This window comes from Sphaerisporangium rufum, from assembly GCF_016863395.1.
GTDB classification, from domain to species: domain Bacteria; phylum Actinomycetota; class Actinomycetes; order Streptosporangiales; family Streptosporangiaceae; genus Sphaerisporangium; species Sphaerisporangium rufum.
Map to the genome: position 1 here is coordinate 1 of NZ_BOOU01000069.1, position 55,847 is coordinate 55,847.

A 55,847-nucleotide genomic window follows, 5' to 3' on the forward strand; every position below is an offset into this window, starting at 1 on the left:
GCAGCGCGGGCACCACCTGGGATTCCCGTTCCGCCGGCACCACCTGGGATTCGTTCTCCCGCACCGCCGGTACCACCTGGGACTGAATGCGAACGAAAACATCTCGACCCGTCGTCCGGTTTGCAGAACAGAAGATCACAAAGGCAAGAAAGACCGGAGATCCGACCCGCCGTAGCCAGAAAGACCGGCGGAGAAACGGCTCCGAAGGGGCGCCGACCACCGCCCGTACTGAACAGGACTTCGCACCACCGCGAGAGAACGGCACGGAAAGCGCGGTAATGATGACCGCGCCCGGCCGGCCGCGATGAGACCCCGCCAGGCAGTGGCCTTCGGCTCCCCCCGCACGCATCACGCCCTCTCGCGACGCCCGCGGGCCGGCGCGGTCAGCGGGTGGACGGGCCGCCGGCGGGTGGGCCGGTGAGGGCGGCGCCGGTGGCGGTCAGCTCGTAGCGGAGGAAGCGGCCGTCGCGGACCGGGTAGATGAGACCGCAGTCGCGCAGCGCGTGCAGGTGCTCCGACACCGTCCCCTTGGCCAGCCCGAGCCGCCGGGCCGCCGCGCCGGTCGTGACCCCCGCCGCCGCCTCGGCCAGCAGCCGGGCCCGGGTGCGGCCGAGCAGCGTCACCAGCGCCGCGGACGGCTCGGCGGCGGGCCGGGCCAGGTCGCCGCGGCCGCGGGCCGGGTAGAAGAGCGCCGGCTGCCAGGGCCGGTCCAGCAGCAGCGTCGGATGCGGGCCGTTGAAGAGGCTCGGCACCAGCAGCAGGCCGCGGCCGTCCGCGTGGTGCACGGCCGTACCCGGGCCACGCACCATCAGCGCCCCGGGCCGCCAGGTGATGTCCGGGTGGAGCCGGCCGGCCACCTGCTCGATGCCGGCGGCCACCAGATGCCGCCCGCGCGCCGACACGTCGGCCATCAGGATGTCGCGGACCCGCCGCCAGTTCGGCGCGAGCACCGCCGTCCAGACGCGGGAGACGGCGGCGCCGAGTTGCCGGGTCACCTGGTCGGGCCGGTCCAGCGCGCGGGCCGGACCGGCCGCCGGCCGCTCGCGGTGCACCCGGCCGATCTCCCTGGCCACCACCTCCGGCGGGGTGGCGAGCAGCCGATCGAGTTCGTCGGCGAACGGCTGCTCGGGGTCGGTCGACGGGCCGGGCGGGGGCGGGGTGAGGAAGTCGGGGACGTAGCCCTGGTGGGTGAGCAGGTCGGGCAGCAGCGAGAGGTCGATCGCGGCCAGCCGGGGCCGGTGGCGGGCGACGAACCGGTCGACCGCCGGCTCGCCGGGCACCGGGCTGAGGTGGGCGCGTACCAGTGCCAGCGTCTCCCACAGCGGCGAGACGGCGAAGCGGACCCGCAGCAGGTCCTGGTCGGTGAGGGTCAGCGTCAGCATCCGGGTGAGTTCGGTCTGGGCCGAACCGTTGGCCACCTCCTTGCCCGTGGCCGCATTGTGCCACGCATGCCGACGACCGCCGGAGCGACCGCCCTGAGCCGGCGGCTGCGCGCCGCCGCGCTGCCCGGGGCGACCGCGGCGTACTTCGTCGCGATCGGGATGACCCTGCCGGCGACCCCGCGGTTCGTGGCCGGGCCGCTCGGCGGGGACCCGGCCCTGGTCGGGGCCGCGGCGGCGGTGTTCAGCGTCGTCTCGCTGCTGGTACGGCTGCCGCTGGCCCGCCGGATCGGCCGGTGGCCGCGCCGTGCGGCGCTATCCGGTGCCGCCGGGCTGCTGGCCGCCGCCATCGCCGCCCACCTGGGAATCGGGCACGCCGTCCCGCTGCTTTCGGCCCGCGCGGTGGCGGGTGCCGCCGACGGGGTGTTCCTGCTGGTCGCGGTGGCCGCCGCCGACCAGGACGCGGCGGAGGGGCGGCGCGCGGCGGCGGTGAGCCGGCTCACCCTGATGGTCTACGGCGGGCTGCTCGCCGGGCCGGTGGCGGCGGAGCTGCTCCAGGCCCGCTTCGGGCTGGCCGTGGTGTGGGCGGCCGCCGCCGCGGCCGGCGTGGTCGCGACCGCCCTGGCCGCCGCGGTTCCCCAGTCCCGGCCGGAGGCCGCGGATCGGGCGGATCGCACCGGCCGGTCCGCGCGGGCGGGGTGGGTGCCGCGCGGGGCGGTGGGGCCGGCGGTGGTGTGCGTGCTGGTCACCGCGGGGCCGGTGGCATTCGGCACGTTCGTCGGCCTGTACGTGCTGGGCACCGGCCGGCCGGGCGCCGCGCTGGAACTCGGGGTGTGCGCCGCGGGCACGCTGGCCGGCCGGGCACTGGCCGGGCCCCGGCTGGACCGGCTGGACCCGGTCGCGGTGACCGTGGCGAGCGTGGCCGCCACCGGGGCGGCGTTGCTGCTGCTGTCCACCGGCACCGCGCTGGTGGTCACCGTCGCCGCGGCGCTGCTGCTGGCGGCGGGGCAGAGCGTCGCGTTCCCCGCGCTGACGTCGCTGGCGCTGCGCGCTGCGCCGCCGCACGACCGGTTGCCGGCGATCGCGGCGGTCACCGCGGCCTACGACGTGGGGTTCGTGCTGTCGGGGCTCGGCCTGGGCGTGCTGGGCGCGGCGGCCGGGCTGCCGGTCATGTTCGCGGCCGCCGGCCTGGTCGCGCTGGCCGCGCTCGGCGCCGTCCCCGCCCTGCGCCGTGCGGCGCCCCGGCGGGCACGCGCCGCCGGCGGCGGACCGGCCGGGCGCGGCGAACCGCCGGGTCCGGAAATGGAACGTGGCGGGCCGGCGGGCCGGTCCGGATCTCACGAAGAAGGAGAACGATGACGAACGACACGGATGCGGGTGCGCGGCTGGACCGCTACGCGCGGGTGATCCTGGAGACCGGGGTGGTGTTGCGCCCGGGACAGGATCTGGCGATCAACGCCCTGGTGGAGCACGCGCCGCTGGCCCGGGCGATCGCCGAGGCGGCCTACCGGCACGGCGCCGGCTACGTGGACATCTGGTACTTCGACCCGCACGCCAAGGCGTCCCGGGTGCGGCACGCGGCGCCGGAGTCGCTCGGCCGGACCCCGCCGTGGCTGGACCGGCGGTACGAGGACCTGGCCGAACGCGGCGGCGCGCTGGTCAACATCACCGGCGATCCGGACCCGGAGCTGCTGGCCGGCCTGGATCCGGCGCGCGCCGGGATGGACCGGATGCCCGCCCTGGCCTCCCGGTTCCGGGTGCAGAGCCGGGGGCTGGTCGCCTGGACGATCGCCGCCTACCCGACCGCCGCCTGGGCGCGCGGCGTGTACGGCGAGCCGGACGTCGAGCGGCTGTGGCGGGACCTGGAGCACTTCCTGCGCCTGGACGAGCCGGACCCGGTGGCGGCCTGGCGCGAGCACCTGGACCTGCTGCGCCACCGGGCGGCGCTGCTCACCGAGGCCGGGTTCGACGAGCTGCACTACACCGGGCCGGGCACCGACCTGCGGGTCGGGCTCATCCCTGAGGCCCGCTGGACGATCTCCGCGCACGACATGCCGGACGGTTCGGTCAACGTGCTGAACCTGCCGACCGAGGAGGTGTTCACGACGCCGCACCGCGAGCGGGCCGAGGGCGTGGTCAGCGCCACCCGCCCGCTCGCGTTGGGCGGCGTCGTGGTGGAGGATCTGTGGCTGCGGCTGGCCGGCGGCCGGGTCGTCGAGGTGGACGCGCGGACCGGCCGGGACACCGTCGCCCGGCAGCTGGCGGACGTGCCGGGCGCGGGCCGTCTCGGCGAGGTGGCGCTGGTGGACGGCACCACCTCCCGCATCGGCCGGCTCGGCACCGTCTACCGGGACACGTTGCTGGACGAGAACGCGACCTGTCACATCGCGTGGGGCGGAGGCATCCCGACCGCGTTCGCGGACTGGCGGGAGATCGACGACGCCACCCTGGCCGGCCGGGGGGTGAACTTCTCCAAGGTGCACGTCGACTTCATGATGGGCGGGCCCGGGCTGACCGTCCGGGGCCGCCGGGCCGGCGGGGGCGGCGAGACGACCATCCTTGAGGACGGTGCCTGGGCCCTCGGCTGACCGTGACGATGTAGGTGAACGCCTCCGGCCGGATCCGGCCCTTCGCCCGCGCGTGAGGGCCGGGCCGCGGGTGGCCGCCTCCGGTATGGTCCGGCTCGTCGCCGGAGGGTGAGGATGGCGGCGAACACCCGCCGGTGGCGTTCGCTCAGGTCATGGCGGCGCGGGTGGCGGTGCGGAGTTCCTGCAGGTCGACGTCCAGGTCGACCAGGACGCGGGCGGCCAGGCCCTGGCCCTCGCGGATCATGCCGAGCAGGATGTGGCCGGTGCCGATGTGGTCGTGCCGGAGGTTGACGGCCTCGCGCAGCGAGAGTTCGAGCACCTTCTTGGCACGCTTGGTGAAGGGGATGTGCCCGCCGAAGCGCCGGCGGCGGGCGCGCGGCGCCCGGTCCAGCGCGCCCGGGCCGAAGGTGGCCTCGACCTTCTCCCGGACGCTGTCGAGGTCGATGCCGATGCTCTCCAGGGCCGCCGCGTCCAGCTCGTCGGCCCGGCGCCCGGTGGTGCGGAGGCGGCCGATCCGGTCGGCCACCCGGTCGTGGTCCAGGCCGTGCCCGACCAGCACCCGCCCGGCCACCGAGTCCGGCTGCCGGAGCAGGCCGAGCAGCACGTGCTCGGTGCCGATGTGCTCGTCGTCCAGCAGCCGGGCCTCGGCCTGGGCCAGGACCACCGCCTGCCGGGCGTCCTGGTGGAAGCGTTCGAACATGGCCTACCTCTCCTTCCGTAGCAGTCCGCGGCCGCCCGCGTACTTCTTGTGCACCGCCTGCTTGCTCACGCCGAGTAGCACCGCGATGTCCTGCCAGGACCAGCCCTGGTCCCGGGCGTTGTCGACCTGGAGGGCCTCCAGCCGTTCGACCAGGACCCGCAGCGCGCGTACGGCCCGCAGGCCGACGGACGGATCCCGGCTGCTCGCATCCGCGGCGAGCCGTGCCGTATCGCTCATGTCGTCAATTTAAGTTGACGAAGACGCAGGTGTCAACCACGGTTGACGATCGTGATGCGGCGCCCCGGCGGGAGCGGCGGATCGGACACGGTATAAGTGCAGGTCAGCAGGTTATTGACCAGAAAATCGATTGCCGCGGTACCGCCCGGTGAGACAGCCTGGGAGGGCTATGCGCTCCCTTCCCGTCGCCGATCCCGGCGTTCCCGATGCCCGCAGCCCGTTCCGGTACCTGTGGTGGGTCACCCGCACCCAGGGCCGGTCGCTGGTCGCCGGCATCGGCTTCGCCGTGGCGTGGTGGCTGGCGCAGGCGCTGGTTCCCATGGTCGTCGGCAAGGCCATCGACAGCCTGACCGCGCAGGACGCGGCCCAGCTGGGCCGCTGGTCGGGGGTGCTGCTCGGGCTCGGCGTGGTGACCGCGTTCTCCGGCGTCATGCGCCACCGGATGGCGGTCTTCATCTGGCTGTCGGCCGCGTACCGCACCGTGCAGGTGACCGTGCGGCAGGCCACCCGGCTCGGCGCGACGCTGCCCAAGCGGCTGTCCACCGGCGAGGTGGTCAGCGTCGGCAACTCCGACATCGCCCACATCGGCAACTCGATGGAGATCCTGCCGCGCGGGTCGGGCTCGGTGGTCGCGATCGCGGCGGTCACCGTCATCCTGATCGCCACCTCGCCGCAGCTCGGCCTGCTGGTGCTGCTCGGCGTGCCGCTGATGGCGCTGCTGGTCGCCCCGCTGCTGCGCCCGCTGCACCGGCGCCAGCACGAGCAGCGCGAGCTGCAGGGCGACCTGGCCACCCGGGCCACCGACATCGTCGCCGGCCTGCGGGTGCTGCGCGGCATCGGCGGCGAGCAGGTCTTCGCCGACCGCTACCGGCAGGAGTCGCAGCGGGTGCGCCACGCCGGGGTGCGGGTCGCCTCGGTCGACGCCACGCTGGAAGGCGTCCAGCTGCTGCTGCCCGGCCTGCTCATCGCGTTCCTCACCTGGCGCGGCGCGCACTACGCCCTGGAGGGCACGATCACCGTCGGGCAGCTGGTCGCCTTCTACGGGTACGCCCTGTTCCTGGTGGGCCCGCTGCGCACCCTCACCGAGGCGGCCGACAAGCTGACCAAGGGCCACGTCTCGGCCCGGCGCGTGGTGCGCATCCTCAGCCTGGAGCCGGAGATCGGCGGCCCCGGCGAGGCGACCACCGAGGGCGGCGACCTGGTCGACGAGACGTCCGGCGTCATCGTGCGGCCGGGCCGGCTCACCGCGCTGGCCGCGGCGACCCCCGAGGAGGCCACCGAGGTCGCCGAGCGGCTCGGCCGCTACGTCGACGGCGACGTGACCTACGGCGGCGTGCCGCTGGCGGCGCTGCGCCCGGCGGAGGTCCGGCGGCGGATCCTGGTGGCCGACAACGGCGCCCGGCTGTTCACCGGCCCGCTGCGCGAGCAGCTCGACGTGGCCGGCACCGCCACCGACGACGACATCCGGCGCGTGCTGGACGAGGCGTGCGCGCAGGACGTGGTGGACGCGCTGCCCGACGGCCTGGCCTCGCACGTCGCCGAGTCCGGCCGGGAGTTCTCCGGCGGGCAGCAGCAGCGGCTGCGGCTGGCCCGCGCGCTGCTCACCGACCCCGAGGTGCTGGTGCTGGTCGAGCCGACCAGCGCGGTGGACGCGCACACCGAGGCCCGGATCGCCGAGCGGCTCGGCGCCGCCCGGTCGGGCCGGACCACCCTGGTGTGCACCACCAGCCCGCTCGTACTCGACCGGGCCGACCATGTGATCTACCTGGCGGAGGGCCGGGTGCGCGCCGAGGGCACGCACCGCGAGCTGCTCGCCGCCGAACCCGGTTACACCGCGACAGTGACCCGCGGAGAGGACTGATCGTGAGCTTGCGGCAGCAGGCCGGCGCCGACGCCGGCCGGATGGACGAGCGCGCCGTGGCCGGCGACCTCGCGGCGGACGCCGCCCAGGACGCCGCGCGGATCGCGCCGGCCGGGGAGACCGCCGGGCACGCCCCGGGCGCGCCCGGCGCCGAGGACGTCCGGACCGCGCTCGGGGGTGCGGTCCGGACCGACGCGCCCGGGCCGGACGAGGGGACCGCCGGCTCCGGGACCGCGGCGCCGCCCGGCACGGACCTCGCCGCCGAGCCCGCTCCGCCGGGCGAGGTTCCGGCGGCCGGCTCCGGCGGCTCCGATCAGACCGGCTCCGATCAGACCGGCTCCGATCCGGCCGGTTCGGGTGCGGCCGGCTCCGGCGACGGCGGGGCCGCCGGGGGGCGGGCGATCCTGCCGGTGGCCGACGAGGCGCAGGTGCGGGCGTACGCGCGGCGGCTCACCCTGAAGTACCCGCGCCGGCTGGCGCTCGCGCTCGGCCTGCACGGGCTCGCCGCGGTGGCCGGCCTGGTCGCGCCGCGGCTGCTCGGCGAGCTGGTGCAGGGCGTGCGGGACGGCACCGGCACCGACGTGGACACCGTGGCGCTGGCCATCGCCGCCTTCGTCGTCGCCCAGGCCGTCCTGATCAGGTACGCGGTGTACGTCTCGGCCCGGCTGGGCGAGAAGGTGCTGGCCGAGCTGCGCGAGGAGTTCGTCGACCGGGTGCTGGCGCTGCCGCTGTCGACCGTGGAGCGGGCCGGCTCCGGCGACCTGGTGACCCGCACCTCGCGGGACGTGGACGCGCTGGCGCGCACCGTGCGGCACGCCGTGCCCGAGACGCTGATCGCGGTGGTGGCCGGGGCGTTCGTGCTCGGTGCGCTCGCCCTGGTCGGCCCGCTGCTGATGTTGCCGTCGCTGGCCGCGGTACCGCTGCTGTGGTACGCCACCCGGTGGTATTTGAAGCGGGCCCGGGACGGCTATCTGCGGGAGAACGCCGCCTACGCCGAGATCACCGAAGGGCTCACCGAGACCGTCGAGGGCGCGCGGACCGTCGAGGCGTTCGGCCTGCGCCGGCGCCGCCACGAGCGCACCGACCGGGACATCGCCCGGTCCTGGGCGGCCGAGCGGTACACGCTGGGCCTGCGCACGGTGTGGTTCCCGGCGGTGGAGTTCGGCTACGTGCTGCCGGTGACGGCGACCCTGCTGGGCGGCGGCCTGTTCTACCTGAACGGCTGGGTGTCGCTGGCCCAGGTGACCGCGGCCACCCTGTACGTCCAGCAGCTCATCGACCCGCTGGACCGGCTGCTGTCCTGGGTGGACGAGCTGCAGGTGGGCGGCGCCTCCATGGCCCGGCTGCTCGGCGTGGCCAACGTGCCCGACGACCGGGACGCGGGCCAGGACCGCCCCGCGGGCGAGGAGATCGCCGCCCGGGACGTCCGGTACGCCTACCGGCCCGGCACCGACGTGCTGCACGGCGTCTCGCTGCGGGTGGCGCCGGGCGAGCGGCTCGCCATGGTCGGGCCGTCCGGGGCGGGCAAGTCGACGCTGGGCCGGCTGCTGGCGGGCATCCACGGCCCGCGCACCGGCGCGGTGACGGTCGGCGGGGTGCCGCTGGTGGAGCTGCCGCTGGACGAGCTGCGCGGCCACGTGGCCCTGGTGACCCAGGAGCACCACATGTTCCGCGGCACGGTACGAGAGAACGTGCTGATCGGCCGGCCCGGCGCCGACGACGGCCAGGTGGCCGCGGCGCTGGCCGCGGTGGACGCCGCCGACTGGGTGGCCGAGCTGCCCGAGGGGCTGGACACCGCGGTCGGCTCCGGCGGGTTCACCCTGTCGCCCGCGCAGGCCCAGCAGCTCGCGCTGGCCCGGCTGGTGCTCGCCGACCCGCACACCCTGGTGCTGGACGAGGCCACCTCGCTGATCGACCCGCGCGCGGCCCGGCACCTGGAGCGCTCGCTGGCCGCGGTGCTGGCCGGCCGGACGGTGATCGCCATCGCGCACCGGCTCTACACCGCGCACGACGCCGACCGGGTGGCCGTGGTCGAGGACGGCCGGATCAGCGAGCTGGGCTCGCACGACGAGCTGGTCGCCGCGGGCGGCGCCTACGCCGCGCTGTGGCGCAGCTGGCACGGCACCCCGCGCTGACCCGGCCCGGCGCCCTCGGGCCGGTGCGGCCCCGGACGTACCGGACACCGGGTAGGGACCGGGAAAGAAGACGAGCCGGCACCCGGACGCAGCGGGCAGCGTCCCTGCCATCGAGGACCGCCCTGCCCGGGCGGCAGGGGCCGGGGAAAGAAGACGAGCCGGCACCAGGACGGCGTGCCGGCTCGCTTCCCTGCCGTCAGGAGATGCCGAGGGACTTCTTCAGGAAGTCCACCTGCAGGTGCAGCAGGTTCTCCGCCACCACCTCCTGCGGGGTCATGTGGGTGACGCCGGACAGCGGCAGCACGGTGTGCGGGCGGCCGGCGGCCAGCAGCGCCGACGACAGCCGCAGGGTGTGCGCGGCGACCACGTTGTCGTCGGCCAGCCCGTGGATCAGCATCAGCGGCCGGGACAGCTTCTCGGCGTCGCCGAGCAGCGAGACCCGCTCGTAGGCGTCCGGCCGCTCGTCCGGGTGGCCCAGGTACCGCTCGGTGTAGGCGGTGTCGTACAGCCGCCAGTCGCTGACCGGCGCTCCGGCGACGGCCGCGTGGAAGACGTCCGGGCGGCGCAGCACCGCCAGCGCGGCCAGGTAGCCGCCGAACGACCAGCCCTTGATCGCCACCCGGGACAGGTCCAGGTCGTCGGGGTAGAGCTGCGCGACGCCGTGCAGCGCGTCGACCTGGTCCTCCAGCACCGGGCCGGGCACGTCGTGGCGCAGCTCGCGCTCGAACGCCGGCCCGCGGCCCGGGGTGCCGCGCCCGTCGGCGATGATCACCGCGAACCCCTGGTCGGCGAACCACTGCGGCTCCAGGAACATCCGGCCGGCGGCCAGGACGCGCTGGGCGTGCGGGCCGCCGTAGGGGTCCATCAGCACCGGCAGCCGCCGCGAGCCGGGGACGTGCCCGGTGGGCAGCAGCACCGCGGTGGCGAGCTCCCGCTCGCCGGCCCGGACCAGCGCGACCCGCGGCTCCAGCCTCGGGCGCTCGGCCAGCGAGGCGATCCGCGCCCGGCGGTCGCCGCGGCGGACGTCGACCGTGGTGGCCGGCGAGCCGAGCTCCTGCCGGGCGACCAGCAGGGTGCCGCCGGACAGCCGGCCCGCGTGCACCCCCGGCTCGGTGGTGACCGGGGTGAGGCCGGCCGGTGACCAGGTCCACAGGTGGATCTCGGTGGGCTCGGCGCCGCTCGCCCGGAACAGCACGGTGTCGCCGTCCACCCCGGCCACGTCGCGCACCTGCAGCCCGGGCGGGGTGACCGGCACGTCGCCGGCGAACAGCCGGCGGGCGCCGCCGTCGTCGGCGGTCCACAGCAGGGTGCCGTCGGCCAGCCTGGCCGGCACCCCGGGGACCACGTCGACCCACGCCGGGTCGGTGTCCTGGCGGATCACCTCGGTGGCGCCGGTGGCCGGGTCGACGGCCAGCACGCGGATGGTCCGCTGGTCGCGCGGCATGGTGACGATCAGCGGGCCGTGCCGGTCCCACACCGCGGTGACCAGGTACTCGTCGTCGAACGGGACCGGGACCCGCGAGCCGTCCAGCCCTATCACGAACAGCTCGACGGTGGCGTTGGGCGTGCCGGCCGACGGGTAGGCCACCTCGACCGGCGGGCGGGCCGGGTTGGCCGGGTCGGCGATGTGCCACCGCTGCACCGGGGAGTCGTCGGCCCGCTCGGCCAGGATCGCGGTGCCGTCCGGGGACCACCAGTGGCCGCGCAGCCGTTCCAGCTCCTCGGCCGCCACGAATTCGGCCAGGCCGTAGGTGACGCCGGCGCCCTCCGGCTCGGCCAGCGCGCGGTCGGCGCCGGAGGCGATCTCCTGGACGCGCAGCGCGCCCCCGGTGACGTAGGCGACGCGGGCACCGTCGGCCGACAGCCGCGGGTCGATCACCGGGCCGGGGGTCGCCAGCCGCCGCACCGCGCCGGACTCCAGGTCGGCCAGGTAGAGCCCGCCGGACAGCGTGAACACCGCGATGGTGACCGCCGCGTCGACGGCGTAGCCGACCACGCCGCCCGCCTGCTCCCGGGCCCGCTCGCGCCGGGCCCGCTCCTCGGCGGGCAGATCTTCGTCGGCGCCGCCGAGATCGGCCGGGTCGACCAGCACCCGCTCGGCGCCGGTGTCGAGGTCCAGCTCCAGCAGGCGGTTCACCGGGTCGGTGCCCGAGCCGCCGCGCAGGAACAGCACGCGGCCGCCGTCCGGGGTGATGGTGAAGCCGCGCGGCGTCCCGAGGGTGAACCGGCGGGTCCTGGCGTAAAGGCGCGGGAAGCTGTCACTCATGACCCTCATCCTGCCAGGTGGGGAGAAACAAGGATGCCCCACGGGCGGGCCTGGGGATAGCCTCTAGCGCATGACCGATCGCCGTTTGCTGCTGGTGCACGCCCACCCCGATGACGAGACGAGCGGTACGGGGGCCACGATGGCGAAATACGCCGCGGAGGGGGCCCGGGTCATCCTGGTGACCTGCACCCTCGGTGAGGAGGGCGAGATCGTCGCCCCCGACCTCGCGCACCTGGCCTCCGCCCGCGAGGACCGCCTCGGCGAGCACCGGGTGACCGAGCTGGAGGCGGCCTGCAAGGCCCTGGGGGTCGACGACCACCGCTTCCTGGGCGGCCCCGGCCGCTGGCGCGACTCCGGCATGATGGGGGAGGCCACCAACGACCACCCGCGGGCGTTCTGGCGCGCCGACCTGGACGAGGCGGCCGGCGAGCTGGTGCCGGTCATCCGCGAGGTCCGCCCCCAGGTGCTGGTGACCTACGACGACAACGGCTTCTACGGCCACCCCGACCACATCCAGGCGCACCGGGTCGCGGTGCGGGCCGCCGAGCTGGCCGCCGACGCCGCGTTCGGCGCCGGCGAGCCGTGGACGATCGCCAAGGTGTACTTCACGACCATGACCAAGTCGTCGATGCGCCGGATGGCCGAGGCGATGCGCGGCACCGACTTCGACTTCTTCACCGAGGAGACGGTGGACGACATGCCGTTCGGCGTGCCTGACGCGGACGTCACCGCCGAGATCGACGCGCGGGCGTACGCCGGGGCCAAGCTGGAGGCCATGCGCGCCCACCGCTCGCAGATCGACATGTCCGCGCCGTGGTTCGCGATCTCCACCCGGATGGGGGAGGACCCGCTGGGCGTGGAGCACTACATCCTGGCCCGGGGCGAGCGCGGGCCGGCCGGCCGCCCCGTGCCGGTGGAGGCGGGCGGCCTCGGCGAGCCGTCGGAGCGGGAGGACGACCTGTTCGCCGGCATCGGCTAGCCTGGCTGCCCATGGAGGACGAGCAGGTCGAGCCCACCCCGCCGGCGCCCGAGCCGGGCCCGGTGGTCAGCGGCGCCGCCTACGGCCTGCTCTTCGTGCTCGGTGTCGTCTACGGCGTGGTGGCCGGGCTGCAGCACGCCTGGCAGCCGGCCGGGGTGGCGCCGCTGGTGCCCGTCCTGCTGGCCGCCGCGCTGTTCGGGCTGCTGTACGGCGCCGGGCGGCTGATGGGCACCAAGCTGGCCCCCTTCGTCACCGGCAGCGGATGGATGCTCGCCTCGCTGGCCTTCTCGGTGATGCGGCCCGAGGGCGACCTGGTGGTGGCCGCGGACGCCTCCGGCTACTGGTATCTGGGCTGCGGGGCGCTGGCGATGGTGGCCGCGGTGCTGCTCACCCCGTCCTCCGGCTCCTGGCTGCTGCGCGAGCGGCCCTTGGGGCGGTCGTCGATCGGCTTCTCCGACGGCAACCCCGCCTGAGCGGCGCCGCCCCGCGGGCGGGCGGCGCGCCGGCGGGGCTGTCGCCCGGCGGGCGGCCGGGTGACAATCGGGGTATGCGCGGACGGCACCGGGTGCGGCAGGTGATCAACTACGCGAACCTCGCCACCCCGCTCGGACTGCTCATCGCGGTGGCCGGCCGGGCGCGGGTGCGCCGCGGCGAGCACGGCCTGCTGTACGCCCACGGCTACCGCATCCGCTTCCCGGTGGCCGGGGCCTTCACCGTCGGCAACGTCGTGATCACCGCACGGCCCGACGGGTACCTGACCGGTGCCCTGCTGCGCCACGAGGCCCGGCACGCCACCCAGTGGGCCTGCTGCGCCGGCCTGCCGATGCTCCCGCTCTACCTGCTGGCGGTGGCGGTCTCGTTCGCGCTGTGCGGGCACCCGGCGTCCTGGAACGTCTTCGAACGCCTGGCCGATCTGGACGAGGGGGGCTACCCGCGGCACCCGTCCCGATGGCGAAGGCGCACCCTGGAAGCAGGCGGGCCGGCCCCCGGCCCGTCGGACGATCTTGATGGGAAGGGGGTGGTATGACCGGACCGCACGTACAAGGCATGTTTTCCGGGCACGGGGCATGATCCATGCCAGGGAGTCCGCCCGGCGGACGCCCGCCTCCAGCCGGCCACGTACCAGGAGGGTCACATGTCGCACACCGTCCGCCCCGAGGTCCCCCCGAGCGCGCCGCCGGCCGCCCCGGCGGCGCCGCCGGCCGAGCGCAGCTGGCCGGCCGACTTCCGGGACCGGCTGACCTGCCCGATCCCGGACTTCCGCGAGGTCGTCAGCGTCACCTGGCACGGCGGGTTCCGGCCGGACGTCGGGGACGCCGACCGCATCCCGGTACTGCGGGCCGGCCTGCCGCCGGTGGGCCCGGGCCAGACCGGCGTCACCTGGGTGGGACACGCCACCTACATCGTGCGCATCGGCGGGCTGACCGTGCTGACCGACCCGGTCTGGTCCCGCAAGATCCCCGGGGTGCGGCAGCGGCTCACCCCGCCGGGGCTGGCCTGGAGCGAGCTGCCCCCGGTGGACGCCGTCGTGATCAGTCACAACCACTACGACCACCTGGACGCCCCGACGATGCGCCGACTGCCGCGGCACACCCCGCTGTTCGTCCCGGCCAACCTCGGCCGCTGGTTCACCCGGCGCGGCTTCACCAACGTCACCGAGCTGGACTGGTGGGAGAGCGCCCGGATCGGCGAGGTGGACTTCGACTTCGTGCCGGCCCACCACTGGAGCCGCCGGTCGATGTTCGACACCTGCCGGTCGCTGTGGGGCGGCTGGGTGCTGAGCGCGCCCGGCCACCGGGTGTACTTCGCCGGCGACACCGCCTACGGCGAGCGCCTGCGGCTCATCGGCGAGCGATACCCCGGAATCGACCTGGCGCTGATGCCGGTCGGCGCCTACGAGCCGCGCTGGTTCATGCACGTCTCGCACCTGGACCCGGCCGAGGCCGTACAGGCGTGCGCCGACGTCGGCGCCCGGCGGATGGCCACCATGCACTGGGGCACGTTCGTGCTGTCCGGCGAGCCGCTGATGGCGCCGCTGCACGAGGCCCGCGCCGCGTGGAGCGCCGCCGGCCGCAACCGCGCCGACCTGTGGGACCTCGCCATCGGCGAGACCCGCCTGCTCACCTGACGCCTCAGGACCAGGTCTGGCCCTGCGGGGTGTCCGCGACGGCGACGCCGAGGGCGGCCAGCTCGTCGCGCAGCCGGTCGGCGGCCGGCCAGTCCCGGGCTTCCCGGGCCTTGGCGCGGGCCTCGAGCAGCTCGGCCGCACCCGCCGGCAGCGGCACGGCCGCCGGCGCCCGGCCGACCTCGGCGGCCAGGTCCAGGCCGAGCACCTGGTCCAGGTGCAGGAACGTCTCGAACCGCGACCCGGGCGCCACCTGCTCGTCCCGCTCCAGCTCGCGCAGCACCCGCAGCGCCGCCGGCGTGTCCAGGTCGTCGTCGAACGCCGCCATGGCGCGCTCGGCGTGCGGGGCGCTCATCGGCCGGCTCGGCGACTCGGCCCACTCGGCGACCCGCCGCCGCCAGCGCCGCAGCGTGCGATCGGCCGCCCGCAAGGTGTCCCAGGTGAGGTTCATCTGCTGCCGGTAGCGGTGCTCCAGCAGCGCCAGCCGCACCGCCAGCGGGTCCAGCCCGGCCTCGGCCACGTCCGGCAGCAGCACCACGTTGCCGGTGGACTTGGCCATCTTGCGCCCGTCGAACAGCAGGTGCTCGCCGTGCACCCAGTGCCGGACCACCTCGTGGCCGGCGGCGGCGTCGGACTGGGCGCGCTCGTCCTCGTGGTGCGGGAACCGCAGGTCCTTGCCGCCGGTGTGCACGTCGATGCGCTCGCCGAGGAACCGCAGCGACATGGCCGAGCACTCGGTGTGCCAGCCGGGGAAGCCGCGGCCCCACGGGGCGTCCCAGGTCAGCTCCCGGTCCGAGCCCTTCCACAGCGCCCAGTCGGCGTGGAACCGCTTGCGCGGGTCCACCCCCGCCACCCGGTGCCCGGGGCGCAGCGCGTCCAGCCGGTTGCCGGAGATCTCGCCGTAGGAGGGGAAGCTCTCGGCGGCGAAGAACACCGAGCCGTCGTCCACCTGGTAGGCGTGGCCGAGGTCGATCAGCTTGGCGATCAGGTCGATCATCAGGTCGATCGACTCGCTCGCCCGCGGGGTGTACTCCGGCGGGCGCATGTTCAGCGCGGCGGTGTCCCGGCGGAAGGCGTCCTCGTAGAACCGGGCGATGTCCATCGCCGAGCGGCCCTCCCGGCGGGCCTGCTGGAGCACCTTGTCCTCGCCGGCCGGGTCGATCTGGTCGTCGTCCACCAGATGCCCGACGTCGGTGATGTTCTGGCAGACCACCGTGCGGATCCGGTGCCGCTCCAGCACCCGCCGCATCAGGTCCGGCAGCAGGTAGGAGCGCAGGTTCCCGACGTGGGCGAAGCGGTAGACCGTCGGCCCGCAGGCGTACACGCGCAGCGCCCCGGCGCCCGCCGGGACGATCGGCTCGACCTGGCGGGTCCGGGTGTCGTACAGCCGCAACATGCCCCGAGCTTAGATCGACCCGGCGGCCGGGTCGAGGAAGGCCAGGATGTCCCGGTCGCCGCGCTCGCGCAGCCGGGTCAGCACCTCCTCGCGGGACGCCCCCTCCGGCAGCCCGACCCGCCCGCCGATCAGCCGCAGCGCCTCGGCCTCCGACGCCACCGGTGCGGTGTACCCGATCAGGTGCAGCGCCATGTTGATCGGCGGCAGCCCGGCGGCCGCCTGCGGCAGGTACCGGGTCAGCAGCTCGCCGCCGTCCGACACCGTCAGGAAGATCGCGTCGCCCTCGCTCGCGTTGTAGTCGGCGAGCACCGCCCGGATCGAGCCCATCGTCGGCTGGTTGTGCCAGCTGATCACCACGTCGCCGGACGGGGTGGAGGTGGTGAGCGAGCCGCCGGGCGCCATGCCCAGGTGGGCGGCGAACCCGGTCGGCAGCGGCGACCCCGACCCGCGCAGGTGCTCGGCGTTGACGTCGACCCGGTGCCACCAGCGCCCGTCCCGGCTGCGGAACGACCGGCGGGTCATCGACACGTCGCGGCGCGGGCTGTAGGCCTCGGCCTGCTCGGGGTCGGCCACCCGGATCCAGCCGCGCTGGGTGCGCTCGAAGCCCGGCCCGCCCGCGTAGGCCCGCACCGAGCTCTCGCTGACCTCGTAACGCGTCGTCAGGTTGGCGACGACGGAGTTCACCGACGCCTCGCCGCCGGCCCGCTCGATCTCCCGGACGATCATCTCGCGGATGCCGATGTACTCCTCGCCGCCCCAGCGGGTCAGGCCGTACCGGTTGCGGTCCACCCGCATGAACCGCTCGTCCGCGGTCAGCTGGTTGCGGATGCCGACCAGGCTGTAGTCCTCGCCGATGCGGGCCTGGATCTCCTCGGGGCTGAGCGGCGACTCGGCGACGGCCAGCACCGCCTCGGCCTTCTCGTTGACGCTGCGCGGCCACGGCACCAGGTGGCCGTCCAGGATGCGCAGCGCCGGGACCACGGCCAGCCAGCGCTCGGCGACGTCCTCGCGCACCCCGAGCCGGGTGACCATGGAGACCGCCTCGGCCAGCTTCACCGGCCCGCCGGTGAACAGCCGCCGGGTGCGCTCCTTGAGGTCCTCGGCGCCGCCGGCGACCAGCCAGCCGTCCACCTGCTCGTACCCGCTCAGCAGGGTGCGGACGAACCGCCAGGCCGGGATGCCCAGGGTGGCCAGCTCGGCGCGGTGCCAGGGCACCGCCGCGGCCAGGTCGTCGGCCGGGACGGCCGCGCCCAGCCGCCCGCGCAGCCAGGTCAGGTGCGCGGTCAGCGGCGCCGCCTCCGGGGCGGCCAGCCGCGCCTGGACGTGGTCGCGCAGGTCGCGCTCGATCTGCCGGATCCGCTCGCGGGTCACCGAGAACCGCTGGGCCAGCTCGTCCAGCGTCACCCGCTGCTCGGCGTACACCCGGTCGCGGGCGATGGCCCGCTGCCGGTCGTCCAGCCCGGCGAAGAACTCGTCGATCAGCGCCGGCACCGGCCGCTCGGGGGTGGCCGGCGGCGCCGGCGCCGGTTCCGGCTCGCCGGCGGTCTCCGGCCCCATCAGCCGGGCGAGCATCCCGGTGACCAGCGGCTGCACCGCCTCCCGGGACCCCGGCGCGCGCAGGCTGCGCTCGGGGTCGATCACGCGCAGCAGGGGAAGGCTGTCGCCGAGCGGCAGATGGCCCCAGCAGGTCACCACCAGGTCGGTGAGCCGCGCCCCCACCTGGGCGGTTCCGATGATCAGGCAGGCGCGGTCCAGCGGAAGCGCCAGCCACCACGCGTCGGGCAGCCGGGGGTCGCTCGCGATCGGCGCCACCTGCTCCGGTGCCGTCCAGCGCAGCGGCGGCACGATATCGCTCAGGCTCAGATTCATGAAGATCCAACCGGATGGGGCTCTGGGGGCGGGATCGGACGGGTCCTATCCCCGGTTTCAGGTTATTGCGTCAGGACGGCAGGAAGGGACTCGCCCGCCCGGAGTAGGACACGTACAGCAGCTCGGTGGCCCGGGTGCACGCCATGTACAGCAGCCCTCGCTCACGTTGCAGGTCATGGGCCCGGGCCGCCGGGTCCTCGTCGCCGGGGGTGAGCTCCCGGGTCACCGGCACCACGCCGTCGGCGATGCCGGCCAGCGCGACCCGGCGCACCTCCAGCCCGCGCAGGCCGTGCAGCGTGGTGACCCGCACCCGCGCCCCGGCGGCGGCCAGCGCCGCGCGGGCCCGCCGGACCAGCTCGCCCTCCCGGGCCGCGACGGCGATCTCGCCCGCCGGGACCCCGTCGGCCAGCCACCCGCCCACCCGGGCGACCAGGCCGGCCAGCTCCGCCTCCGGGGACACGTACCGGCGCACCTGCGGACCCGCGCCCGGCCGGGTCGCGCGGATCCCGGCCAGCTCGGTGACCCCGTCCACCAGCCCGTCCGCCGGGCCGCCGCCGCGCAGCCGCACCGCCCAGCGCAGGATCTCCTGCGGCATGCGGTAGGACAGGGTCAGGTGGTGGTGCTCGGCCTGGATGCCCACCGCGCCGAGCACCGTGCGGGAGTCGAAGACCCGCTGGTGCGGGTCGCCGGCGATGAACAGGTCGTCGGTGTCGTGCGGCACGGCGGCGCGCAGCAGCCGCCACTGCGCCGGGTGCAGGTCCTGCGCCTCGTCCACCACGATGTGCCGGTACGGCTCGCGCCGCGGCGTCTCGCCCAGCAGGTCGCCGGTCGTGCGGCCGAGCAGCGTCGAGGCGTCCGCGGCGAGCTGGAGCAGCGTGCGCCGGCCGGAGGCGCGCAGCCGCCCGGTGACGTGCTCGATGGCCTTCCAGACCGCGATGCGCTCCTGTTCGTCGAGCTCGACGCCGCGGCCCGGGCGGGCGGCCGCCAGGTACTCCTGCACCGTGCACAGGTTCTGCGCGAGGATGACCTGCTCCCACTCGCGCGCCAGGAAGACCGGGCCGTGCAGCCCGCCGGTGATCTCGGCCGCCTCCCGCCACAGCGTGCCGAGGTCCGGGCCGCCGACCAGCAGCGGCTGGCGGCCCTCGGCCTCGGCGACCACCCGCTGCGCCAGGCGCTCGACGTTGCCGACCTCGACCCGCCCGCGGACCTTGTCCCCGTCCCCGGCCAGCAGCAGGTCCAGCTTGGCGGTCATGTCCTTGCCCACCGCCCGGGAGAACGTCACGAACAGCACCCGCCCGGCGCCGGCCCGGGCCAGGTGGGCGGCCCGGTGCAGCGCGACGGCGGTCTTGCCGGTGCCCGCGCCCCCGGTGACCAGCACCGGGCCGGCGAACCCGTCGTGCCGGGCCAGCCGGTACTGGATCGGGGCCAGGAACGTGCACCAGCGCGGCAGGGCCAGGACGCGGTCCAGCTCGATCGGGTCGGGGACGAAGACCGCCCGGTCCGGGGTGCGCGCCAGCGCCGCCACCAGGTCGCCGGGGTCGACGGAGGCGGCCGGCACCGCCACCCGCTCCTCCAGTGCCCGGCGGGCCCGCTCGGCCGGGCCGCCGCCGGCCAGCACCCACAGCGGCGCGAACTGGCTGGCCGGCAGCAGCGACTCCAGCGCGGACAGGCCCACGTCGGTGGTGAGCCGCCGCAGCAGCGGCAGCAGCCACGGGTCGGTGCCCACCGCGAGCAGCTCGGCGTCGGTGTGGCCGGCGAACAGCCGCGCCGCGGTGGTGGCGGCCGCGCGGCGCAGCGCGGGCTCCACCCGTTCGAGGGCCTCGGCGTCCCACTCCTCGGCCACCCCGATCACCGGGTTGACGGTGAACCGGTGCCGCTGGGCATGCGACCACGCCTGAGCGTCGGGCAGCACGGTGAGCATCCAGAACACCCGGCCCTGGCGGACCACGACGCCGCGCAGCCCGCCGGCCAGCCGCAGCGTCGCCACCCGCCGGTCGCGGGTGTTGCGCACCCGTTCGGGGTGCGGGGCCGCCTCGGCGTCGTCCAGGAAATGGTGCAGCGCGAGCACCGCCTCCCGGCGCACCGGCCCGGCGAGGGCACCGAGATCACGGTGCACCTCGGGCGCGATCGCGAGCCGGGGCACGGTGGCCCCGTCAGGCCATGAGGGACAGCAGGTCGCGGTCCCCGCGTTCGCGCAGCCGGTTCGCCAGGTCGGCCCGGCCGACCGGGCCGGTCATGCCGATCCGGGTGGCCAGCACCCGGGTGGTCTCGTCCGGGGAGTCCACCGTGCCGGTCTCGGTGTACCCGGCCAGCCGCAGGGCCGTCGCGCCGGGCGGCAGGTCGGCGGGCGCGGCCGGGACCAGCCGGGCGCGCAGCCGCTCCTCGTCCTCGGCGACCGTCAGGAACAGGTGCGAGCCGGGCTGGGCGCCCATCTCGGCCAGCAGCGGGGCGAGCGAGTCGGCCGCCGGGCGGGCCTGCCAGCTCAGCGTGACCTCGCCGGCCGGGCCGGTGACCGTCCGGGTCTCGCCGGGCGCCAGCCCGAGGTAGGCGGCGAACCCGCTCGGCAGCGGGCACTCGCCGCCGTCGAGCTGCTCGGGCGTGACGTCCACCCGCAGCCACCACAGGCCGTCGGGGTGGCGGAAGCACCGGCGGGTCATCGACACGTCCTTCAGCGGCCCGGCCGGGCCGGACGGCGGCCCGAGCGGATCGCTCACCGGGCCGGGGGCCTCCTGCGGCTGCTCGGAGCCCTCCTCGGGCTTCTTGTTCTGGATGCGCAGCTGCGGGACGCTCTCCAGCCACTCCTTGGCCACCTCGGGGTGGATGCCGAGCGTGGAGACCAGCTCCAGCGCGCGGGCCACCGTCGGCGGGCGGTCGGCGTCCAGGATCAGCGCGCAGGTGCGCTCGCGCAGTTCGGCCAGGTCGCCGGACACCAGCCACCCGTCCTGCATGGTGTAGCCGGGCAGGGTGGCCTGCACGAACTGCCAGGCCGGGATGTCCAGCGAGCGCAGCTCGCGGCCGTGCCAGTCCGCCGCCGACACCAGCCGCGCGCGCGGCGCGGCCACCCCGAGCGTGCCGGGCAGCTTCTCCAGGTGCTCGGCGTACGGCGTGGCGCGCTCGCTGTCCAGCCAGGACTCCACCCGCTCGCGCAGCAGGCGCTCCAGCTCGACGATCTCCTCGGCCGGGACGGCGAACAGTTTGGCCAGCTCCTCGGGGGCGGCCGGGCTGTCGGTGAAGACGTAGTTCTGCGCCACCGCCCACGACTTGTCGTCCAGGTCGGCGAACGCGGCGTCGATCAGCGCGGGGATGTCGCGCCCGGTGCGCCCGGTGCCGACGTCGTCGGTGGTCACCGCGGCGCCCGTCTCCGGGCCCTGCGGGCCGGCGAAACCCGACGCGCCGGACGTGCCCGACATGTCGGGTGAGCCGGATGGGCCGGAGAAGCCGGAGAGGTCGTCACCGGCCGGGCCGCCCGGCAGGCCGGCCGCGGCGGGCGCGTCGTCCTCAGCGGGCCGCGCCCCGGCGGGCTGCTCAGGCTCGGGAACGAACGGCCGGATGGGCGCCGGGGCGGGCGGCGGCTCGGCCACCGGCGTGGCCGGCGACAGCACCCCCGGGTCGCCGCCGTACCAGTGCCGGTCCGGCGGCACGAACGGCGGCACCTCGGCCAGGCCGAGGTCACGCAGCTCGTCGGGCGGCGGCGGGCGCTCGCCGCGCGGCGGCGGCGTGAACGGCGAGAAGGGCGAGCCGGCGGCGGACGGCGGGACCGGGGCCGGCCCGCCGCCCTGCCGCAGCGCGGCCTCCGCCATCCGGGCGGCGGACAGGCCGAGCGGGTCGCTCTGGTCGATGGCGGCCGGCCGCCGCTTGGGCAGCGGCGGCAACGGTGGCAGCGGCGGCTCGGCGACGGGCGACGCGGCCGGCTCTCCGGCCGGCCCCGCGTCGGCGGCGGACGCGGCGGGCAGGGCGGGCGGCTCGGCCGCGAAGGCCGCCGAGCCGGCGGAGCCCGCGGAGCCCGCGGCGGCGGAGCCGGCGGCGGCGGCGGGGCTCGCGACGGCGGGCGACGGGAGGTCGGCGGCGGGCGACAGGAGGTCGGCGGCGGGGGAGAGGTCGGCGGCGGGGGAACGGTCCGGCTCGGCCGGCGGGGCATCCGGCCGGGCATGCTCGCCGGTGTGCCGGCCGGCCGGCCGGGCGTGCTCGCCGGTGTGGCGCGCCTCGGCGGCGGGCCGTGCCTCGCCCTCCCGCGTCCCCTCACCGGCCAGGCGGGTGAAGACCGCGGTGAACAGCGCGGTCAGCACCGGGCGCACCCGGACGAACGGCTGGTCGGTCAGCTCGCGCCCGGTCAGCGACAGCAGCCCGAACCACGAGCCGGCCCGGTCGAGCGCGATGGACACCTGCGGGTCGTCGGCCTCGTCGGGGTCCATCACGTGCAGCGCGGGCAGGATGTCGCCGATGGCGGCGGCCGGCCAGCGGGCCAGGGCCAACTCGGTGAGCAACTCGCCGAGGGCCTCCGGCCCGAGCACCGGGAACACCCGGCTCACCGGAACGGCCCGCCACCAGGCGTCCGGCAGGCCCGGCGCCTCCTGGAGCCGGGCGAACTCGGTCGCGTCGCTCCAGCGCAGCGGAGGTACGAGATCACTCAGGCAGAAGTTCATCCCGTTTCCTCTCCGGTGTTTTCCCGTTGACCAGACCATAGTCTGGCAAATCGCTGGATCGAAGACGGCCGTTAGGCCCGCACGGCGGCGAATCGCAACCGGACGTAGTCCGCCACCCACCCCGACTCGCGGCGCAACGCCGGCGCGGCCAGCTCGTTGACCCGGCGCAGCAGCGGCTCCACCCGGGTGGGCGGCACCGCGTCCAGCAGGGCGCCGGCGAACATCCGCACCCAGTCGGCCGCGCCGCCCGGGCACTCGTCGAGCGGTGTCGGCCGGTCGAAGTATTCCAGCAACCGGACGGTGAAGCCGCCCCGCTCCAGGCGCAGCGCGTACTCGGCGGGGGTGGGAAAATACCACGGAAGCTCGGGCTCGCCGAGGCCGTGCTCGCGCCAGGCCGTGCGCATCGCCGAGGTGAGCGCCGCGCAGTTGCCCGCACCGCCCATTTCCGCCACGAACCGCCCGCCCGGGGCCAGGGCCGCCCGCACGCAGCCGATCACCGCGTCCGGGTCGCGGCCCATCCAGTGCAGCGCCGCGTTGGAGAAGACCGCGTCGTAGGGCTCGGCGACCCGGAAGTCGGCGCCGTCGCCGACGGTGAAGGTCAGCCCGGGATGCTGGGCGATCGCCGCCTCGATCATCGTCGGTGACCCGTCCATGCCGAGTACGGTGGTGCCGCGGGCCGCGATGTCGGCGGTGAGCACCCCGGTGCCGCAGCCGAGGTCGAGGACGCGCTCGCCGGGCCGCGGGTCCAGCAGCTCGATCAGCGGTGCGCCGTGCGCGGAGACGTAGCCGAACGAGCTGTCATAGGCGCGAGCGTTCCACCGCGTCAAGATCGGGCTGTCGTACCGCAAGGCCATCAGCTCGCATTCTCGGAGACACTCGGCTCGTGTCCGTAAGTAAGACACTTTAGAGCCTTAATGACCTCAGGACACTGGGTTCGAGACGGCCGTACGGCCGCCGCCGGCCGGGCCCGCGGCCGCGGTCAGCCCATGGAGCGGACCCAGTTGGCCTTCAGGTAGTTCTTCGCCGCGTCGGTCTCCGGGACGCTGAGTAGCACCGGGGTACCGGGCACCGCGGGCAGGCGGCGGGCGGCGTCCCGGTCCAGGGTGCCCTTCATCTCCATCGCCTCCATCCGCGCCGGCCGGGCGAAGCCCTTGAGCAGCAGGTTCTGCGCCTCGTCGCCGTAGAGGAACTCCTCCCACAGCCGGGCGGCCGCCGGGTGCGGCGCCCGGCGGTTGATCGCCTGCGCGAAGTACGAGACCAGCGGGGCGTCCGCCGGCACCACGACCTTCCACTCGGGTTTCGCGTCGCCGGCGCTCTCGGCGGCCTTGGCGGCGTTCACGTAGTCCCAGTCGACCAGGGCGTTCGCCTGCGAGGGCGGCTTGAACGCGCCGGACTGCCGCAGCCGGGTGAAGAACTCCAGCCCGCGCCGGGCCTCAGGCCGGCCGTCCCGCAGCGAGGCCGCCATCACCCCGTGGAACGCCGAGGCGGTGCGCAGCGGGTCACCGGGCAGCGCGACGGCGTACCCGGGGCGCAGCAGGTCGGCCATCCGCCGCGGCGCGGGCACCTTGCGCGGGTCGTACCCGATCGACATCATCCCGCCGTACCCGGCGTACCAGTGACCGGCCGGGTCCTTGCCGCCGTCCGGGATGTCCTGCCAGGCCGCCACCTTGTACGGGGCGAACCGGTTGGCGTTGGCGATGGCGACGTCCATCCCCACGTCGAACACGTCGGGCGCCTGGCCGGGCCTGGCGCGGTCGGCCACCTCGATCTCCCGCGCGCTGCTCGCGCGCGGTTCGGCCACGTTGACCCGGATGCCGTACTCGCCGGAGAAGCGGTCCATCACCGCGCCGAAGTTGACCCAGTCGCGCGGGACGCCGACCAGGTTGAGCTGCCCCTCCCGCCGGGCCGTCTCCACCAGCCGCTCCATGGTGCCGAAGCCCTCGGCCAGCGACGCGGCCGACGGGTTCACCGGCGGGAGCTTCTTCTGCGTGGTCGACGGGGCGGAGCAGGCGGCCACGGCGACGGCCAGCAACGCTGCGGACGACAGGACGGCACGTGAGGTCACGAGACGCATACTCGGCGGCGCATAGCAGCCGATCGAGGGGACGCGCGGGGATTTGACCCGCTGTTGGCAGGCCCGTGGCAACCCGCCGACCGGCCCGCGGGGTCAGCGGTCGGGGACGACCCGGGCGGCGACCACCGCCGCGGCCGGGATCTCCACCAGGGTGCCGTCCCGCCTGCGCACCGCCAGCACCCCGTCCCGCCAGGACTCCAGCACGCCGACCGCGTCGCGGAACCCGGCGGGGTCGCGCCGCCGCACGGTGACCCGGCGGCCCACGTCGGCGGGGGTGACGGCGACGACGAACCTTCCGCCAAAGTGCGCTGTCACCGCTGTTGCCACCCTCCCGTTTCAGACAGGTGCCCCGCACGGCAATACTAGGTCTAGCAACCCGCGGTCGAGTCGTGCGAAGGCGCGGAACAAGAAGGAGCCCGAGGTGACCTACGTCATCGCGCAGCCTTGCGTTGATGTGCTGGACAAGGCGTGCATCGAGGAGTGCCCCGTCGATTGCATCTACGAGGGCAACCGCATGCTCTACATCCACCCGGACGAGTGCGTGGACTGCGGTGCGTGCGAGCCGGTCTGCCCGGTGGAGGCGATCTTCTACGAGGACGACACGCCCGACCAGTGGAAGGACTTCTACAAGGCCAACGTGGAGTTCTTCGACGACCTCGGGTCGCCCGGCGGCGCCTCCAAGGTCGGCAAGATCGAGAAGGACCACCCGATCGTGGCGGCGCTCCCGCCGCAGGCCGAGGAGCACTGAGCCTGTTCCCGCCGGGCCCGGTGCGCGGTGGGCCGTCCGCCCGCCGCACACCGGGTTCGCCGCCGCTGGAGTTCACGGGCCGCCGCCGGGTACCGTGGCCGCCGGCCCGCGGACACCCGCGGGCCGGACGTGCACGCGCTGACTGATTCGGGGGTGCTCCGTGATCGAGCTGCCTGACTTTCCGTGGGACCGGCTGACGCCGTACAAGGAGCGGGCGCTCGCGCATCCGGACGGCCTGGTCGACCTGTCGGTCGGCACCCCGGTCGACCCGGTGCCCGAGGTGGTCCGCGCGGCGCTGGCCGGAGCGGCCGACAGCCCCGGCTACCCCCTCACCCACGGCACCCCCCGGCTGCGGGAGGCCGCCGCCGGGTGGCTGGCCCGCCGGCACGGCGTCACCGCCGACCCCGAGGCCGTGCTGCCCGCCATCGGCACCAAGGAGCTGGTCGCCTGGCTGCCGACGCTGCTCGGCGTGCGCCCCGGGGACCGGGTGGTCATCCCCGCGCTGGCCTACCCCACCTACGACGTGGGCGCCCGGATCGCCGGCGCCACCGCCTACGCCACCGACGGCCTGCTCGGCCTCGGCCCGGAGCGGGTGCCGCTGGTCTGGGTCAACTCCCCGTCCAACCCCACCGGGCGGGTGCTGCCCGCCGAGCACCTGCGCAAGGTGGTCGCCTGGGCGCGCGAGCGCGGCGCGGTGGTCGCCTCCGACGAGTGCTACATCGAGCTGGGCTTCGACGAGCGCCCGGTGTCGATCCTGCACCCGGAGGTCTGCGGCGGCTCCCACGAGGGCCTGCTCGCCGTCCACTCGCTGTCCAAGCGGTCGAACCTGGCCGGTTACCGGGCCGGGTTCGTCACCGGCGACCCGGCGATCGTCCGGCGGCTGCTGGAGGTGCGCAAGCACGCGGGCATGATGGTGCCCGCGCCGGTCCAGGCGGCGATGGCGGCCGCGCTGGACGACGACGAGCACGCCCGCCTCCAGCACGCCCGGTACGCGGCGCGCCGCGCGCTGTTGCGCCCGGCGCTGGAGAAGGCCGGCTGGCGGGTCGAGCACTCCACCGCCGGGCTCTACCTGTGGGCGACCGACGACCGAGGCTGCTGGGACCAGGTCCGCGCGCTAGCCCAGATGGGGATTTTGGTCGCGCCGGGCGACTTTTACGGACATGAGGGTTCGCGGCACGTCCGGGTGGCCCTGACCGCCACCGACGAGCGGGTCAATGCGGCGGTGCTTCGGCTCCAGTAAGATCCGGCGCCATGACCATTGTGGTCGTGCTCGTCGTGAGCGCCGCCATTCTCGTCGTCGTGCTGGGCGCGCTGCTCGGCACCCGGCGACCCGACCGACCGGCCCGGCCGGCTCCCCGATTCATGGAGCCCGAGCCCGAGCCGGTGGGTCCGCATCCCGCGCTGGCACGCCCGGTGGTCCTCGATCCCGACAACCTCGACCCGCGCACGATCAAGGTGGGCGACACCATCGACCGGCAGGGCGCCCGCTCGCGCGTCCTCGGCGCCCTGCACCTGTCCTGGCAGGGCGACCAGTGGACCCGCTACCTGCTGGAGGAGGGCCCCCGCCTCTACCAGTGGCTCTCGGTGCAGGAGCGCGACGGCGGCCTGCCCGACGGGCAGGCCCACCTGGAGGTCTTCCTGTGGACCCCGGTGCCGACCCAGGGCATGGTGCCGGCCAAGAGCATGCTGATCATGGAGGGCGTGGAGTTCTTCCCGGTCGAGCGGGGCACCGCCGCGTTCCGCGCCGAGGGCACCACCGGCCATCCCGAGCGCGGGCTGCTCGACTTCGCCGACTACCGGGCTGCCGACGGCCGGCTGCTCAGCTTCAACCGGGTCCAGGGCGAGCCGTGGACCGCCTCCTACGCCCGCCCGCTCTCGCCCGGCTCCATCTACGTCGAGCGCATGCTCTGATCCCCGGCCGTCCGTGATCCCCGGCCGGTCCGTGATCCCCGGCCGCTCCGCGTGACACCGCCTGCCGGTCCCCGATGGCTGACGTCCCCTGCCCGGCCGGCCTCCGGTGCCCGCCGGTCCGCCGGAGGCCGGTCCGCCGTCCCGGCCGGTGCGGGAGCCCCTGCCCGGCCCTGGCCGCGATCTCCTGGGCCGGCCCCGGTGCTCGCTCGCCCAACGGTGGAAACTTTCACCGCCGGGGGCGGCGCCGCCGTCCGCCGCCGGCCGGAACGCCAGGTGGGCGCGGGGTGGCCCGCCGCACGGACACGACGGCGCGGCCGCCGGTTGACCGGAGGGCCGCCGCCGGGATTTGCTCGCGCCGGCGGGCAACGACCGGTGCGAACGGCACGGCCCGGCGTCACGCGCGAATTGTGAGCGCTCACTTCGCGCTCCCGCCCCGGTGCACCGTTCGACCGGTCCGGCGCCCCGCCCGCCGCCGCGAACGCACCTCTCGGAGAATGGGAAGGCACCCGTGCGACAGTTCAGCTCCTCATCCCTGCGGACCTGGCTCTCGGCCGCCGCCGCGCTCGTGGCGGCCGCGTCCGTCGTGGCCGGCGCGCAGGCCGCCACCGCCGTCGCGGCCGGTTGCCGCGTCGGGTATAAGGTGGCCAGCTCGTGGCCCGGCGGGTTCGTCGCGGACATCACGATCACCAACCTCGGCGATCCGATCAGCGGCTGGCGGCTCGCCTGGTCGTTCGCCCCCGGCCAGACCGTCAACCAGCTGTGGAACGGCTCCTACGTCCAGTCCGGAACCCAGGTGACCGTCACCAACGTCTCCTACAACGGCGCCCTCGGGACCGGCGCGAGCACCACGCTGGGGCTGTACGCCGGCGGCCCCGCCGACCCGGTGCCGCAGAGCTTCACCCTCAACGGGGTCATCTGCACCGGCGGCGTGGCCACGCCCTCTCCCACGCCGACCCCCACTCCCACTCCCACCCCGACTCCCACGCCCACCCCCTCCCCGACCCCCACTCCCACCCCGACTCCCACGCCCACCCGCCCGGCCATCGAGAACAACTTCCCGGTCACCCGGGAGGCGGCGTACGGCACGGGTAACCGGTACACCGTGTTCCGGCCGTCGAACCCCGCGGCCACCGGACGCCCGCTGCCGGTGCTGGTCTTCGGCAACGGGGCCTGCGCGCACACCAACATCAGCGAGGTGGTCCAGGCGCTGACCTTCGTCGCGGCCCGCGGGTTCGTCGTGGTGGACACCGGGTCGGTGGACGGCTCGCCGAACGGGGTGGCCAGCGGCAACCCGATCCCGTCCCTGCTGACCGAGGCCATCACCTGGGCGGAGCGGGAGAACGCCCGCGCCGGCTCGCCGCTGGCCCAGCGGCTCGACCTGTCCAGGGTCGCCGCCGCCGGCCACTCCTGCGGCGGGCTGGAGGCCCTGGTCGCCGCCCAGGACCCGAGGGTCAAGAGCGTCATCGCGCTGGACAGCGGTTTCTTCGCCGACGGATCCTTCGGCTACCCGCGCTCGGAGCTGGGCAAGCTGCACACCCCGGCCATGTTCATGGACGGCGGGCCCTCCGACATCGCCTACGACAACACCCGGGCCAACTACGACCTGGCGCGGGTGCCCGCGGTGCTGGCCGAGCACCCGCAGGCCGGACACGCCGGGTTCATCGCCGGAGCCCAGATGGCCGAAGGCATGACGACGGTGGTGCAGTTCCTGGACATGACGCTGAACGGCAACGCCACGGCCCGCTCGTACATCCTCAGCCCGACCGGGCTGGCGGCCAGGGCCCCGTGGAGCGTCCGCACGAAGAACTTCTGACCGCGGGACGGCCCGGCCGTCCTCAGGTGATCTGCACGCCGCCGGCCGCGGCGGGCCTGGTGTCCGCGCGCCAGCCGTCGTGGCCGGTGGCCGAGCGCCAGGTGACGCCCGCGTAGCGCACCTCGCGCAGGCCGTACCGCTTGGCGTTGGCCACCGACCAGGCGGCGATCAGCCAGCCGCGCCGGGTCGAGGACGCCTTGATCACCTCGCCGTCGCCCGCCGCCCGGCCCAGCGTGCGCACCAGCTCCTGGCGCGCCTTGCCGGGCTGGGACGGCGCGGGCTTCTCCGGCACCGGGTACCAGCAGTGAACCGCCTTGGCGGCCCGGCCGGTGAACGCGTCGGCCAGGATGACCGCGTCCGCCTCGTGCTGGGCGTAGGCCGAGCCGTCCGCCGAGCGCTGCACCGCCTGGGCGGCCTCGTGCAGCGGCAGCTTCTGGTAGTTCTTCACCTTGGCCAGCGCGGCGAAGAACTTGCGGGTCGCGTAGACCGGGTCCTGCAGCTGCTCGACGGTGCCCCAGCCCTGCGAGGGCCGCTGCTGGAACACCCCGACCGAGTCGCGGTCGCCGAACGGCAGGTTCAGCATCTTCGACTCCTGGATCGCGGTGACGTACGCGATCTCCACCGCCCGCTCCGGCATCCCGCGGCGGTCGGCCACCGCGGCGATCGTCGCGGCCACCTGGGCCTGCTCGATCTCCAGGTCCAGCGTGCCCGCGGGCGTGCGCACCTGGCAGTGCTCGCCCAGCGCGAACGGCTGCGCTCGGTGCAGAAGGTGATAAACCCCGAAAAATATGGCGATGGCGAGAACGACAACGATGGCGATGATCGTCAGGGTCGCTCTGGAGAATCGCCGTGCCACGCTCAAGAACCTACCGGCCCGGCCGAGTACCTCGTGCGGCACTAAGCTCCACTTGCATGAGCCAGTCCTACGAAAGCCCCTTGCCGGTCGCCATTGACGAGCTGTGGGAGCGGCGCGCCGAACTCTCCCCCGACGACACCGAGGCGCGCGGTGCGATCGTCGGGGCCGTCGACCTGCTGGACACCGGCAAGGCCCGGGTGGCGTTCGTCGACCCCGCCTCCGGCGGCGTGGTCGTGGACGAGCGGGCCAAGCGCGCCATCCTGCTGAGCTTCCGGGTGCTCGGCATGGTCCGCAGCCAGGTGGGCGACTTCCACCACAACGACCGCATCCCCCTGAAGACGTCGCTGGAAGGCGTGCGGGTGGTGCCCGGCGCCATCGCCCGCTGGGGCTCCTACCTGGCCCCCGGCGTGGTCCTGATGCCGAGCTACACCAACATCGGCGCCTACGTGGACAGCGGCACCATGGTCGACACCTGGGCGACCGTCGGCTCCTGCGCCCAGATCGGCCGCAACGTGCACCTGTCCGGCGGCGTCGGCATCGGCGGCGTGCTGGAGCCGCCGAACGCCGTCCCGGTGATCGTCGAGGACGAGGCCCTGATCGGCAGCCGTTCGATGATCGTCGAGGGCGCCCGGGTCGGCACCGGCGCCGTGGTCGGCGCCGGCACCATCCTGTCCGCCTCCATCCCGGTGATCGACGTGACCACCGGCGAGGAGATCAGCCGCGGCCACGTCCCCGACTGGTGCGTCGCCGTCGGCGGCACCCGGCCCAAGGAGTTCCCCGGCGGCACCTTCGGCCTGCCCTGCGTCCTGGTGCTCAAGCGGCTGGAGCCCGGGCAGCGGCACGACAAGGCCGAGCTGAACGACGTCCTGCGGCAGCACGGCCTCAATGCCTGACGTCCGGCCGCTCGACCTGACCGCCGGCGCCGGCGAGCTCACCGCCGCGCTCGTCGACATCGAGTCGGTCAGCGGCGGCGAGAAGGCCCTGGCCGACGCGATCGAGGCGGCGCTCGCGCCGCTGCCGCACCTCGCCGTCGAGCGCGACGGCGAGGCGGTGATCGCCCGCACCCGGCTCGGCCGGCCCGAGCGGGTGGTCATCGCCGGCCACATCGACACCGTCCCGGTGGCCGGCAACCTGCCCTCCCGGGTCGAGGGCGACCTCATCCACGGCTGCGGCACCTCGGACATGAAGAGCGGCGTCGCCGTCGCGCTCCGGCTCGCCGCCGGCCTCCCCGAACCGAGCCGCGACGTGACCTACGTCTTCTACGACTGCGAGGAGGTCGAGGCCGAGCGCAACGGCCTGGCCCGGCTCGGCCGCACCCGGCCCGAGCTGCTGGCCGGCGACTTCGCCGTGCTGATGGAGCCCACGGACGGCGAGATCGAGGGCGGCTGCCAGGGCACCCTGCGCGCGCAGATCACCACCCGCGGCCGGCGCGCGCACAGCGCCCGCTCCTGGTTCGGCGTCAACGCCATCCACGCGGTGGCGCCGCTGCTCGACCGGCTCGCCGCCTACGTGCCGCGCGAGCCGGTCGTCGACGGCCTCACCTACCACGAAGGGCTGAACGCCGTCGGCATCACCGGCGGCGTCGCCGGCAACGTCATCCCCGACGAGTGCGTGCTGACGGTGAACCATCGCTTCGCCCCGGACCGGTCGCTGGAGGAGGCGCGGCAGCATGTCCGGGAGGTCTTCGATGGGCACGAGGTGCGCTTCACCGATGGCGCCCCCGCCGCCCGGCCTGGCCTCACCCACCCGGCGGCCGCCGCGTTCGCCGCCGCGGTCGGCGGCACCCCGCGCGCCAAGCTCGGCTGGACCGACGTGGCGCGCTTCGCCGCGCTCGGCATCCCGGCGGTCAACTACGGCCCCGGCGACCCCAACCTGGCCCACCAGCAGGGCGAGCACGCCTCGCTGTCCCGGATCGCCGAGTGCGACCGCCGGATGTTCGCCTGGCTCGGCTGACCCGGCCGGCCTGGAAAAAGAAAGCGGCTCTCCCCTCCTGGCCATTAGGTGGGGAGAGCCGCTTTCTGTCCCGAGCAGCACCCTCGTCACTTAGACGTCACCCTTCGAGTGAACGGTTCCCCTGCTCCAGCCGGATTTTCGGCGAATTCCCGCCGTCGCGCGCCGGGGTTGCCACCGCCGGGCAGGGGTTCCCGACACGATGGGTCTCCGCGGCGGTCAGACAGGGCGTTAGCGGGCGTCCTGCCGGGTTAGCGTGACCCTCATGACTTCACGCCAGGAACGCCGCCAGGGGCAGTCCATAGTCCGTGGCAAGTTCGTCCCCGACTCCACCCACGACCAGCGGTTGCTCGACCGGCCCGGCGGCTCCGACTGGCTGCACATGGATCCATGGCGGGTGCTGCGCATCCAGGCCGAGTTCGTCGAGGGCTTCGGCCAGCTCGCCGAGCTTCCCCCGGCCGTCACCGTGTTCGGCTCGGCCCGCACCAGGCCTGGCGACCCCGGCTACGAGATGGGCGTCCAGCTCGGCGCCGCGCTCGCCCGGGCCGGCTACGCGGTGATCACCGGTGGCGGTCCCGGCTGCATGGAGGCGGCCAACAAGGGCGCGCGCGAGGCGGGCGGCGTGTCGATCGGCCTCGGCATCGAGCTGCCGTTCGAGCAGAAGCTGAACGACTACGTCGACGTGGGCATCGAGTTCCGCTACTTCTTCGTCCGCAAGACCATGTTCGTCAAGTACGCCGACGCGTTCGTCGTGCTCCCCGGCGGCTTCGGCACGCTGGACGAGCTCTTCGAGGCGGTGACCCTGGTCCAGACCGGGAAGATCACCCAGTTCCCCATCGTGCTGCTGGGGACCGCCTTCTGGCGGCCGCTGATCGAGTGGATCAAGGAGTCGCTGCTGTCGCACGGCATGATCTCCGCCCAGGACCCCGACCTGCTGCACATCACCGACGACCCCGACGAGGCCGTCAAGCTCATCGTGGACAGCCGCCGCCGCGCCGACCAGGCCGAGCTGGAGGCCCGCGTCCAGGCCGCCTCCGCCGACCACAACGGCACCTGACCGGCCGGCGGCGCGACCCAGGTCCACCGGTTGAGCGATCATCCCTGGCGGCGGCGCGAACGCCGGCCGGCGGGCGCACGAGCGCCGCCGGCTCGATGGTCTTCCCTGGAAGGGATCTCGGCCCGTCATCTCGGTAAGGTGTTCGGCGTGACCATGGCGATCTGCGTGTTCTGCGCGTCCAGCTTGAAGATCGACAAGAAGTACCTGGACCTGGCCGCCGAGGTGGGCACCGAGCTGGCCCGGCGCGGGCACACGCTGGTCAGCGGCGGCGCCATGGTCTCCTGCATGGGCGCGGTGGCCCGGGCGGCCCGCGCGGCCGGCGGGCGCACGGTCGGCGTGATGCCGCGGGTCCTGGTGGACCTGGAGATCGCCGACGAGGAGAGCGACGAGCTGATCATCACCTCGGACATGCGGGAGCGCAAGGGCGTCATGGACACCCGGTCCGACGGCTTCCTGGTGCTGCCCGGCGGCATCGGCACCCTGGAGGAGCTGTTCGAGATCTGGACGTCCCGGGTGATCGGCATGCACGACAAGCCGCTGGTCATCCTGGACCCCTGGGGCCTGTACGCGCCGCTGCGGCTGCAGGTGGGCCAGATGTACGAGGCGGGGTTCACCCGCCCGGACGTCTTCGACGCCATCGCCTGGACCACCACGGTCCCCGACGCCCTGGACCACCTGGAACGGCCGACGCGCCCGTTCACCCCGCGAGCGGAGGAGATCGGCGAGTCCACGCCCGCCTGACGGGGTGGACATCCGGTCCATCAGGTCACCGGCCGGCTGCCACAGGCCCGCGCGGTGCCGGCCGGACATGCCGGCGGGCCGCGATGCCATCACCGCGGCCCGCCAGGACGGATTCAGCGGGCGGTGCCCGCCGGAACACCTGCCGTGGCGCTCGCTGGAACGCCTGCCGTGGCGCCCGCCGTGGCGCCTGCCGTGGCGCGGCGAGCCGGGCCGTCCGGCGGATCCGCCGGGACCGTGCCGCCGCGGCGGGCCAGGGTGAGCCCGGCGAGCACGACGATGAAGACCATGCCGTAGATCGTGGTCAGCAGCGACGTCTCGTAGATGTCGGCGGTACGCCACTGGTGGCCGAGCGCGTCGGTCACGATCTTCCGCTCGCCGGTCACGTAGTCCACGAGGAACGTCGCCGCGGTCGCCGCGTACATCACCAGCGCCTGCACGTCGCCCGCCCGGTCCGGCCCGGACGGCTCCGCCGATACCGGCCCGCGGGACCGCAGGTACAGCGCGAACGCCTGCAGGAACAGGTAGGTCGTGAACGACCAGCCGAGGAAGTTGACCAGCGGCACGCCGAAGAACCCGCCGCCGTTCTCCCACACCCACATCCGCTGGATGGTCGCGCGGGTGGGGTCCATGGACAGATCCCAGGCGACCATGGCGAAGGAGGCGACGACCGGCGTCCCGACGGTGACCAGCGGGCCCGAACCGCGCCGGACCCGCCCGACCAGCACGGTGGCGACCGTCCAGGCCAGGTAGCCGATCGCCGCGTACGTCGGCCCGATCAGCACCGGGACTCCCAGCACCTGCAGGCCCAGCGTGTAGTGGTAGTTCCCGAACGGGAAGCCGGTGTAGACGCTGAGGCTCTCCATCGCGCTGCTGATCAGCAGGGTGGCCCCGAGGAACACCGCGATCGCGCGCCACCCGTACCGGCGGGACCCGTGCAGCAGGGTGAACGCCGTCTGGGCGAGCAGCAGCAGCGGGAACGTGACGCCGGGCGCGAGGCCCCTGGTCAGCGAAAGGATCCCCACCAGGCCGGTGAGGACCCACAGGACGGACGGTGCCGATCGGCGTGGGCCGGCGGTCATGACCACCTCCATGAGGGACGGAATCGAGGTACCTACCGGACCTCGCTCCGATCCTGTCCGGCCCACCCCCGCCGGGCATCGGGTGTGCGCTGGACATCGGCGCTACCACCGGCGCGGGAGCCGGCTGCCGCGGGTGCCGCAGGACCGGTTCGGCTACCACGAACGCGGTAGGCGGGCCACCTGACGGAGGCCGCCCACCGGACCCGCCGGCCAGGCGAGAGCACCGAGGCGGGCTGCCGGCGGCCGGTCACCTCGACGGTGATGCGTCTGTGCTCTGAGGCGAGTGAGCCGCTGAACCGGCCCTCGGTGGGCCGTCCCGGCATCCGGGCCCGACCAAAGGCGCCGATGTGGCACGATTCGGTATGTGGTGGTCCTCCTCGCGCTCTCGTTCGCCGCGCTCGCGGTGCTGTACTGCGTGGTCAAGGTCGCGCAGGGGCACGGCGGCGAGCTGGTGGAGTTCGCCCCCGACGTCCCGGAGCTGCACCTGCCCGATCCGAGCCGGCTGACGGCCGTCGACTTCATGGCGCTGCGGCTGCCGATGAGCGTGGTCGGTTACCACACCCAGAGCGTCGACGAGGCGCTGCAGCGGGCGGCGACCGCCATCGGCGAGCGCGACACGCACATCGCGGTGCTGGAGCAGCGGGTCGCCGAGCTGCTCTCCGGGCGTATGCAGGCCCGGCAGGGCAACTACATGAGGCCGTCGTACGCCCCGGAGTCGCCGGGGGCCGAGCCCGAGCCCGGGCCGGCGCCGTGGTTCGCCGAGGCGGCCGGGATGACCGGCCGGCCCGCCGAGATCCTCGGCCACCCGGGGGAGGACACCGACCCGACCGGAGCCCCGGGCGCGCGGTTCGACGCGTTCTCCCCGATCGTGGAGTCTCCCCGCGAGAACGGCACGGCCGAGGGGACCCCGGCGACCGGAACCGGAGCCGGTTCGGCGGAGCGGGGGCCGGCGGAGGACCCGAAGCCCGGCCGCGCCGCGGCGGAGCCGTCCGGCCGGACCGCCGAGGAGGCCGACACCCCGGCGGACGGCGTGCCCGCCCTTCCCAAGCGTCCGAAGGCCGGCGGGGACCGGGCCGGTGACCCGCCGCCCGCCGGTGTCCGGGACCGGCGGTGACCGTCGAGCTCGTCCGGTGCGGCTGGGTCACCTCCGCCCCGGACTACATCCGCTACCACGACGAGGAGTGGGGCCGCCCGGTCCGCGGTGACGACCAGGTCTTCGAGCGGCTGACGCTGGAGGCGTTCCAGTCCGGGCTGTCCTGGCTGACGATCCTCCGCAAGCGCGACAACTTCCGGGCCGCCTTCGCCGGGTTCGCCATCGAGAAGGTCGCCGCCTTCGGGCCGGCCGACGTCGAGCGACTGATGGCCGACGCCGGCGTCGTCCGCAACCGGGCCAAGATCGAGGCGGCCGTCGCCAACGCCCGGGCCGCCGCCGGGGTGCCCGGCGGCATCTCCGACCTGGTCTGGCGGTACGCCGACCCCGCGTCCCCGGTACCGGCCTCGCTCGCCGACGTGCCCGCCATCACGCCGGCCTCCCGGGCGCTGGCCAAGGAGCTGAAGAAGCACGGCTTCCGCTTCGTCGGCCCCACCACCGCCTACGCCATGATGCAGGCCATCGGCCTGGTCAACGACCACCTCGCCACCTGCTGGACCCGCGGCTGATCCCGGCCGCCGCCGGCGCGGCCGCCTCGACCGGCCGTCGCGACCGTCGCGGGCCCCCCTGATCAGCCGCCCGGTACGGGCGACGGCGGGTGCACCGGAACGGGGTCGATCAACCTGCCGGCCAGCGCGGTCACCTCGGCCTCGGCGGCGGCCAGCGAACCCGCCGCCGCCGGCCGGAGCGCGGCCAGCTGCGGGATGAAATCGGCCACGGTCAGCTCGGCGGCGACGAAGAAGAGGTTCTCCTCGCGCACGCCATGTTCGGTGAAGTAGGTCCGCAGGTACGGGGTCTGGAAATCCCAGCCCTCCCGGGGAGTGCCCGGTCCGTAGGCGCCGCCACGTGCCATGATCACAACGACCTTCGTGTCGTGCAGCGGCCTCTGCGCCGAACCGGGGCCGCCGAACGCCCCGGGGAAGGTCATCCGGTCGATCCACGCCTTCAGCGCGGCCGGAATCGAGAAGTTGTACATCGGGGCGCCGATCAGCACGACGTCGGCCGATCTCATTTCGCTGATCAGCGGCTCGGTCAGCTCCCATTCCCGCCGCTCGGCCGGGCTCTCGATCAGCTCGGGCACCCGGTCGAGCGGCAGCAGCCCGTGCCGCTCCACCCGCCGGCCCAGTTCGGCGAACGCGGTGGTCAGCGGCGGTACCGGGGCGGCGGCCAGGTCCCGGTACCGGTGAGCGGCCGGGCCGTGCCGGTCGCGCCAGGCGGCGGCGAACGACGCGGTCAGCCGCCTGGTGATCGACTCGTCGGAAGTATTGGCAGCGGAGTCCACATGCAGCAGGGACGCCATCGGTCTTCTCCTGTCACCTCGGGTACGTCGGATACGTCATAGGAGGCGACGGGGCGAAGCACGGAAAGGTGACCGGTGGACGACCAGGACGGGCTGGCCGAACGGTTCGAGGCGCAGCGCGGGCAGCTGCGTGCCCTCGCGCACCGGATGCTCGGCTCGCCGGGCGAGGCCGAGGACGCGGTGCAGGAGGCGTGGTTCCGGCTGCGCCGGACCGACGCCGGCCAGGTGGACAACCTGGCCGGCTGGCTGCGGACCGTGGTGAGCCGCATCTGCCTCGACCTGCTCCGGGCCCGCGGCTCGCGGCCGGAGGATCCCACCGAGCAGCAGGTACTGGACGAGATCTCCGCTCCCGGCCGGGGGACCCGTCCGGAGGACGCGGCGGTGCTCGCCGACTCGGTCGGGAACGCGCTCCTGGTGGTCCTGGACCGGCTCGCCCCCGCCGAACGGGTCGCGTTCGTGCTGCACGACATGTTCGCGGTGCCGTTCGACCAGATCGCGCCAATCGTGGCGCGGACGCCGGTCACCACGAAGAAGCTGGCCAGCCGGGCCCGCCGGAAGGTCCAGGGCACCCCGCGGGTCCCGGCGGCCGAGCTGGCCCGGCACCGGCGGGTCGTGTCCGCGTTCCTCGCCGCCGCGCGGGCCGGCGACCTGGCCGGGGTCCTCGCCGTGCTGGCTCCGGACGTGGTCCGGCGCGTCGATCCGGCCGCCCTGCCGGCGGGCGCGGCCGCCGAACTCCGCGGCGCGCGGGCGGTGGCGGAGGGGGCGCTGGCCATGGTCGCCAGGGCGCGGGTCACCGACCTCGTCCTGGTGAACGGCGCCGTCGGCGTCGTGGTGGCGCCGCGCGGCCGGCTGTTCCTCGCGGTCACCTTCGTGATCGAGGACGACCGGATCGCCGGGTACGAGGTGGTGGCCGACCCCGCGCGGCTGCGCGGGCTGGACCTCGCCGTGCTCTAGCCGTCCCAGCGCCGCGCGTTCTGGTCGTTCAGCGTGCCCGGAGGCTGCGGGATCACGCAGAAGGGCAGCCCGGCGGGGTCCTCCATCACCTGCCAGTGGTCGTGCACCAGCCGCAGCCGCCGGGCGCCGAGCGCCTCCAGCCGCGCGGTCTCCGCCGCCAGATCGTCGGTGTGGATGTCGAGGTGGACCCGGGCGGGCCCGCTGCCGAGCCGCTGGACGAGCAGGGCGAACGCCTCCCCGGGCAGGTGGGCGCCGTGGTACTCCGGATACCGCTCGAACGGGACCAGCTCCTGCCCGGTCGCCCCCTGCCAGAATGCGAGTTCCTTGTCGTGGTCGGCCTCCGGCACGTCGATCACGGCCTTGTAAATCCTGCTGTAGTGCGCCATCCCCCCATCCTTCCGCCACCGGGGTTCGCCGGACGCTCGTCAGGTGAACCCCGGTGGGCGGCGGCGCCGCCGGCTGGCGACGCCTGAGCCGGGACATCCGTCCTGACCGCTGGCCGCCGGGAGTGGTTCGGCACCCCTACACGCGTGACCCTGTCGAGAAAAGTCGGAGATTTCCGTACCGACGTGCCGACGTGCCGACGCGAGGGAGCGGCCAACGTGCCAGGAGAAATCACGTCAAGCCGTAACTCGCGTGGGCCGGTACCTCAGGGCGACCGCCCCCGACCGGAACTCACGGCGGTCCACGGGCTCGAGCTGGATGCGCTCGCGCAGACCGGCGAGCAACGTCGGCCCGTGCCCGGCAAGGAGCGGCTGCACCAGGAACTCGTACTCGTCGATCAGTCCCAGATCCGCCAACGCCAGGGGGAGCGTCACGCCACCCACCCACAGGCCCTCGCCTGACTCCTGCTTGAGCCGCTGAACCGCTTGCCCGACGTCGCCTCGCACCAGCTCGGCGTTCCAATCGGCCGCGCTCAGCGTGCTCGACACGACGTACTTCTTCGCCCGGTCGATGGTCTCGGCGAACGGGATCTGCCAGTCAGCCATCCAGTCAGGCCACGTGCCCGTGGCCGGCTTCCGCCACGCCGACTCCATCATCTCGTAGGTCACCCGGCCGAACAGCAGGGCATCGGCTCGCCCCATCTCAGCGGTCCAGTAACGCATCGACTCCTCGTCCGGGGCGAGCCCTGCCTCGTGATGGCAGCAGCCGTCGAGCGTGACGTTGATCGAGTATCGGAGTGGTCTCATCTTGTCGCTCTCCCTTGATGCGCGCAGCGCGTTTTCACCAGCCGTCTACATAGACGGCTGTCGCCGCGATTTCTAATCGGCGCCCGATCGCGGCGCTCCGTCCCACCCAGCGGGCGGCCCCCTTCCGGTCCTGCGCCGGACCGTGGGGAAGAGCCGCGCAGGGCGCCGCTGCCGATCCGATCGATCACCTCCGCCCTGAAGCCGGCGTCCGGGCGGAGATCGGAGAGCGGCGCCGCTGGTGACCGCACTTCGGGCAGGCGCCGGTTCATGAGCGCGCCTCGAACCAGATCGTGCGGCCCCGGTCGTGGGAGCGCCATCCCCAAGCTGTGGACAACTCCCGGACCAGCCACAGACCGCGACCGCTCTCGCCGAGCGGGTCCACCCGCTCCGGGATCACTGGCAGATCAACAGGGGACCCCTCGTCGGTCACCTCGACGCGGACCGTTCCTCCGTCGTCGTGCACCCGGATGTGCACCATGCCGCCCGGCCGGTGGCCCGACCGCGAGTGGCGGACGGCGTTGGTGAAGACCTCGCTCACCAGCGTCTCGACGTCGTCCAGCAGTTCGTCGTCCAGCACCCGCCCGCCGGCCTGGCGCAGCACCGAACGCACGTACGCCCGGGCCACGTGGACCGAACCGTCGAGGCCCGGCAGATCGACCTTGCCGAGAAGGGCGCCCATGGTTCGCACCGCCTTACCTCCTGGATTTCCGCGAGCCGCTTTATTTCGGTGTTCTCACCCGCCTGACGGCCGGTAGGAATTGTGACCCCAGGATCATCGGGGAAATGTCCAATAGTCGTCATTCGTGCATTGAGAACCGCTTGCCGGCTCTCTTAGATTGCCGGAAGATGTATCGCGGCGAGCATTAACGCGGTGGACGATCCCGGCACGAAAACCCCCGAGTTCCGGGGCTGGATGTGAGAAATCTGTAAGCGATTGTCAGTACGACGAAGATGGGCGAGGTGGGGAATGGGCAATGATCTCGATCCGCGGTTGACGCCGGTCCAGCGCTTCGGCAGAGAGCTGGGCCGGGTGCGAAGGGATGCCGGGCTGACCCAGGCCGTGCTCGGCAAGCGACTCGGCTGCTCTTCCTCGCTCGTCGCCCATATCGAGGTGGGCGACCGCCGGCCCCGGCCCGAGCTCGCCGCCCGCTGCGACGAGGTGTTCGGCACCGGCGACCTCTTCACCCGGCTCTACCGGAACCTGACCTCACCCGCCGGGCCGGACTGGTACCTCCGCTGGAGCGACGAGATCGAGCCGCGGGCCCGCACGCTGCGCAGCTGGGACCCGCTGCTGATCCCCGGTCTGCTCCAGACGGAGGACTACGCGCGGGCCGTCTTCCGCGGCGGCCTGGCCACCTCGGAGCGCGAGATCGAGGACGGGGTGAACGCCCGGATGCGGCGGAAGCCGGTACTGGAGCGCGACAGACCGCCCGCACTGTGGGTCCTGCTGGACGCCGGGGTGCTGCACCGCCTGGTCGGCAGCCCCGAGGTGATGCACCAGCAACTCGACCACCTCGCGACCATGGCCACCCGCCAGCACGTAAAGGTGCAGATCGTCCCGGAGGGCGTTCTTTGTACGGCCGGATGGATGTCGGGTTTTGTTATCGCCGAATTGCCCGACGCGCCCACAGCGGTATCCGTTGAATCGTCCGGCCGGGGAGAGGTGTCGGCCGAACATGATTTCGTCTCGATGATCTGGGATCGGTATGACAGGATAAGAGCGGACGCGTGCCCATCCGGGCAATCGCTCGACATCATCAAGGAGGCCCAAGAGCAATGGAAGCAACAGATCTGACCGGCACGGACCTATCGCACGCCGCGTGGAAGAAGAGCTCGCGTAGTGGTGACAGCGGCGGGAACTGTGTCGAGGTCGCTTCGAACCTCCCCGGGGTCGTCGGGGTGCGGGACAGCAAGCGGCCGGCCGTTCCGGCGCTGATCTTCACCCCCGGCGCGTGGTCGATGTTCTTGGGCGGCGTCAAGGGCGGCGACTTCGACCACTGAGGTCGATGTGCCGTCCGATGTCACCGGCCGGCAGCGTCGTTACCGGCCGAATCGGCACCTGCTTCATCGTCGATGAACCGCAGCACGCGGGCGTTGACCGCTTCCGGCGCCTCCAGCGGAAGCCCGTGGCCGATGCCCGGCAGGATCTCGGCGCGGGCCCCCGAGATGAAGGTGCTCGCGTGCCTTAGCGCCTTGCGCGGGGTGACCAGGATGCTGCGCCCGGAGATCAGGACGAGCGCGGGCAGGCGGATCGAGCGCAACTCCTCATCGGTGAACGGCCTGGCCCCCGGGCGGGAGGACGGGCGGAACGTCCGCGTGCTCAGCATGATCGGGGCCATCAGCCGGGCCGGGGCGATCAGCGCGTGGTTGGCCAGCACTCGCGCGAACCAGGGCCGGAACCGGCGCGGGAAGAGCATCGCGACCAGGCCGCCGAGCGTGGCGGCCAGGAAGCGGGGCGGGACCTTCTGCAGGCCGCCGGGGTCGAGCAGGGTGACCGAGGCCAGGCGTTCGGCGCCGTACACGGCCTGGTTGAGCGTCAGCCAGCCACCGTAGGACACGCCGACCAGGTGCACGCGTTCCAGGCCGAGCCCGGCGAGCACCTCGTTCACCCAGGCGGCATTGTCCTGGGAGTCCTTGGCCACGGTGTGCTGGACGCTGCGACCGGGGTCGTCGATGGTGTCGATGGCGTAGACGGGGTGGCGCTCGCCGAACGCCTCGACCTGCGGGAACCAGTTGGAGGAGTTCGCGCCGTGTCCGTGCAGCAGCACGATGGGCTCTCCTCGCTCGGCTCCGGTGCGATGGACGTGCACGACGCCGAAGCGGGTCTCGACGTCGTACTCCTCCCGGGGCATGGGCCACATGCCCATGGCCTCCTCGTAAGCCTGGAGGAACCGGGTTCTCGCCTCTTCGCTGACGAAGCGGCCGACAGCGGTCCTGGTCATCGCGTCCTCCTCGATTTTGGTAGTACCATCGTACTACCAAAATCGGATGGCTGGGTGAGAGGGTGGTCCCATGCCGAAGCTGGCCGACCACGGCGAGCGGCGCGCGCAGATCGCCGAGGCGCTCCTGCGCATCGCCGGGAGCAAAGGGCTGCATGCCGTCACCATGCGGTCGGTCGCGGCGGAGGCGGGTTTCGCGGTGGCCGTCGTGCAGTACTACTTCGAGTCCAAGGAGAAGCTGCTGCTGTTCGCGCTACAGCACCTGGCGCACCGGCTGGCCGAGCGGGTCCGGGCACGGGTGGGCGCGGCCGGGCCGGGCGCGGGCGGTCTTCGCGCCGTCGAGGCCGTCCTCACCGAGGCGGTTCCCGCGGACGAGGAGAGCCGGATCTTCCACCTTGTCTACACGGCATACGCGGTCCTGTCGGTGACCGACCCGGCGCTGGCCGCCCAGCCCTTCCTGGACGCCCCCGACCGGATGCAGGCCTTCGTCGCCGACCGGTTGTGCGAGGCCCGAGACACCGGAGAGGCCGCCGCCAATCTCGACCCGGAGATCGAGGCGGCCGGCCTGCTCGCCATGTCGGCGGGTCTAGGCACCAGCGTCCTGCTGGGCCAGCGCACCGCCGACCAGGCCCTGCACATCCTGCGCCATCACCTCGCCCGCCTCGCCGTGCCCGACGCCTCCCGGCGCTGACCCGGTTCACCGGGTGGCACGGCGTACGGGCGCGGGCGTGGTGACGCGGCAGCGGCCCCGGGCCGCCTAGTGGCGTGGTCCGGCTTGACCTTGACACGGTGATAAGCCCTTCACTGTGGTCGAGGAGGTGGTCTCCATGGCCATGCCGGACGAGGACCCGAACACGATGCGCGCCCTCCGGGCGCTGGAGAACGAAGATCAGTCGGTGCGGCTGCGGGCGGCGCTGGCGGTCGGCACGAACCCGGATCCGCGGTTCGTCGACAAGCTCATCGAGCGATGCGCGATCGAGCCGGAGTTCCTCGTGCGCGACATGCTCACCTGGGCACTCACCCGCCACTCGTCGGCGATGACGGTCCCGCAGCTGATCGGGGAGCTCCGCTCGCCGCGCGCGCAGGCACGCAGCCAGGCGCTGCACACCCTGTCCAAGGTCGGTGACCGGCAGGCGTGGCCGGCGATCACCCGGGAGCTGCTGACCGACGCCGACGACGAGGTGGCCCGGGCCGCCTGGCGCGCCGCCGTCGTCCTGGTACCCGAAGGGGAGGAGTCCGGGCTGGCCGCGGTCCTGGTGACGCAGCTCGGCCGCGGCGGGCGCGAGGCCCAGCTGAGCCTCAGCCGGGCGCTGGTCGCGCTCGGCGAGGCGATCACGCCGGTCCTGCAAACCGCCAAGACGGATCCCGAGCCCCGGGTGCGCCGGCACGCCATCGCCACCGAAGGGCTGCTCCTCGACCCCGACGCCGGGTTCGAGTACGCGATCGAGGAGGCCAAGCGCATCGTAGCCTTGGGTACGAACGGCTAGGAGGGACGCCAGGCGGTGCTGATCGGCGAGGTGGCACGACGGTCCGGGGTGAGCGCCCGCATGCTCCGGCACTACGAGTCGCTCGGCCTGGTACGGCCGGCGGATCGTACCGGCAGCGGCTACCGGGAGTACTCCGGCGAGGACATCCAGCGGATCTTCCACATCGAGAGCCTGCGGTCCCTCGGGCTGTCGCTGCGCGAGGTGGGCCGGGCGCTGGACGATCCCGGCTTCGCGCCCGCGGCGCTGGTGGACGACCTGATCCGCCAGACGCGGGAGCGCATCGCGGGCGAGGTGGAACTGCTCACCCGGCTGCGCCGGATCGGTGCCGCCGAACCCGCCGGCTGGGAGGAGGTCCTGCGGATCGTCGCGCTGCTGCAGGCCCTGGGCTCGGAGAGCGCCGCCGGACGCCAGCGCGCGGCCCTGTCCGCGGCCGGCGAGGTGCCGGTGGAGGTGCTGGTCGAGGCGGTGTTGAGCGAGCCGAACCCGAACGTCGCCGGCGCCCTCCGCTGGGCGCTGGCGCGGTCGGGTGATGGCGGGCCGGCCCTGCTGGCGGAAGGGCTCGGCTCGCCGGCGCCCGCCGTGCGGCGGCGCGCCGTCGAGTCCATCGCCAAGCTCCCGGGCGACGAGGCGACCGCGCTGCTCCGCGACGCCCTCACGCACGCCGACCACGGGGTCCGCGGCCATGCGGCGCTGGCCCTCGGGGCGCGTGGCGTGGCCGACGCGGTTCCCACGCTCATCGACATGATCGTCCAGGGGGTGAACGACGTCGACGCGGCCGACGCGCTGGGCGCGCTGGCGGCCGATCCCGCCCTGGCGGACCGGATCGCCACCGGACTGGTCGACCGCCTCACCCAGGTCTCAGATGATCCGCCCGCTCGTGGCCGGCTGACCCAGGCGCTCGCCGACATCCCCGGGGCCACGGTGACCCGTGCCCTGACCGCCCTGTCCCAGGACGCCGACCGCGCCGTCGCCCTCACCGCGACCTACCTCCTCAAGCTCCGCGCCACCCGGTGAGCGGGCCGTTCCCGGGGGCGCCACCGCCGCTCGGCGACATGACGTCCCGGAGGCGGGGCGGGATGGACGTGTGGCTCAGCGTCCGGAGCCATGCCGCCGCGCGGTCCGTCCGGTACTGATCTTTACGCGCAGGGAGAAGAACACGAAGATCCGTGCCCATCTGAGGTTAGCGTCGCGATATGCCGACAGAGATCGTTTATGAGACGCATTCCTTGAGCGAGGACAACGATCGCGGGATCGCCACCGGATGGCTGCCCGGACGCCTGTCCGAGCGGGGCCGGCGGCTGGCCGCGGAACTGGGCGAGCGACGCCGGGCGGACGGCCTGACCGCCGTGTTCACCTCCGACCTGGCCCGGGCGGCCGAGACCGCCGCGCTGGCGTTCGCCGGGTCCGGCGTTCCGGTCCTGCACGACTGGCGGCTCCGCGAGTGCGACTACGGCGACCGCAACGGCATGCCCGCCGCCCAGTTGCACCGCAGCCGCTCCGAGCACCTCGACCGGCCCTACCCGGGCGGGGAGAGCTGGCGGCAGGCGGTGCACCGGGTCGGCCGCTTCCTCGACGACCTGCCGCTGCGCTGGAACGACACCCGGATCCTGGTGATCGGGCACGTTGCCACCCGCTGGGCGTTCGACCACATCCTGGACGGCGTCCCGCTGGAAGACCTGGTGGACGCCGATTTCGCCTGGCGCGAAGGCTGGGAGTACCGCCTCCCCTGACGGTGAAGCCACCTCGGTGCCCGGTGGGCGGCGGACGCCGATCAGGGAGACGGGATCTTGGTTTCTCGCACTCATCGCCGGAGTGCGGCAGGCTGATCAAGGGGAGATGGCGCCGCCGCGAGTCGGGGATGAGCGTCATCTGCACTGGACCATCAGCTGCCCGTCGGATATGCCACAGGAGTCCTTCGATGCCCGTCCAGCCCTCGACCGGTTCCCCGCATCCCGCCGAAGGGCCAGGTCACGACGCTGACCGTGCGGACGCCGGCATCCTGCCTGGAGCCGGCCCGTACACCGATGCGGTGCTGGCCGCCGCGATCGACGCCACCCGGCTGGGCGTCCGCGCCCCGCTGAGCGCCGAACTGCTGCGCGCGGCGGCGCCCGGCTACTGCCCGCCCGCCCGGTGGGCCGCGGCCCCCGCCGACTGGTTCGAGGCCGCCCTCGCCTCCGCCACCGCCTCCGCCGCCCTCGTCGCCACCGAGATGGGCCGGGAGGCGGGCTACCAGGTCGCCGACGACCTCCAGGGGCACGCCGGAGCCCGCCGCCACCCGGCGAAGGTGCCGGGCACCTGCTGGCAGGCCCTCTGCGACCACCTCGCCGACCCCGGCGATCAGCTCCGCGCCGGCACCGCCGCGACGAACCGGCTGCTGTACCGCTACGCCGAACCCCTGCTCCGCCGGGCCGCCGACGGTGGCGCGGAGCAGGCCGCCGTCCGGCTGGCGGATCTGCTGGCCGGGCGCGAGCGCATGGCGGAGGCGCTGGCCCTGCTGCGGGTGCCGGCGGACGCCGGTGACGAGGAGGCCGCCGCCAGGCTGGCCGAGTTGCTGGCCGGTGAGGGCCGGGAGGAGGAGTTACGGTCACGGGCCGAGGCGGGGGACAGGTGGGCCGCATCTCGACTCGCCGAGTGGCTCACTGAGCAGGGGCGGGTGGCGGAGGCGTCGGCGGTGCTGCGGGTGCGGGCGGACGCGGGCGATGAACGGGCTGCCCACCTGATGGCCGAATTGGCCGCCGGTCAGGAGCAGGTGATGGACCCGTTGGCGCGGTTGCGGGTACGCGCCGACGCCGGTGATGGGCGGGCCGCCGCCCGGCTGGCCGATCTGGCGGTCGTGCGGGAGCGCCCGGAGGAGGCGCTGGCGACGCTGCGGGTGCGGGCGGACGCCGGTGACGAGGAGGCGGCCTCGCGGCTGGCGACGCTGCTGGCCAGGCAGGGAGAAGTGGCGGAACTCCGGGCGCGGGCCGACGCGGGCGACGAGTGGGCCGTCCTGAAGGTGGCGTCACTGCTGGCCGATCAAGGGCAGGTGACGGAGGCGGTGGCGATGTTGCGTGCACGGGCTGACGTCGGCGACGAAAGAGCGGGCGCCATGCTGAGTACGCTCCTGTTCCAGCACGGGCGGATGGCGGACCTGCGTGCCCGAGTCGACATGGCGAGGAACTCGCATCCCTGTTCTTCCTCGAACTCCTCGCCCGCGAAGATCCGGCACAGGCGGCGCAGGTCCGCCGGCACGGCCTGCCGGCTGATTGACCGGATCATCCGACCCCGGCGCCCTGGAAGCGGGATCAGCGAGCCGTTCACCCGGCGCCGGTCTCTCCCGGGCCGTTACCCCACCGCCCATCCACCCGGTGGGGCAGAAGGTCACCCGGCCACGTCGCCCCCTCGCGCGACCAGCACCCCGTTCACCCGCAGCCGGTCCCTCCCGCACCCGCACGCGGAGCGCGCGCCGAATCACAACCCGCGGAAGGTAGGGGTCTGCTTGGCGAGGAAGGAGCGGGTGGCGGCGTGGTGGTCTTCGGTCTTGGCGCAGGTGTCCTGCAGGTCGGCCTCGACCTCCAGGGATTCCTCCAGAGAGTGCGCGGCGGCGAAGTCCAGGGCCTGCTTGACGGCGCCGTAAGCCACGGTGGGGCCGGCGGCCAGGCGGGCGGCCAGCTCGCGGGCGGCGGCCAGGGCGTCGGGGGCGACCGAGGTGACCAGGCCGAGGCGCAGGGCCTCGGCGGCGTCCACCGGGGTGCCGAGGAGGAGCAGCTCGCGGGCCTTGGCCGGGCCGACCAGCCGGGGGAGCGTCCAGGAGGCGCCGGAGTCGGGGGCGAGGCCGATGGCGGTGAAGGCCATGGTGAACCGGGCGTTCTCGGCGGCCACCCGGAAGTCGCAGGCGAAGGCCAGCGAGGCGCCGGCGCCGGCCGCGATGCCGTTGACGGCGGCCACCACCGGCTTGCCCATGCCGGTCACCGCCATGATGATCGGGTTGTAGTGGCCGCGGACGGTGTCGTTGAGGCCGGTGCCGGCGTCGAGGTTCTCGGCGTGCTCCCGCAGGTCCTGCCCGACGCAGAACGCCCGGCCGGCCCCGGTGATCAGCACCGCCCGGGCGCCGGCGTCGTCGCGGGCGCGCTCCAGCGCCTCCAGCAGCGCGGCCTTCATCGGCACGGTGAGCGCGTTCATCGCCTCCGGGCGGTCCAGCGTGATCGTCGCGACTCCGCCGGTCAGGTCGTACCGCACGTGCTCGTGGCCGTGCACGTCGGTGGCCGGGCGGTCGGGAGACTGATCCATCAGTGGACTCCTTTGTCCAGGTTGCGGGTGACGAAGGCGGCGGCCGCCGGCAGCAGCCGGGCGGCCTCTTGTTCGAAGTAGGCGCGGGCCTTCTCGCCCGGCCAGGCCGCCGGGAGGAGCTCGGCCGGCAGGCCCGGATCGCGGAACAGGAAGTTGCGCCATCCGTGGACCAGTCTGCTGCGTGCCGCGAAGATCCGGTCGTCGGGGGCGTCGTCGTCCAGCGCGCCGACCAGGTCGACGGCCTGTTCCATCCATTCCTCGTAGGCGCGGGCGATGCCGTCCAGGTCCCAGGCCCGGCCGACCAGCTCGCGCGGGTCGCCGTCCAGGGTGGCCTCGAAGCGGTCGGCGGCCAGCTCCAGGTCGTCCAGCAGCGCGGGGAGTTCCGGCGAGGGGCGGGGCCCGATCCAGGTGGTCTCGGCCAGCGGCGCGTAGCCGAGGAACGCCAGGTCGGCCCGGAGCCGCTCGCGGCGGGGCCGGTCGCGCACCGGCGGCACGACCAGCACGTGCCATCGCCCGGACCAGGAGGCGCCGCCGCCGCGGTAGACGCGAACGGCGGTCTCGTCCAGCCGGCGCAGGCACTTGGGGGTGAGCGCGTACCCCGGGCCCTGCGGGAGGCGGACCGGCCGCAGCCAGTCCTGCCGGACCATCCGGGAGATCGCCGTGCGGACGGCCGGGGCGGCGATGTCCAGCGGCGCCAGCAGCCGTACCAGGGCTGCTACGGAGGCATGTCCGGAACGAATTCTCAGGTGGTCTCCGTAGAGATCGAAAAGCGCGGAACGGGCGTTCACATAGGCCAGTTTGGTCGGCGCAAGGGTCCCGGACAACGCATTCTGGGAGGAGATCGTTACCCATGTGCGCTCGGGAGGCGGGATAATAGGACGTCACAGAAGACGTGAAAGCGGCGGGCGGTCGAGCGCGGACAGGCGCGCTTCGGCATCGCGCAGGCCGAGGCAGGAAGGGATACACGCATGGCGGCGATGAAGCCGCGGACCGGCGACGGTCCGCTGGAGGTCACCAAGGAAGGACGGGGCATTGTCATGCGGGTCCCTCTGGAGGGTGGCGGGCGGCTCGTCGTCGAACTCTCACCAGACGAGGCCCGAGCCCTCGGCGACGCTCTGAAGAACGTCGTCGGCTGACATACCCCTGAGATCCACCACTGACACAGGCGACTTGACGGCCCCGGCGGCCGGGCCGCGCCCCCGCGCCGGGGCTGTCGCACATCCAAGCCCGGGGAGGGCCCGCGAGATGCCGATCGAGTCCACGCTGCGATTCACCGAATCCCCGGCAGGTGACGCCGAAATGCGCGCCGTGCCGTTCGGCGATGATCTGACCGCCGAGGTGGAGCTGCCGGTCCCGGTACCGGCGCTGCTGGCCCATCACGAGGCCAAGGGGCAGGCCGGTGAGATCGTCGAGGCGCCGGTGAGTGCGGGCGGCGAGGTGCGTCGGGTGCTGCTGTACGGCACGGGGGACGGCTCGCCGGGGGCGCTGCGCGCCGCGGGTGCCGCGCTGGCCCGCCGGGCCAAGGGCCGCCGGTCGCTGGAGATCGCCCTGCCCGCGGACGCGGCGGACGCGGGGTGGGCGGCGCTGGCCGAGGGGGCGCTGCTGGCCTGCTACACGATGCGGATCGGCCAGGCGCGCGGCGCCGCGGTCGCCGAGATCCGGCTGGCGGGCCCGGCGGCGGCCCGGGACGCGGTGGCGCGCGCCGAGGTGGTGGCCCGGGCCACCGCCACCGCGCGCGACCTGGCCAACACGCCGGCCTCGGTGAAGACCCCGGCCTGGCTGGCGGACCGGGCGGTGGAGATCGCCGAACGGTCCGGCCTGACCGCGAAGATCTTCGACCAGGCGGAGCTGGCCGCCGGCGGGTTCGGCGGCATCCTGGCGGTCGGCCAGGGGTCGGCCAGCCCGCCCCGGCTGATCGAGCTGTCCTATCGCCCCGACGACCCGGACGGCACGCACGTGGTGCTGGTGGGCAAGGGCATCACCTTCGACAGCGGCGGCCTGTCGCTCAAGCCGACCGACGGCATGAAGTTCATGAAGACCGACATGGCGGGCGGCGCCGTGGTGATCGCGGTGCTGGGCGCGTTGCGCGACCTGGGCGTCCGCACCAGGGTGACCGGGCTGGTGGCCGCGGCGGAGAACATGCCGTCCGGCTCGGCGCAGCGCCCGGGCGACGTGATCACCCACTACGGCGGGCGCACGGTCGAGGTGCTGAACACCGACGCCGAGGGCCGGCTGGTGCTGGCCGACGCGCTGGCGTACGCGGACGAGCGGCTGGACCCCGACACCGTGGTGGACGTGGCCACCCTGACCGGCGCCATCACCGTCGCGCTCGGCAAGGACGTCGGCGCGGTGTTCTCGCCGAGCGACGAGCTGGCCCGGGAGCTGACCGAGGCGGGGTCGGCGGCCGGCGACCGGCTGTGGCGGATGCCGATCGTCGAGGACTACCGGCCCGCGCTGGACTCGCCGGTGGCCGACCTGTGCAACATCGACGGGGAGAACCGGTTCGGCGGCGGGGCGATCACCGCCGCGCTGTTCCTGCGCGAGTTCGCCGGCGGGCGCCGCTGGGCGCACCTGGACATCGCGGGGGTGGCGCGCAGCACCGCCGACGAGGGCGTCTTCACCAAGGGTGCCACCGGCTACGGCACCCGCCTGCTGCTGCGCTGGCTCGCCCCCACCGCTCCAGACGCAGCCCCGGACTCCACCGCCTAGGGCTCCGCCGTGCAGGGCTGAGCGGCGCCTGGACGCGGTTCCCGGCGCCGCCGCCGCGGTCACCTCGGCTCCGGCCGGCAGGGCCGGGCGTGGCCCCCCGGGGTCAGGTGGGCAGCTTGATGGCGGCCAGCAGGCCGTCGCCCAGCGGGATCATCACCGACCGCAGCCGCTCGTCCTCGCGGACCAGCTTGCCCAGCTCGCGGATCGCCACGGTGTCCGGGTCGCGCTGCGCCGGGTCGGCCACCCGGTCGTGCCACAGCGCGTTGTCGAACGCCACGATGCCGCCGGGCCGTAGCAGGCGCACCGCCTCGCCCAGATAGTCGCCGTACTTGGCCTTGTCCGCGTCGCAGAACACCAGGTCGTAGCCGCCGTCGGCCAGCCGAGGCAGCACGTCCAGGGCGCGCCCGCCGATCAGCCGGACCCGGCTGCCGGAGAACCCGGCCTCGGCGAACGCCTGGCGGGCCAGCCGCTGGTGCTCGGGCTCGCGGTCGATGCTGGTCAGCGTGCCGTCCGGCCGCATGCCGCGCAGCAGCCACAGGCCGGACACCCCGCAGCCGGTGCCGATCTCGACCACGGCGCGGGCGTTGATGGCCGTCGCCAGGAAGCACAGCGCCGCACCGGCGCCGGGCAGCACGGGGACGGCCCCCACGTCGACGCCGCGCCGGCGGGCGGCCCGCTGCACGTCGTCCTCGGTATGGAAGCCCTCCGCGTAGGCCAGGGTGGCCTCCACCGGAGTACTCGGCGTCGGGGCCATCGGCCTCTCCTCCAGCCTTCGCCGTACGCACGTTTTGGTCGCAGCCTAGGGGAGTGAGAGCCGTACGGGAACTCACGCCACATCCTGCACGTTGCACCCTTTGAACGACCTTTGTACGAGGGAGTTCCCGGACACGGTCCAGCCTGATCGGTTCGCGGGTACGCAGGAGGGGACGAAAGCAGGCACTATGGCTGTAGCGGTGGTCCCGGAGAGAGGAGTGCTGGTGGAAGATCGCCACCAGGCCGATACTCCTGACAGTGCGTTCGCCGGGGGAGAGCCCCGGTTGCCCGGGGAGGGCTGGACTCCTCCGACGTGGGAGGAGGTCGTCCGCACCCATTCGGCGCGCGTCTACCGGCTGGCATACCGGCTGACCGGCAACGTGCACGACGCCGAAGATCTCACCCAGGAGGTCTTCGTCCGGGTGTTCCGGTCCCTGTCCAGCTACACGCCCGGCACTTTCGAGGGCTGGCTGCACCGCATCACCACGAACCTTTTCCTGGACATGGCGCGGCGCAGGCAGCGCATCCGGTTCGAGGGGCTCGGCGACGACGCCGGGGAGCGGCTGCGCGGCCGCGAGCCCTCGCCGGCCCAGGTGTTCGACGACGCGCAGCTGGAGCCGGACATCCAGGCGGCCCTCGACTCGCTGCACCCGGAGTTCCGCGCCGCGGTGGTGCTGTGCGACATCGAAGGCCTGTCCTATGAGGAGATCGCGGCGACGCTCGGCGTGAAGCTGGGCACCGTACGCAGCCGTATCCACCGCGGTCGTAGCCAGTTGCGGGAGGCGCTCGAGCACCGGGCACCCCGTCGTGACGGACTCCCCCCGACCGTGACCAGGGAGGGAGCATGAGCCATCTCGGCGAGCGCGCGTCCGCGCTCATTGACGGCGAGCTCGGCCACGCCGAGCGCGAGCGTGCGCTGGCGCATCTGACGTTCTGCGCGGACTGCCGCGTCGAACTCGACGCGATGCGGGCGCTCAAGAGCCGCCTTCGATCACTGGAGGCGCCGGTCATGCCGGCGGACCTCACGATGTCCCTGCTGCGGATGTCCGAGCCCGGCGGGCCGATCCCGCCGCGCGTCCGTCCCTTTCCCGATGTCTCCTACTCGCTGACCAGCGCGCCGGCCGACAACCGGCCGCGCCGGGGCGCCGGTTTCGCCGGCCCCGGCCGGGCGGGCCGGCCGGGCCGGGGCCGGCGCGGCGGGTACGTCGCGGTCGGCGTCGCGTCGGCCGCCGTCGCCCTCGGCACGCTGTTCATGGTGGGCGGCACCGAGAGCCAGAACCAGCGGCCGCCGGTGGAGATGTTCGCCAACCAGCACCGGGCCACCACTCCGGCGGGCACGGTCACGCCGGCCCGCCAGGGCGGCGTCCAGCAGCGGCCCTGACCGGTGTGCCGGGCGTCCGCGCCCGGCACACCGTACCGGAGAGGCCGGGACGGCGCATACGATCGAAGCCACGCCGCCGGGTGTCGCCGGGCCTTACGGGTTTCGTATGGTCGCCGCGCGACAATCTGGGGTAAGCGAACTTGACTTTGGTCCCGGGAGTGAGCCTTCGATGACCGACGAGAAGCGTGCCTTCGATGCGGGGGAGGCGGCCCCGCCGTCCCAGCGGTCCTGGGACGGCTCGCCGGATGACGGTTCGGGCACCGGCGGCATGCGGGTGCGTCCGGAGTTCCGGCCGGCCGGCGACCGTGGGCCGGGTGACGCCCCGGTCTCCGGTCCCGACGCCTTCACCGGGCCGAACCCCTACGCGGGCGCCGGTCCCTACGGGGCGGGCGAGCGGCGTGACCAGTACGAGAACACCGGGCCGATCCCCTTCGCCGCCGAGCGCACCGACGCCTACCCCTCCCCGGGGTACGGAGGGTGGGGCAACCCGTCCGGCGGGCCGCTCCCGCCGCCGCCCGGCCAGGCCGGCCCGAACGGTCCGGGCGGCCCTGGCGGCCCTGGCGGCCCTGGGGGTTCCTACGGCCCGCCGCCGCCGCGCAACGCCTACGGCATGGGGCCCGGCTGGGCGCCGCCGCCGTCCGGCGGTCCGGAGCCGCGGCGGGCGGGCCTGCCGAAGACCGGCGTGCTGGTCGCGCTGGCCCTGCTGATCGCGCTGGTGGCCTCGGTGGCGGGCAGCGCCGGCACCTTCCTGCTCACCCGGTCGGCCGACTCCGGCGTCGACCCCGCCTACACGATCGGGAAGCCGAGCGGCACGGTCGTCAACCGGGCGCCCGACTCGGTGGCCGGCATCGCGGCCAGGGTGCTGCCGAGCGTGGTGTCGCTGGACGTGCGCGGCAACAGCGAGGCGGGCACCGGCTCCGGGTTCGTGATCAAGGGCGGTTACGTGGTCACCAACAACCATGTGGTGGCCGCCGGAGTGCAGACCGGCAACATCAAGATCTCCTTCAACAACAAGAAGACCTCGCCGGCCAAGATCGTCGGACGGGATCCCAGCTCCGACATCGCGGTGGTCAAGCCGGACAACACCTTCGGGGCCCCGGAGATCGCGCTGGGCGACTCCGACAAGGTGGTGGTCGGCGACCCGGTGATCGCCATCGGCTCGCCGCTCGGCCTGTCCGGCACGGTGACCACCGGCATCGTCAGCTCGCTGAACCGCCCGGTCACCGCGGGCGGCGAGAGCGGCTCGGAGTCGTCGTTCATCAACGCCATCCAGACCGACGCGGCGATCAACCCGGGCAACTCCGGCGGGCCGCTGGTCAACGCCGCGGGTGAGGTCATCGGGGTCAACTCCGCCATCGCCACCCTCGGCAGCTCCTCGATCGGCGGTTCGCAGAGCGGCAGCATCGGCCTGGGCTTCTCCATCCCGGCCAACCACGTGCGCCGGATCGCCGAGGAGCTCATCACCACCGGCACGGCCAAGAAGTCGCGGATCGGCGTCCAGCTCGACACCTCCTACACCGGAGAGGGCGTCCGGATCGCCACCAGCGGCCAGCCGGGCCTGGGCGAGGCGGTCACCCCCGACGGTCCGGCCGCCCGGGCGGGGCTCAAGGCCGGTGACGTGATCCTGGAGGTGGACGGCACGCCGATGAGCCAGCCGTCCGAGCTGATCGTCACCATCCGCAGCAAGGCGCCCGGCGACAAGGTGAACATCAAATACACCAGGGACGGCAAGGAGCGCACCGCCACCGTCACCGTCGAGGCGGCGCCGGTGCCGACCCCGCAGCCGTCCTGATCGGCCGCCGCGTGGTGCCCCGCCCGGTCGTGGCTTAGTCTGAAGACGGCCGGTGCGGGGCTTTCGCCGTCCCGCGGTCGCGGCCGCCGTCGAAGGTAGGAGATCAGCGTGTTCGGACTCGGCCTGGGAGAGGTCCTGGCGCTCGTGGTCATCGGCCTGCTGGTGCTCGGCCCGGAGAAGCTCCCGCAGGCCGCCGCCCAGGCCGGCCGGGCGCTGCGCCAGGTGCGCCGGATGGCGGACAACGCCCGCAACGACCTGCGCGACAACCTCGGCCCGGAGTTCGCGGACTTCGACCCGCGGGACCTGCACCCGAAGAACTTCGTCCGCAAGCACCTGATCCAGGACCTTGAGGACGACTGGAACCGCCCGGCCGCCGATCCGGCGGCCGCCTACACCCCCGACTACGCCGAGCCGGCCTACGCCGACCGGGGCGGCGAGCTCGGCTACGGCGAGATCCCGCCGTACGACTCCGAAGCGACCTGACCCGGCGCGGTGGCTCGCCCGCCCGCGGCGCCGGTAGCCTCGCCGCGCGTCCGGCAGGTGCGCCGCCGCACAGATTTACCGGCCGGGACGCCCGGCCGCCGCACATCACGCCGCGAACGACGCGAAGGGCCCGCCCGGCCGCTTGGGTTCACATGGTCGTCGCAACACCTCGATCTTGAGGGGTTGCGACGACCATGTCGTTGTCGGAGGAGATGGGCCGGGAGCGCGGTCAGCGGCCGGCCGGGGACAGGCCGAGCTGCATGCCCTTGATGCTGCCGCTCTTCCTGGCCAGCCCGGTGGCGATGCGCCGCAGCTCGGCCGCGGCCGGGGACTCGGGCTCCGACAGCACCAGCGGCTTGCCGCTGTCGCCGCCCTCGCGCAGCCCGAGGTCGATCGGCACCTGGCCGAGCAGCGGCACCCGGCTGCCCAGCGTGCGGGTCAGCCCGTCGGCGACCGCCTGGCCGCCGCCCTCGCCGAACACCGCGATGCGCTCGTCGCAGTGCGGGCAGGGCAGCCACGCCATGTTCTCGATGACGCCGGCGATCTGCTGGTGGGTCTGGGTGGCGATGGACCCGGCCCGCTCGGCCACCTCGGCGGCGGCCTGCTGCGGCGTGGTGACCACCAGGATCTCCGCGCTCGGCATCCGCTGGGCGACGGAGATCGCGATGTCGCCGGTGCCGGGCGGCAGGTCCATGAACAGCACGTCCAGGTCGCCCCAGTAGACGTCCGCGAGGAACTGGTGCAGCGCCCGGTCGAGCATCGGCCCGCGCCACACCACCGGGGTGTTGCCCGGCGGCTTGAACATGCCGACCGAGATGACCTTCATGTCGTAGGCCACCGGCGGCATGATCATGTCTTCGACCTTGGTGGGGCGCTCGTTCACGCCGAGCATGCGCGGCACCGAGTGGCCGTAGATGTCGGCGTCCACCACGCCGACCTTCAGGCCGGAGGCGGCCATCGCGGCGGCCAGGTTCACCGTCACCGAGGACTTTCCGACGCCGCCCTTGCCGCTGGCCACCGCGAAGACGCGGGT

The 55,847-nt window shown here is 74.2% G+C and carries 53 protein-coding genes (1 of these 53 running past the window's edge); 31 read left to right on the forward strand and 22 right to left on the reverse strand.

What is annotated here, in order from left to right; genetic code table 11:
- Window positions 1-383 precede the first annotated feature (383 nt).
- Window positions 384-1,418 carry a DUF5937 family protein gene (locus tag Sru01_RS25575; RefSeq protein WP_203990501.1) on the reverse strand — a complete coding sequence of 345 codons (1,035 nt, stop codon included), beginning with the start codon at window positions 1,416-1,418 and terminating at the stop codon, window positions 384-386.
- A 30-nt stretch (window positions 1,419-1,448) separates the two neighbouring features.
- On the opposite strand from Sru01_RS25575, the gene Sru01_RS25580 reads away from it, so the two are divergent.
- Both Sru01_RS25580 and Sru01_RS25585 read left to right on the forward strand, forming a co-directional pair.
- On the forward strand, window positions 1,449-2,738 hold the full coding sequence (locus Sru01_RS25580; protein ID WP_203990502.1) for an MFS transporter: 1,290 nt from the start codon (window positions 1,449-1,451) through the stop codon (window positions 2,736-2,738).
- Complete coding sequence (locus Sru01_RS25585) at window positions 2,735-3,967, forward strand: aminopeptidase (RefSeq protein WP_203990503.1); 1,233 nt, start codon at window positions 2,735-2,737, stop codon at window positions 3,965-3,967. The genes Sru01_RS25580 and Sru01_RS25585 overlap by 4 nt, the downstream gene beginning before the upstream one ends.
- Window positions 3,968-4,112: 145 nt before the next feature.
- Here the strand turns inward: Sru01_RS25585 and Sru01_RS36650 are convergent, their stop codons facing one another.
- Together Sru01_RS36650 and Sru01_RS25595 are read right to left on the reverse strand one after the other, a co-directional pair.
- Entirely contained in the window at window positions 4,113-4,667 is a 555-nt protein-coding gene (locus Sru01_RS36650; protein WP_507763322.1) for a Clp protease N-terminal domain-containing protein, read from the reverse strand.
- 3 nt (window positions 4,668-4,670) lie between these two features.
- Window positions 4,671-4,904, reverse strand: a complete 234-nt coding sequence (locus Sru01_RS25595; protein ID WP_203990504.1) for an RNA polymerase subunit sigma-70 — start codon at window positions 4,902-4,904, stop codon at window positions 4,671-4,673.
- Window positions 4,905-5,073: 169 nt separating this feature from the next.
- On the opposite strand from Sru01_RS25595, the gene Sru01_RS25600 reads away from it, so the two are divergent.
- Both Sru01_RS25600 and Sru01_RS25605 read left to right on the forward strand, forming a co-directional pair.
- Complete coding sequence (locus tag Sru01_RS25600) at window positions 5,074-6,765, forward strand: ABC transporter ATP-binding protein (protein ID WP_203990505.1); 1,692 nt, start codon at window positions 5,074-5,076, stop codon at window positions 6,763-6,765.
- A 2-nt stretch (window positions 6,766-6,767) separates the two neighbouring features.
- Window positions 6,768-8,900: an ABC transporter ATP-binding protein gene (locus Sru01_RS25605; RefSeq protein WP_239137732.1), complete on the forward strand. Its 2,133-nt coding sequence runs from the start codon at window positions 6,768-6,770 to the stop codon at window positions 8,898-8,900.
- 196 nt (window positions 8,901-9,096) lie between these two features.
- Here the strand turns inward: Sru01_RS25605 and Sru01_RS25610 are convergent, their stop codons facing one another.
- Entirely contained in the window at window positions 9,097-11,166 is a 2,070-nt protein-coding gene (locus Sru01_RS25610; RefSeq protein ID WP_203990506.1) for a S9 family peptidase, read from the reverse strand.
- Window positions 11,167-11,236: 70 nt separating this feature from the next.
- Here Sru01_RS25610 and mshB point away from each other — a divergent pair, with 70 nt between their 5' ends.
- The 4 genes from mshB (at window position 11,237) to Sru01_RS25630 (ending at window position 14,273) form a co-directional block, all read left to right on the forward strand.
- Window positions 11,237-12,145: an N-acetyl-1-D-myo-inositol-2-amino-2-deoxy-alpha-D-glucopyranoside deacetylase gene (gene mshB / locus Sru01_RS25615; RefSeq protein ID WP_203990507.1), complete on the forward strand. Its 909-nt coding sequence runs from the start codon at window positions 11,237-11,239 to the stop codon at window positions 12,143-12,145.
- 11 nt (window positions 12,146-12,156) lie between these two features.
- A complete protein-coding gene (locus Sru01_RS25620; protein ID WP_203990508.1) occupies window positions 12,157-12,618 on the forward strand; it encodes a DUF6113 family protein in 462 nt (153 codons plus the stop codon).
- Window positions 12,619-12,692: 74 nt separating this feature from the next.
- A complete protein-coding gene (locus Sru01_RS25625) occupies window positions 12,693-13,172 on the forward strand; it encodes a hypothetical protein (RefSeq protein WP_203990509.1) in 480 nt (159 codons plus the stop codon).
- Between the two features lie 108 nt (window positions 13,173-13,280).
- Entirely contained in the window at window positions 13,281-14,273 is a 993-nt protein-coding gene (locus Sru01_RS25630) for an MBL fold metallo-hydrolase (protein WP_203990511.1), read from the forward strand.
- Between the two features lie 4 nt (window positions 14,274-14,277).
- Here the strand turns inward: Sru01_RS25630 and cysS are convergent, their stop codons facing one another.
- The 7 genes from cysS to Sru01_RS25665 all read right to left on the reverse strand — a co-directional run bounded on the left by cysS (window position 14,278) and on the right by Sru01_RS25665 (window position 24,567).
- Window positions 14,278-15,666 (reverse strand): cysteine--tRNA ligase, encoded by a 1,389-nt coding sequence (cysS, locus tag Sru01_RS25635; protein WP_203990512.1) that lies wholly within the window; start codon window positions 15,664-15,666, stop codon window positions 14,278-14,280.
- Window positions 15,667-15,675: 9 nt separating this feature from the next.
- Window positions 15,676-17,535, reverse strand: a complete 1,860-nt coding sequence (locus Sru01_RS25640) for a sigma factor-like helix-turn-helix DNA-binding protein (RefSeq protein WP_203990513.1) — start codon at window positions 17,533-17,535, stop codon at window positions 15,676-15,678.
- A 70-nt stretch (window positions 17,536-17,605) separates the two neighbouring features.
- Window positions 17,606-19,678: a UvrD-helicase domain-containing protein gene (locus Sru01_RS25645; protein WP_203990514.1), complete on the reverse strand. Its 2,073-nt coding sequence runs from the start codon at window positions 19,676-19,678 to the stop codon at window positions 17,606-17,608.
- 10 nt (window positions 19,679-19,688) lie between these two features.
- Window positions 19,689-22,178 (reverse strand): hypothetical protein, encoded by a 2,490-nt coding sequence (locus Sru01_RS25650; protein ID WP_203990515.1) that lies wholly within the window; start codon window positions 22,176-22,178, stop codon window positions 19,689-19,691.
- A 71-nt stretch (window positions 22,179-22,249) separates the two neighbouring features.
- On the reverse strand, window positions 22,250-23,032 hold the full coding sequence (locus tag Sru01_RS25655; protein ID WP_203990516.1) for a class I SAM-dependent methyltransferase: 783 nt from the start codon (window positions 23,030-23,032) through the stop codon (window positions 22,250-22,252).
- Between the two features lie 125 nt (window positions 23,033-23,157).
- A complete protein-coding gene (locus Sru01_RS25660; RefSeq protein WP_239137733.1) occupies window positions 23,158-24,243 on the reverse strand; it encodes an ABC transporter substrate-binding protein in 1,086 nt (361 codons plus the stop codon).
- A gap of 102 nt (window positions 24,244-24,345) precedes the next feature.
- Entirely contained in the window at window positions 24,346-24,567 is a 222-nt protein-coding gene (locus Sru01_RS25665) for a putative acetyltransferase (RefSeq protein WP_203990520.1), read from the reverse strand.
- Between the two features lie 106 nt (window positions 24,568-24,673).
- On the opposite strand from Sru01_RS25665, the gene fdxA reads away from it, so the two are divergent.
- The 4 genes from fdxA (at window position 24,674) to Sru01_RS25685 (ending at window position 28,724) form a co-directional block, all read left to right on the forward strand.
- Window positions 24,674-25,000, forward strand: coding sequence for a ferredoxin (gene fdxA / locus Sru01_RS25670; RefSeq protein ID WP_203990522.1), 327 nt, complete (start codon window positions 24,674-24,676; stop codon window positions 24,998-25,000).
- 160 nt (window positions 25,001-25,160) lie between these two features.
- On the forward strand, window positions 25,161-26,240 hold the full coding sequence (gene dapC / locus Sru01_RS25675; RefSeq protein ID WP_203990524.1) for a succinyldiaminopimelate transaminase: 1,080 nt from the start codon (window positions 25,161-25,163) through the stop codon (window positions 26,238-26,240).
- A gap of 11 nt (window positions 26,241-26,251) precedes the next feature.
- On the forward strand, window positions 26,252-26,911 hold the full coding sequence (locus Sru01_RS25680) for a DUF4178 domain-containing protein (RefSeq protein ID WP_203990526.1): 660 nt from the start codon (window positions 26,252-26,254) through the stop codon (window positions 26,909-26,911).
- A gap of 508 nt (window positions 26,912-27,419) precedes the next feature.
- The gene (locus Sru01_RS25685) at window positions 27,420-28,724 is read left to right on the forward strand and encodes a cellulose binding domain-containing protein (RefSeq protein ID WP_203990528.1); all 1,305 of its coding nucleotides are present in this window, start codon (window positions 27,420-27,422) and stop codon (window positions 28,722-28,724) included.
- A gap of 22 nt (window positions 28,725-28,746) precedes the next feature.
- Here Sru01_RS25685 and Sru01_RS25690 read toward each other — a convergent pair whose 3' ends face one another.
- Complete coding sequence (locus tag Sru01_RS25690) at window positions 28,747-29,580, reverse strand: hypothetical protein (protein ID WP_203990530.1); 834 nt, start codon at window positions 29,578-29,580, stop codon at window positions 28,747-28,749.
- 56 nt (window positions 29,581-29,636) lie between these two features.
- Here Sru01_RS25690 and Sru01_RS25695 point away from each other — a divergent pair, with 56 nt between their 5' ends.
- The 4 genes from Sru01_RS25695 (at window position 29,637) to Sru01_RS25710 (ending at window position 33,328) form a co-directional block, all read left to right on the forward strand.
- A complete protein-coding gene (locus tag Sru01_RS25695; protein WP_203990532.1) occupies window positions 29,637-30,473 on the forward strand; it encodes a 2,3,4,5-tetrahydropyridine-2,6-dicarboxylate N-succinyltransferase in 837 nt (278 codons plus the stop codon).
- Window positions 30,466-31,533, forward strand: a complete 1,068-nt coding sequence (dapE, locus tag Sru01_RS25700) for a succinyl-diaminopimelate desuccinylase (RefSeq protein WP_203990534.1) — start codon at window positions 30,466-30,468, stop codon at window positions 31,531-31,533. The genes Sru01_RS25695 and dapE overlap by 8 nt, the downstream gene beginning before the upstream one ends.
- Window positions 31,534-31,795: 262 nt before the next feature.
- On the forward strand, window positions 31,796-32,587 hold the full coding sequence (locus tag Sru01_RS25705; RefSeq protein ID WP_203990537.1) for an LOG family protein: 792 nt from the start codon (window positions 31,796-31,798) through the stop codon (window positions 32,585-32,587).
- A 153-nt stretch (window positions 32,588-32,740) separates the two neighbouring features.
- The gene (locus Sru01_RS25710) at window positions 32,741-33,328 is read left to right on the forward strand and encodes an LOG family protein (RefSeq protein WP_203990681.1); all 588 of its coding nucleotides are present in this window, start codon (window positions 32,741-32,743) and stop codon (window positions 33,326-33,328) included.
- A gap of 113 nt (window positions 33,329-33,441) precedes the next feature.
- Here the strand turns inward: Sru01_RS25710 and Sru01_RS25715 are convergent, their stop codons facing one another.
- Window positions 33,442-34,407 carry a carotenoid biosynthesis protein gene (locus Sru01_RS25715; protein ID WP_203990539.1) on the reverse strand — a complete coding sequence of 322 codons (966 nt, stop codon included), beginning with the start codon at window positions 34,405-34,407 and terminating at the stop codon, window positions 33,442-33,444.
- A gap of 364 nt (window positions 34,408-34,771) precedes the next feature.
- Here Sru01_RS25715 and Sru01_RS25720 point away from each other — a divergent pair, with 364 nt between their 5' ends.
- On the forward strand, window positions 34,772-35,521 hold the full coding sequence (locus tag Sru01_RS25720) for a hypothetical protein (RefSeq protein ID WP_203990542.1): 750 nt from the start codon (window positions 34,772-34,774) through the stop codon (window positions 35,519-35,521).
- Window positions 35,518-36,066, forward strand: coding sequence for a DNA-3-methyladenine glycosylase I (locus tag Sru01_RS25725; protein ID WP_203990544.1), 549 nt, complete (start codon window positions 35,518-35,520; stop codon window positions 36,064-36,066). The genes Sru01_RS25720 and Sru01_RS25725 overlap by 4 nt, the downstream gene beginning before the upstream one ends.
- A 62-nt stretch (window positions 36,067-36,128) precedes the next feature.
- On the opposite strand, the gene Sru01_RS25730 is transcribed toward Sru01_RS25725, so the two are convergent.
- On the reverse strand, window positions 36,129-36,857 hold the full coding sequence (locus tag Sru01_RS25730) for an FMN-dependent NADH-azoreductase (protein ID WP_203990546.1): 729 nt from the start codon (window positions 36,855-36,857) through the stop codon (window positions 36,129-36,131).
- A gap of 75 nt (window positions 36,858-36,932) precedes the next feature.
- Between Sru01_RS25730 and Sru01_RS25735 the strand changes: the two genes are divergently transcribed.
- Window positions 36,933-37,811 carry a sigma-70 family RNA polymerase sigma factor gene (locus Sru01_RS25735; protein ID WP_203990548.1) on the forward strand — a complete coding sequence of 293 codons (879 nt, stop codon included), beginning with the start codon at window positions 36,933-36,935 and terminating at the stop codon, window positions 37,809-37,811.
- Here Sru01_RS25735 and Sru01_RS25740 read toward each other — a convergent pair.
- From Sru01_RS25740 to Sru01_RS25750, 3 genes are all read right to left on the reverse strand, one after another.
- A complete protein-coding gene (locus tag Sru01_RS25740) occupies window positions 37,808-38,197 on the reverse strand; it encodes a VOC family protein (RefSeq protein ID WP_203990550.1) in 390 nt (129 codons plus the stop codon). The two genes, Sru01_RS25735 and Sru01_RS25740, sit on opposite strands and share 4 nt — an antisense overlap.
- A 234-nt stretch (window positions 38,198-38,431) precedes the next feature.
- Window positions 38,432-39,001, reverse strand: coding sequence for a dihydrofolate reductase family protein (locus Sru01_RS25745; RefSeq protein ID WP_203990552.1), 570 nt, complete (start codon window positions 38,999-39,001; stop codon window positions 38,432-38,434).
- Window positions 39,002-39,266: 265 nt separating this feature from the next.
- The gene (locus Sru01_RS25750) at window positions 39,267-39,680 is read right to left on the reverse strand and encodes an ATP-binding protein (RefSeq protein ID WP_239137738.1); all 414 of its coding nucleotides are present in this window, start codon (window positions 39,678-39,680) and stop codon (window positions 39,267-39,269) included.
- A 288-nt stretch (window positions 39,681-39,968) separates the two neighbouring features.
- On the opposite strand from Sru01_RS25750, the gene Sru01_RS25755 reads away from it, so the two are divergent.
- Complete coding sequence (locus Sru01_RS25755) at window positions 39,969-40,796, forward strand: helix-turn-helix domain-containing protein (RefSeq protein ID WP_203990558.1); 828 nt, start codon at window positions 39,969-39,971, stop codon at window positions 40,794-40,796.
- Window positions 40,778-41,002 (forward strand): DUF397 domain-containing protein, encoded by a 225-nt coding sequence (locus Sru01_RS25760; RefSeq protein WP_203990559.1) that lies wholly within the window; start codon window positions 40,778-40,780, stop codon window positions 41,000-41,002. The genes Sru01_RS25755 and Sru01_RS25760 overlap by 19 nt, the downstream gene beginning before the upstream one ends.
- 20 nt (window positions 41,003-41,022) lie before the next feature.
- On the opposite strand, the gene Sru01_RS25765 is transcribed toward Sru01_RS25760, so the two are convergent.
- Window positions 41,023-41,943 carry an alpha/beta fold hydrolase gene (locus Sru01_RS25765; protein WP_203990561.1) on the reverse strand — a complete coding sequence of 307 codons (921 nt, stop codon included), beginning with the start codon at window positions 41,941-41,943 and terminating at the stop codon, window positions 41,023-41,025.
- Between the two features lie 70 nt (window positions 41,944-42,013).
- Between Sru01_RS25765 and Sru01_RS25770 the strand changes: the two genes are divergently transcribed.
- From Sru01_RS25770 to Sru01_RS25785, 4 genes are all read left to right on the forward strand, one after another.
- The gene (locus Sru01_RS25770) at window positions 42,014-42,631 is read left to right on the forward strand and encodes a TetR/AcrR family transcriptional regulator (protein ID WP_203990563.1); all 618 of its coding nucleotides are present in this window, start codon (window positions 42,014-42,016) and stop codon (window positions 42,629-42,631) included.
- A 115-nt stretch (window positions 42,632-42,746) separates the two neighbouring features.
- Window positions 42,747-43,427, forward strand: coding sequence for a HEAT repeat domain-containing protein (locus Sru01_RS25775; RefSeq protein WP_373869546.1), 681 nt, complete (start codon window positions 42,747-42,749; stop codon window positions 43,425-43,427).
- A gap of 15 nt (window positions 43,428-43,442) precedes the next feature.
- A complete protein-coding gene (locus Sru01_RS25780) occupies window positions 43,443-44,441 on the forward strand; it encodes a HEAT repeat domain-containing protein (RefSeq protein ID WP_203990565.1) in 999 nt (332 codons plus the stop codon).
- 179 nt (window positions 44,442-44,620) lie between these two features.
- Entirely contained in the window at window positions 44,621-45,157 is a 537-nt protein-coding gene (locus Sru01_RS25785; protein WP_203990567.1) for a histidine phosphatase family protein, read from the forward strand.
- Window positions 45,158-46,877: 1,720 nt separating this feature from the next.
- On the opposite strand, the gene Sru01_RS25790 is transcribed toward Sru01_RS25785, so the two are convergent.
- Together Sru01_RS25790 and Sru01_RS25795 are read right to left on the reverse strand one after the other, a co-directional pair.
- Window positions 46,878-47,696 carry an enoyl-CoA hydratase-related protein gene (locus Sru01_RS25790; protein WP_203990569.1) on the reverse strand — a complete coding sequence of 273 codons (819 nt, stop codon included), beginning with the start codon at window positions 47,694-47,696 and terminating at the stop codon, window positions 46,878-46,880.
- Entirely contained in the window at window positions 47,696-48,484 is a 789-nt protein-coding gene (locus tag Sru01_RS25795) for a PaaX family transcriptional regulator (RefSeq protein ID WP_203990572.1), read from the reverse strand. Before Sru01_RS25795 ends, Sru01_RS25790 begins: the two co-directional genes overlap by 1 nt.
- Window positions 48,485-48,664: 180 nt before the next feature.
- On the opposite strand from Sru01_RS25795, the gene Sru01_RS25800 reads away from it, so the two are divergent.
- Complete coding sequence (locus Sru01_RS25800) at window positions 48,665-48,832, forward strand: DUF3117 domain-containing protein (RefSeq protein ID WP_114033903.1); 168 nt, start codon at window positions 48,665-48,667, stop codon at window positions 48,830-48,832.
- Window positions 48,833-48,941: 109 nt separating this feature from the next.
- Window positions 48,942-50,405 carry a leucyl aminopeptidase gene (locus Sru01_RS25805; protein WP_203990574.1) on the forward strand — a complete coding sequence of 488 codons (1,464 nt, stop codon included), beginning with the start codon at window positions 48,942-48,944 and terminating at the stop codon, window positions 50,403-50,405.
- A 103-nt stretch (window positions 50,406-50,508) separates the two neighbouring features.
- On the opposite strand, the gene Sru01_RS25810 is transcribed toward Sru01_RS25805, so the two are convergent.
- Entirely contained in the window at window positions 50,509-51,159 is a 651-nt protein-coding gene (locus Sru01_RS25810) for an O-methyltransferase (protein ID WP_203990577.1), read from the reverse strand.
- Window positions 51,160-51,346: 187 nt separating this feature from the next.
- Here Sru01_RS25810 and sigE point away from each other — a divergent pair, with 187 nt between their 5' ends.
- The 4 genes from sigE (at window position 51,347) to Sru01_RS25830 (ending at window position 54,814) form a co-directional block, all read left to right on the forward strand.
- On the forward strand, window positions 51,347-52,006 hold the full coding sequence (gene sigE, locus Sru01_RS25815; protein WP_203990581.1) for an RNA polymerase sigma factor SigE: 660 nt from the start codon (window positions 51,347-51,349) through the stop codon (window positions 52,004-52,006).
- Entirely contained in the window at window positions 52,003-52,539 is a 537-nt protein-coding gene (locus Sru01_RS25820) for an anti-sigma factor family protein (RefSeq protein WP_203990584.1), read from the forward strand. The genes sigE and Sru01_RS25820 overlap by 4 nt, the downstream gene beginning before the upstream one ends.
- A gap of 169 nt (window positions 52,540-52,708) precedes the next feature.
- Window positions 52,709-54,331, forward strand: a complete 1,623-nt coding sequence (locus Sru01_RS25825; protein WP_203990587.1) for a S1C family serine protease — start codon at window positions 52,709-52,711, stop codon at window positions 54,329-54,331.
- A 108-nt stretch (window positions 54,332-54,439) separates the two neighbouring features.
- Complete coding sequence (locus tag Sru01_RS25830; RefSeq protein ID WP_203990590.1) at window positions 54,440-54,814, forward strand: sec-independent translocase; 375 nt, start codon at window positions 54,440-54,442, stop codon at window positions 54,812-54,814.
- Between the two features lie 229 nt (window positions 54,815-55,043).
- Here Sru01_RS25830 and Sru01_RS25835 read toward each other — a convergent pair whose 3' ends face one another.
- Window positions 55,044-55,847 carry the 3' portion of an Mrp/NBP35 family ATP-binding protein gene (locus Sru01_RS25835; RefSeq protein WP_203990593.1) on the reverse strand. The gene runs 336 nt beyond the window's last position, so the window shows 804 of its 1,140 coding nt (coding positions 337-1,140); its start codon lies off the right edge, out of view — the gene reads right to left on this strand; its stop codon occupies window positions 55,044-55,046.

Bases quoted from the DNA above. Each gene is read 5' to 3' on its own strand.
- mshB (WP_203990507.1), top strand. From the start codon at position 11,237: ATGACCGATCGCCGTTTGCTGCTGGTGCACGCCCACCCCGATGACGAG.
- Sru01_RS25715 (WP_203990539.1), bottom strand. From the start codon at position 34,407: ATGACCGCCGGCCCACGCCGATCGGCACCGTCCGTCCTGTGGGTCCTC.
- Sru01_RS25810 (WP_203990577.1), bottom strand. From the start codon at position 51,159: ATGGCCCCGACGCCGAGTACTCCGGTGGAGGCCACCCTGGCCTACGCG.
- Sru01_RS25595 (WP_203990504.1), bottom strand. From the start codon at position 4,904: ATGAGCGATACGGCACGGCTCGCCGCGGATGCGAGCAGCCGGGATCCG.
- Sru01_RS25825 (WP_203990587.1), top strand. From the start codon at position 52,709: ATGACCGACGAGAAGCGTGCCTTCGATGCGGGGGAGGCGGCCCCGCCG.
- Sru01_RS36650 (WP_507763322.1), bottom strand. From the start codon at position 4,667: ATGTTCGAACGCTTCCACCAGGACGCCCGGCAGGCGGTGGTCCTGGCC.
- Sru01_RS25585 (WP_203990503.1), top strand. From the start codon at position 2,735: ATGACGAACGACACGGATGCGGGTGCGCGGCTGGACCGCTACGCGCGG.
- Sru01_RS25820 (WP_203990584.1), top strand. From the start codon at position 52,003: ATGAGCCATCTCGGCGAGCGCGCGTCCGCGCTCATTGACGGCGAGCTC.
- Sru01_RS25765 (WP_203990561.1), bottom strand. From the start codon at position 41,943: ATGACCAGGACCGCTGTCGGCCGCTTCGTCAGCGAAGAGGCGAGAACC.
- Sru01_RS25580 (WP_203990502.1), top strand. From the start codon at position 1,449: ATGCCGACGACCGCCGGAGCGACCGCCCTGAGCCGGCGGCTGCGCGCC.
- Sru01_RS25755 (WP_203990558.1), top strand. From the start codon at position 39,969: ATGGGCAATGATCTCGATCCGCGGTTGACGCCGGTCCAGCGCTTCGGC.
- Sru01_RS25625 (WP_203990509.1), top strand. From the start codon at position 12,693: ATGCGCGGACGGCACCGGGTGCGGCAGGTGATCAACTACGCGAACCTC.
- Sru01_RS25710 (WP_203990681.1), top strand. From the start codon at position 32,741: ATGGCGATCTGCGTGTTCTGCGCGTCCAGCTTGAAGATCGACAAGAAG.
- Sru01_RS25800 (WP_114033903.1), top strand. From the start codon at position 48,665: ATGGCGGCGATGAAGCCGCGGACCGGCGACGGTCCGCTGGAGGTCACC.
- Sru01_RS25600 (WP_203990505.1), top strand. From the start codon at position 5,074: ATGCGCTCCCTTCCCGTCGCCGATCCCGGCGTTCCCGATGCCCGCAGC.
- Sru01_RS25650 (WP_203990515.1), bottom strand. From the start codon at position 22,178: ATGAACTTCTGCCTGAGTGATCTCGTACCTCCGCTGCGCTGGAGCGAC.
- sigE (WP_203990581.1), top strand. From the start codon at position 51,347: ATGGCTGTAGCGGTGGTCCCGGAGAGAGGAGTGCTGGTGGAAGATCGC.
- Sru01_RS25790 (WP_203990569.1), bottom strand. From the start codon at position 47,696: ATGGATCAGTCTCCCGACCGCCCGGCCACCGACGTGCACGGCCACGAG.
- Sru01_RS25760 (WP_203990559.1), top strand. From the start codon at position 40,778: ATGGAAGCAACAGATCTGACCGGCACGGACCTATCGCACGCCGCGTGG.
- Sru01_RS25770 (WP_203990563.1), top strand. From the start codon at position 42,014: ATGCCGAAGCTGGCCGACCACGGCGAGCGGCGCGCGCAGATCGCCGAG.
- Sru01_RS25750 (WP_239137738.1), bottom strand. From the start codon at position 39,680: ATGGGCGCCCTTCTCGGCAAGGTCGATCTGCCGGGCCTCGACGGTTCG.
- cysS (WP_203990512.1), bottom strand. From the start codon at position 15,666: ATGTTGCGGCTGTACGACACCCGGACCCGCCAGGTCGAGCCGATCGTC.
- Sru01_RS25695 (WP_203990532.1), top strand. From the start codon at position 29,637: ATGAGCCAGTCCTACGAAAGCCCCTTGCCGGTCGCCATTGACGAGCTG.
- Sru01_RS25610 (WP_203990506.1), bottom strand. From the start codon at position 11,166: ATGAGTGACAGCTTCCCGCGCCTTTACGCCAGGACCCGCCGGTTCACC.
- Sru01_RS25745 (WP_203990552.1), bottom strand. From the start codon at position 39,001: ATGAGACCACTCCGATACTCGATCAACGTCACGCTCGACGGCTGCTGC.
- Sru01_RS25680 (WP_203990526.1), top strand. From the start codon at position 26,252: ATGACCATTGTGGTCGTGCTCGTCGTGAGCGCCGCCATTCTCGTCGTC.
- Sru01_RS25630 (WP_203990511.1), top strand. From the start codon at position 13,281: ATGTCGCACACCGTCCGCCCCGAGGTCCCCCCGAGCGCGCCGCCGGCC.
- Sru01_RS25805 (WP_203990574.1), top strand. From the start codon at position 48,942: ATGCCGATCGAGTCCACGCTGCGATTCACCGAATCCCCGGCAGGTGAC.
- Sru01_RS25785 (WP_203990567.1), top strand. From the start codon at position 44,621: ATGCCGACAGAGATCGTTTATGAGACGCATTCCTTGAGCGAGGACAAC.
- Sru01_RS25655 (WP_203990516.1), bottom strand. From the start codon at position 23,032: ATGGCCTTGCGGTACGACAGCCCGATCTTGACGCGGTGGAACGCTCGC.
- dapE (WP_203990534.1), top strand. From the start codon at position 30,466: ATGCCTGACGTCCGGCCGCTCGACCTGACCGCCGGCGCCGGCGAGCTC.
- Sru01_RS25730 (WP_203990546.1), bottom strand. From the start codon at position 36,857: ATGGCGTCCCTGCTGCATGTGGACTCCGCTGCCAATACTTCCGACGAG.
- Sru01_RS25740 (WP_203990550.1), bottom strand. From the start codon at position 38,197: ATGGCGCACTACAGCAGGATTTACAAGGCCGTGATCGACGTGCCGGAG.
- Sru01_RS25705 (WP_203990537.1), top strand. From the start codon at position 31,796: ATGACTTCACGCCAGGAACGCCGCCAGGGGCAGTCCATAGTCCGTGGC.
- Sru01_RS25620 (WP_203990508.1), top strand. From the start codon at position 12,157: ATGGAGGACGAGCAGGTCGAGCCCACCCCGCCGGCGCCCGAGCCGGGC.
- Sru01_RS25640 (WP_203990513.1), bottom strand. From the start codon at position 17,535: ATGAATCTGAGCCTGAGCGATATCGTGCCGCCGCTGCGCTGGACGGCA.